Genomic DNA, 57671 nt, shown 5'->3' on the forward strand with positions numbered 1-57671 from the left:
GACGGTGCGCAGGTCATTGCCGCCGAAGGCCAGCTTGGTGATATTCGAACACGGGAATGCGATTGTCCCGGTCTTGGTGCCTTGTGCATCGAAGCGGTCGATGCGCCAGCCGCCGAAGGTGCAGACCCACAGGTTGCCATCAACGTCCACCGCCATCCCGTCCGGGTAGCCGCCGCCTTCGATGGTCACGAACACGCGCTTGTTGGACAGGCCACCATCTGGCGCCATGTCGAACGCGTAAATGACCTTGTCCAGCGTGTCGGTGTGGTACAGCGTGCGGCCGTCCGGGCTGATCGCCGGGCCGTTGGTGATCACGTAGCCGGTGCCCATCGCGTGCGCAGCGCCCGCGCCATCGAAGCGGTACAGCACGCCCGAAGGCATCGCCTCGGCGTTGTCCATTGAACCGAACCACAGGCGCCCCGCGGCATCCACGTGGCCGTCATTGAAGCGGTTGCCGGGCAGGTCGGACTCTACCTGGCGCAGCGGCACGAATTCGCCGCTCTCCTCGATAAAGCGATACAAACCGTCCTCGAGGCCGCAGACCAGGCCGCCGCCTTCGACCGGCACGATAAAGCTCACCTGTGACGGCGCGCTCCAGCTGCGGCGCACGCTGCCGTCAGGCGAACAGCGGTGAATCTGCTTGCCCTTGATGTCGACGAAATAGACGCAGTCGCGGGAAGCGTGCCACAGCACGCCCTCTCCCAAGGTGGCCTGCACCTCCCACACGCAGCGGGGCGCGGTGCTGTTCATGCCCCGTACCAGCCGTTATCGACGAAATACTCGCGGCCGGTGCAGTGGCGCGCGTTGTTCGAGGCCAGGAACAGCGCCAGTGCCGCCACGTCCTGCATCTCGACCCGCTTGGGCATGCACTGGCCGGCCAGGATGCGCGCCTCCTCTTCCGGGTTGTGCCACAACGCCTGCTGGCGTGGAGTGCGCACGGCGCCCGGCACCACGGTGTTGGCACGGATGCCGTAGCGGCCCAGGTCGCGCGCCATCCCGCGCGTCATGCCCTCGATGCCTGCCTTGGCCGTCATGTACAGGTCGAGCTGCGACGACGCCAGGTACCACGAGATCGAACCGAAGTTCAGGATCACACCATAGCCACGCTTTTTCATACCCGGGATCACCGCCTGCGAGCAGAAGAACTTGTGGCGCAGGTTGACCGCCATCCGGTTGTCCCAGTAGCTTGGTGTGACCTCTTCGATCTCGTGACGGTCGTCGTTGGCGGCATTGTTAAGCAGGATGTCGACGCCGCCCGCTTCCTGTTCGATCGCGGCGAAGCTCGCCTTGAGCGCGTCAAGGTCGGTCAAGTCGCATTTGATGAAGCGCGGGGCATGGCGCGCACGGCTCAGGGCCTGCGCGAGTTCGCGCGAGGCTTCCTCGGCGATGTCCAGAAAATAGACGCGAGCTCCCTGTCCGGCAAACGCGGTCACCAGTTCGGCGCCGATGCCGCTGCCGCCGCCGGTGATGACGACGCGCTTGCCGGCGAGGTCAGGATAGGTCGCATAGACCCAGGCTTGTTCTGTGTTGTCAGGCATGAAGTGTCTTTCGAATGATTGCGCCGGCTCAGCCGGCGCGACTGTCCGGCGGCGCGAGCAGGCCGCGTTGCGCCAGGTTGTGATACAGGGCGCGCACGCCGAAGGTCCAGGGCGCAATCTCGTCGCTGCGCTGGACGGTGTTGACCAGTGTGCCGAGCGATGGCGTCGAAATGCTGACGCGGTCGCCCGGATGATGGGTGAAGCCTGCACCGGCGGCGTCGCGGTCTTTGATCGGCGAGAACATGGTGCCGAGGAAGAGCATGAAGCCGTCCGGGTATTGGTGATGGGGGCCGCAAGTCTGCGCGACCAGGTCGAGCGGATCGCGGCTGATCTCGCGCATGCGGCTGGCACCGGCCAGTTCGAAGCCATCGTCCACGCCGTCGATCCGCATGCGCACCTCGAGCTGGCGCAGCGTGTCCATCGAAAAGCCGCCGTCGAACAGGCGGATGAACGGGCCGATCGCGCACGAGCCGTTGTTGTCCTTGGCCTTGCCCAGCAGGAGAGCGCTGCGGCCCTCGATGTCGCGCAGGTTGACGTCGTTGCCAAGCGTCGCGCCGACCACCTGGCCCTGGCTGTTCACGGCCAGAACGATCTCCGGCTCCGGGTTGTTCCAGTGCGAAGCCGGGTGCAGGCCAACGGCCGCGCCGTGGCCCACCGCCGACATCGGCTGCGACTTGGTAAACACCTCGGCGTCCGGGCCGATGCCCACTTCCATGTACTGCGACCACAGGCCCTGCTCGATCAGCTGGGCTTTCAGGCGCATCGCGCCATCCGAGCCGGGTCGAATGTCCGACAGGTTCGAGCCGATGCAGGCCTGGATCTGCTGGCGCAGCTCGGCGGCGCGCGCCGGAATACCCTTGGCCTGTTCCTCGATTACGCGCTCGAGCAAGCTGACCGCGAAGGTCACGCCGCAACCCTTGATCGCCTGCAGGTCGCACGGCGCCAAGAGGCGCAGGCCGTTCGGCCCAGCCTCGCCGCGCAGGGCAGCCTCGACCAGCTCCTGGGCCGAGCCGAGGTCTTCGCCGTCGGCGTCGCGCACCAGGCTTGTCAGATCGTGGCGTTCGAACAGGTCGGACACCGTCGCCGCATGAAGCGTGATGTCGACCAAGCGACCGCCGCGCACCGCGACCACGGTCGGACCCACACCAATGCGCCAGACGCGGCCGACCAGCAGCGCGTGCTCCAGGTCCTCGGGCAGCAAGGTGGCTTGATTAGTCATGATTCCTCTCGTTTGTTATGTCCGAGTTCTGAAGATCGGACTTGGTCAGCCACACGCACTGCATCTGCGCGATCTTTTCCTCGAGCGTCATGCGCGCGAGCAGGTCTTCGATGCGCGCGTTGACCGGTGCGCTGGCCAGCTTATAGACGGGCACGGCGCCATTATTGGCTTTGTTAGCTGCGACGGCTGCGGGAACGGCGGCGATGCCCGCCATGCCCGCCAACGGATGCGAGGAACTGTCTGCGTTTGATACCCATGACTGTTGTCTCCACTCTTGTTGTTGTTTGTCTGCCGTTCGCATGCAAACATTCCATTAACAGAAATGTTATCGCAACCATTCAAGTCTATGCGGGCATCTTCGACCTTGTCAATTGATATTCGATCTTCTGCTGAAGAAGCTCGAGTGGGGAGCGGGCGGCAGGTCGTAGGGTGAGCGTGTTTCCCGCCCACGCGTTCAAACAGAGGGGGGATCAACCGAACGCACAACCACTGTGCCAGCGTTTGCTGGACGCGTGGGCGGCACAGCCGCCCACCCTACGGGATGCGTTATGGGACGTCGGCGTTGTTATTGGGCCGTTCACGGGAATCAGCGGCGTAGGGTGCGCACCTGTGCGCACGCGGTCACGGCATGCCGACTTGCGGCTGCTGCTTCGTTACGCCGCGTTCGCGAACCGCGTGGGCACAGGTGCCCACCCTACGCCTCCGGCAACTGGCCGTGGTAATCAGCTCACGTAACGCTGCCTGTTCGGCGCGAGCGGCAGCCCTGACGGCGGACGGGTCCGCGGCGCCGCATCCGACTGCCGTCGCACCAACTCGAAGTCCATCGTCACCTGCTCCGGCGCCGCCGGCCCGCCTTCGCGCAGCGCGCGCACGCGCCGCACCACCGCCTGCACCGCTTCGCGCGCCATTTCGGCGATCGGCTGGCGCACCGTGGTCAGCTCGGGCCAGATCGTGGTCGCCAGCGCCGTGTCGTCGAAACCGGTGACCGTCAGGTCGCCCGGCACATCCAGGCCCAGGCGGTGCGCCACCGCCACCGCGGCCGCGGCCATGTCGTCGTTGCTGGCAAAGATCGCGGTCGGGCGGTCGGCCAGCGCAAGCAGGTGCTCGGCGGCGTCCAGCCCCGAACGGTAGGTGAACATGCCCTGCACCACCAGTTCTTCCGACGCGTCGGCGCCGGTTTCCGCGATCGCTGCGCGATAGCCGGCCAGGCGCCGCGCGCTGGCGGTCTGGTTCGGGTGGCCGACCACGAAGCCGATGCGCTGGTGGCCGAGCGCTATCAGGTGGCGCGCCATGCGGTAAGCCGCCTGGTAGTCGTCGATGCTGACCGAGCCCACGCGCTGGTCGGGCAGGCCGCAGGCGACCACCACGGCCGGGATGTCGGCCGCCGCGATGCAGTCGATCACAGCCTCGCTGTCGCACAGCGGCGGCGGCAGGATGATGCCGTCCAGTCCATTCTCGATCAGGCGCCGGGTCTGCTCTTCCTCTTTTTCGCCGGCCTCGCACTTTTCCACGAACAGCTGGACGTTGTTCAGGCCCGACTGGCCCAGCAGGCCAACCAGGAATTCGCTCAGGTAGGCCGCACTCGGATTACTGTACAAGAAACCGATGCGGATCGGCTTGGAACCGGCCAGGTTGCGCGCCTCCTGGTTGGGCGTGTAGTTCAGGGCGGCGATCGCCTCGGCCACCTTTTGCCGGGTACTTTCGCGCACCAGCCCCTTGCCGTTCATCACGCGCGAGACGGTCATCGCCGACACGCCCGCCAGCTTGGCAACATCGGCCATGGTTGGCTGGCCGCGGCGCTCGCCGTCGTCCCCGCCTGCATCCGTTTTGGTTTTACTCATTTCCGCGGCATCCTGCAACCTGTTGTTTGCGCTATCTTAACATAGCTAACAGTTCACCTTCGACTACCGTTTATAGCCGGAGAAATATAAGAAAGCATATCCTCAATTTAAAGGTTTGCGCAAACATTCCCGAGCAGACCAAGAATAACCAGGCGACCCAAGTGCACCGATCATTCGCGCGGCTTCTCGCCGCTTTCCTGCCAGGCATTTTGCTGACCACCGCCGCCCAGGCCTTCGATGAGGACGGCTACGACCTGTGGCTGCGTTAGCGCCCCCTCCCCGCACTACCTGGTGGAGCGCACTCGCTTGTCGAACGCCGACGTGACCGTCATCGCGGCCAACAGCGACATCGGCCTGCTGTACGGGAGCTTCGCCTACCTGCGCCACTTGCAGGTCAATGGCGGCGCCGGGGCCGGCACGCTGGCGCTGAAATCAAAGCCGCAACTGCCGCTGCGGGTACTGAACCACTGGGACAACCTGGACCCCGCCTGCCGGAATTGTTACGGTAGCGCTGCCATCGAAGCGCAGCGCCCGCATGCTGGACAGGTCGACGTCGGCGCGGCCGGGGGGCGGCCGCCAGCGCCAGGCTGGCCGCATCGATCACCAGCGGCTCGGTGCCGAAGGCATTGCTGATCCGCACGCGCACCGACCGCCCGCCGAGCGAAACGCGCACGATCTGGCGCAAGGTGGCGTCAACCCAATGTGCGGCGGGAAGCTCGTTCTGCTTGTCCGGCACCAGCTGCGCCGTGCCCCAGGACGCGACCTAGTGGCCGTTCCCGGCGCCAGTCGCGCAAGTGTCGACGTTGCCGGTGGCAGCGCAGGCGCTAAGCAGGATGCCGAGCAAGCCGGCAGCCATAATAGATTGACTCGACATCGGAATTCCTTCACACTGGTTAAATGATAGCGCAACCATTATAGGTAGAAAAAATGCTAACAGCAACGCCATCTATGCGATCGCCAGCGTTGTCTGATTAACACTTTTTCACCCTGGGAGAACCGTTCGATGAATCCAATTTCGCGGGCAGCCAGCCCGACCGTCACCCGGATGCAGGTAATTCCGGTGGCCGGTCATGACAGCATGCTGCTCAACCTGTGCGGCGCGCATGCGCCCTACTTCACTCGCATCCTGGTGCTGCTCGAAGATAGCGCCGGCCATGTCGGCATGGGCGAGGTGCCGGGGTCGAACGGCATCCTGCGCGCGCTGGAAAAGGCTGTGCCACTGGTCACCGGCACCGAGATCGCGCGCTACAACCGCACCCTGAACGCGCTGCGCGAGGCGATTGGCGGCGCCAGCCACCAGGTAACCTCGAGCTTTGAAGAGGCCGTGCTCAGGCAGCCGCACGAAATCAACCTGCGCCTCGAGAACGTGATCACCGCAGTCGAAGCCGCGCTGCTCGACCTGCTCGGCCAGCACCTGGGCGTGCCCGTGTGCGACCTGCTCGGCGCCGGCCAGCAGCGCACCCACGTGCCAATGCTCGCCTATCTCTTCTACATCGGCGAGCGCCGCCGCACCGACCTGCCCTACCTGACTAGTGACGGCCAGGACGGCTGGTACCGCATGCGCCACGAAGAAGCGCTCACGCCCGAGGCGATCGCGGAGCTGGCCGCGGCGAGCGTCGACAAATACGGCTTTCGCGACTTCAAGCTCAAGGGCGGCGTGATGCACCCGGAGGAGGAAGTGGCGGCGGTGGCCGCGATCAAGCGGCGCTTTCCGCAATCGCGCGCAACGATCGATCCGAACGGCGCCTGGTCGCTGTTCGATGCGATCCGCGCCTGCCGCGGCCAGGGCCATGTGCTGGCCTACGCCGAGGATCCGTGCGGGCCTGAAAACGGCTACTCGGGACGCGAGATCATGGCCGAATTCAAGCGCGCCACCGGCATCCGGACCGCGACCAACATGGTGGCCACCGACTGGCGCCAGATGTCGCATTCGCACCTGCTGGGCGCGATCGACATCCCGCTCGCCGATCCGCACTTCTGGACCATGCAAGGTTCGGTGCGGCTGGCGCAGCTATGCCACGACTGGGGCCTGACCTGGGGCTCGCATTCGAACAATCACTTCGACGTGTCGCTGGCGATGTTCACGCACGCCGCCGCGGCCGCGCCGGGCGCCATCACCGCGATCGACACCCACTGGATCTGGCAGGAAGGCCAAGAGCGCCTGACGCGCGAACCGCTCAAGATCGTCAATGGCCAGGTGGCGGTGCCGGACGCACCGGGTCTTGGCATCGAGCCCGACATGGAGCGCATCGCGCAGGCGCACGAGCTGTACAAGCGGGTGGCCGGCGGCGCGCGCGACGACGCGATGGCGATGCGCTACCTGGTGCCGGGGTGGACCTACGACCCCAAGCGGCCGAGCATGGTGCGTTAAGGTTCCTAACCGTCGTTTCCGCCACTGGCGAGAACGACTTCCCGCGCAGGCGCGGCCCCATGCAGAGGTCGCATTCTAGCGGCGTATGCAATCTCCGCTCCAACTCAGCATGGGGGGAATAGCGCCAGTGGCGCTGTGCCCGCCTTCGCGGGAACGACGAGATAAGCAGCGGGTGTTTGTTTTTGTCCAGTCAGGTCCCTGCGCCGCCGCCCTCGTCTCTGAGCTCCTTGCTCAGAAAGTAGTTGAGCCCAGTCCGGATCACCGCGATCGCGGCCAGTTTCCCGATCCGGTCCCAGGTCGGCGCCACTGAAGTGGACAGGATGTCGGCCGCCAGCTGCAATTCCAGCGCCAGCGTCAGGTAGCGCGCGAACGCCAGCCGGATCGGCGTAAAGCCGCTGCCGCGGTCCGTCAAAACGTGGCGTACCAGCCCGGCGATGACCACGACCACCCCGACTGCGATGACGAACGCGCCAAGCGTCTCGACCACCAGCCTGAGCCACTCGACTGCGCTCCTGACCTGTTCCTCGATCTGTCCAAACAAGGCAGCCTCCGCACGGACGGCCGCGGCGGAGAGCCCGGCCATGCCAGCATCTTAGACTGGCGCGGCGCAGCACGCATGCCGCGCCGAGCGGTGGCGCGCAAGCCAACCATGCCAATGTTATCATTTCCGCCGTTCATAGCTGGAGAGACCTGTTGCCAAGAATTACCCTGCGAGGAATCAGCCTGCGCGCGAGAATCGTGCTGCTGGTGCTCCTCATCGTCACGCCGGTCACCATCATCCTCAGCCTGCAAGCCGCCGCCCTGTACCAGGTACGGGTCAGCCATACCTATATGGAAGCGACCGATTCGGCCCTGCTGATCGCCGACCATCCGAAGGTGATCCTGCCGGAACCGAACGATTACATGGCGCACCTGGCGCGCCAGCTGGAGAACCTGCGGCCGAATGATTGCGCCGCAGTGAGGCAGCTGTTCGATCCGCTGCTCAAGACGCACCCCTATTTCAATTCGGTGGCGCTGACCATGCCGGACGGCACGATCATGTGCAACGACAACGGCGCGCGCGGCATTATCAACGTGGCGGACAGGGCGTATTTTCGCCAAGTGCGGCAAACGGGCAGCTTTACGATCAGCAACCTGCTGACCAGTCGTCTCTCGGACAAGCCATCGATCGTCTTCAGCCGTCCAGTGCGAGGAGACGGCAACCAGCTCAAGTATGTGCTGATCCTGGCCCTGGACGCGCGCTGGCTGGCCAACGCGCTGCAGCAAGCGGTCGCGCGCCTGCGTCTGCCGGCCGACACGGTGGCAGTCGTGGTGGACGACCAAGCCACCGTGGTCGCATCGGCGCCTGCTTCGTTCGCATATGCCGGTCAGCGGATGCAGGAATGGCGGGCGCTGCGCCCCCAACTGGCCAGCACCACGCCGCTGGCACACGAGGAAGTATGGCCCGACAGCGTGCGCCGGGCCACCGTCTACGTCCCGTTGTTCGTCTCGACCAACGGCGCAATCGGTGTGCGGGTCGGGGTGCCGGTGGATGCCGCGCTGGACGAGGTGGTCTGGGACACCGCGCTGCATACCGGCGCAATCGCCGTGGTCGTCATCATTGCGCTGTCGCTCGCATGGTTCGCCAGCGAACGCCTGGTCTCGAGCCCGATCCGGGCCGTGTGGCGCGCCGCGAACTCGCTGCGGCAAGGCGATTATTCGACGCGCGTCGGCCGGATCCAGGCGCGCGGCGAACTGGGCGAGCTGGCGAGCGCGTTCGACAGCATGGCCGGCCGGCTGGAGGAAGACCGCAAGCGCCTGCACTTCCTCGCAATGCATGACCCGCTCACCGGCCTGCCCAACCGCAATGCGCTGCGCGACGCATTGAACGAGGCGCTGTCGGCCGTCGGTGGCGCGCGGCGCCCGGCGATCATCCTGCTCGACCTGGACGGCTTCAAGGAAATCAACGACAGCCTCGGCCACCCGGTCGGCGACAGGGTCCTGACCCAGGTCGCGCAGCGGCTGGTCGACGCCGCCGCCGCGCGCACCGACGCCATGGCCGCGCGCCTGGGCGGCGATGAATTCGTGATCCTGGTGCGCCAGGCGTGCGGCGCCGAATCGGTGTCGCGCCTGGCCGTGGCGCTCAGGGAGCAGATCCTGCGTCCGATCGAGGTCGGCGAACACAAGTTCTTCCTGTCGGCCAGCGCCGGCATCGCGCTCTCGCCCGAACACGGGACGGATGTCGACGCGCTGCTGCAGAACGCCGACGTGGCGATGTACCAGGCCAAGCGCGACAAGCGCAGCGGCTACTGCGTGTTCAAGCCGGCACTGAACGAATCGGCGCCGGCACGGCTCAGGATGCAGAACCTGCTCAAGCAGGCGGTGGCGCGCAACGAACTGGTGCTGCACTACCAGCCCAAGTTCGATGCCCGCACCGGCCGCCTGACGGGCGCCGAAGCGCTGGTACGCTGGCGCAGCGCCGAACTGGGCCTCGTCTCGCCTGCCGACTTTATCCCGCTCGCCGAACAGACCGGCGCGATCGTCGACATCGGCGACTGGGTCCTGCGCAGCGCGTGCGACCAGCTGCGCGCCTGGGACGCGCAACTGCCGGACGAATTCCGGATCGCAGTCAACCTGTCGCCGCGCCAGTTCAACGGCCGCGACCTGGCTGCCGCCGTGTCGAGGCTGATCGCCGAACGCGGCGCCGGCGCCAACCGGCTGGAGCTGGAAATCACCGAGGGCGTGCTGATGCGCGACCCGACGGAAACCGTCCACGCCCTGCACCAGCTGCGCGCGCTGGGCGTGTCGGTCGTGGTCGACGACTTCGGCACCGGCTACTCCAGCCTGGCCTACCTCAAACACCTGCCGATCGACGGCCTGAAGATCGACAAAGCGTTCGTCGCGGGGCTGCCGGACGATACGCGCGACCGCAGGATCATCGGCGCGGTCATCTCGATCGCATCCGAGCTCGGGTTCCGGGTGACGGCCGAAGGCGTGGAAACGGCTGCCCAGGTCGACGCCTTGCGCGAGCTGGGATGCGACGAATTCCAAGGGTATTACTTCGGCCGCCCGGTCCCGGCCGCCGAGTTTACGCCCCTGCTGCCCCAGCTGGCCGATGTGCCTTGAGCGGTCCGGCATGGTGCGAATGCGCGTTCCCTCTTGGCCGATCGGAACGAAGCCGCTATAATGCTGCCTTCCGGGTCGTTAGCTCAGTTGGTAGAGCAGCGGACTTTTAATCCGTTGGTCGCTGGTTCGAGCCCAGCACGGCCTACCAGAATTTAGCAGTAGCAAATGAAGGCGTTACGAGTGATCGTGACGCCTTTTTTGTTTCCGCGGCACTGCGCGCCTCCACCTCTTGTGCCGTCGGCCCCATAGCGCGGCACCGGATTTGGCACCGCTTGGCACACCTATTGGCGCCGGTCACTCGACATCCTCAGCCACCGTTTGCGCTTCAATTGTCACTAACCTGCCCCCCCATCTTGCGCGTCGCGCGGGAAGTCGACCCATTGATCGCACGCACCAGCCGAATTGATAGCAGCCAACCTCCTACAGGGCAAGCCACGCAACAATGGCGCTTCGGAATCCAATCTATTTCTGGAGGCAATCGTCATGCAAGAGCGTATCCCACCTCGCGGCTGGATTGAACGGCGCAAGACAAATAACCGGCACGACGCCGACACGGCACTTCGCGTCTTGGGCGTTGCCCTTTGCGCCAACGGGAAGCCAATCAGCTCGACCACGCCTAGCATTGCTTGACGCTCGCTCTACCCCTACGGGTACTGACCAAACCGAACCGCCCGCAGACAGCGCGTGGCCGGCAAACCCAGCAAGTAGACCAACTATAGGAGAAGCACGATGGCAATCGACGCATATCTGCAGATCGAAGGCATCAAGGGTGAATCGATGGACGACAAGCACAAGAACTGGATTGAGATTTCCCACGTCACATGGAGCATCCACCAGCCGAGGGCGGCCTCACTATCAACTGCCGGAGGTCATACCAGCGGTAGGTCGGAGCTGTCCAATCTCACATTCAAGAAACTGGCCGACCTATCCTCTCCAATCCTCCAGCAGCACTGTGCGATGGGTAGGACGATCCCCAAGGCCAGGATCGAGTTTATGCGGGCTGATGGCGTTGGCAAGCCGGTCAACTACTATACGATCGAATTAGAGAACGTGATGATCTCCGGTGTAACGCCGAACAGTGGCGATGGCGGGATAATCACCGAGCAGGTTCACTTGGCCTACTCGAAAATGAAGTGGACGTATACCAAGCAAAGCATCAAGGGCGGTGCAGAAGGCAGCACCGCGGGCGGATGGGACTGTGCAGCAAACAAGTGCGTGTAAGGCGAGGTCGACATGGCCCGCAACGTTATATACCAAGGCGATCTTGAGGAGCTAAAGGAGAAGTGGGCAAATCAGTACATCGACAACGGACAGTGCGCCAGGCTCCCCCAAGTGCTCACAGATGTTGGTTACACGGGCCGATGGCTCCCGGGGCCGAGGGTAGTTGATCTCGCTTTCCTCCTTCCCGGCACCGTCATTGCCAACTTCAAGCTCGTCAACGGTTACTTAAAATACCCGAATGAACATAATTATCACGCTGGGCTCTTCCAACGATACGAGTACGGGAGAGTCATGTCGAACGGGGAGCCATGCCATTTTTCGATGATCGACCAATGGGTCAACAAGAGAGGAGGCGTCGGCGAGCGGGGACTTGCTGCCTATACCCCCGAGGAAGCGAAACGCAGGAGGAAGGCACCGTCCGACAATGCCAGCGAATTCTATGTGGTGGTGGTGCCATGAAAAACTTTTTATTTGTTTGCCTGACCCTCATCTCTACCGCTCAAGCGCAGGAGGTTGAGTGCCCGAAGTTCTATCCGTGGGAAGACACGGCTCTCGCAGAGGTCCCGTACAGGCACAACGGAAAGGGCATCGTCGCGAGGGAAGAGCTGTCAGGTGCAAGCGCGATGGGCTCTCCCTACAACTTTAAGCCCCGAATCGAGTTCCACGGCGGCCCCGAAAGCAAGGTGAAAGGGGGTACTGACATTGAGATGCCGCTCGATACCAGATGGTTCGTTTGCTATTACGGTAAGGGCACCAGCATTGCTTGGTGGGAGGAGTTAAAGCATGACCGCGACAGGGTCAAGACCTGCACGATGAAAATTCGGAATAAGGTGGGTCGCGACCCGATGGACATTAAGTTTGTCTGCAAGTGAGCGCCTGCAATACGACCGAACGGGTCAGGACGATTCTCCCTGGCTGTCCCAAAAGGATTTCAGTCCGGTTGACGCTCGGGGCTTTACAGCGGCAAGCCTGACTGGTGCCTGCATCCGCATAATCCCGATCCTCATGCTCGTTCCGACTGTTAAAGGGCCGGGTTAGAGTGCTGCTGATGCAAGGCCACAACCATCATCATTGCCCACCGCTTTCAACCATCGTCAAAACCGACCGCATTGCCGTATTCGAACAAGGCACGGTTGTGCAGCAGGGCCGCCATCAGGAACTGCAACGCGGGATGGCCCCTACCGCCCCCTGATGAACAGCCAGCTCACGACAACCGAAGAATCCCATTGACCGGTGCCGATGACATAGAAGCGCTACTGAAAAAATGGGACGCCATGCTGGCGCCACATCCGGGCCAGCGTGGGCTATCCCAGCCAGCCCGACATCATTTACGCAGGAGACGCCTGAACCAGATTCAGCACATGCTTAGCGAGCTGGCTTTTGCTTGCCGCTCTGCGCTGCTTCGTAGATGGTCTTGGCGTCTTTATGCGCCTGGTCGATGGTGCGCAGTTTCTTGTCTTCGTCGTGTTTGACGAAAAATTCCTCGTCCTGCGCGTTGACCACCAGCTTGACGGCGGCGGCTTCGGCCACGCCGTATTTCTCGAAGATCAGCGTCGTGACTTCGTCCAGATATTCTTCGTAGGTCATGCGACCATCCTCTCAACTCAAATAAGAGGCGAATTATAAGTTATCGCAAGGACACGCTGCTGGTATGGACAGGGCGCCGGCCCGGTCTGTAGACATCCGGCACCATGAGCTGCTCGGTCGCCAGCTGAATGAAACGGCCCAGCGCCGCTTCCACCCAGCGATCGGTCGTGGCGACCACGCATTAAAGCGGCGCGCATCCTCATTGGCCTGCCGGACGCTTATATCCGCTTGATCAAACAAATCGAATCCATCGAGCCCCCCCTGACTAGGCCGCCGCGCGCTACTCGACCTGGCTGACGTGGATCTGCTCGACGCGCCCGCCGCGCAGGTCGGGCGCCCTCGTCGTCACCTGCACGCGCGCCACCGGAAGCCTGTCCTCGCCGGTCTCCTCTGCCACCTGCCTGGGGCTTGCCACGGGGCGCAGCACGCGGCCGTCGGACAGCGTCACATCGTCTGCTGTCACTGCAACCACGCTGACGCCGCCGGCAACCTGCGCATGGATCGCGAACAGCCGGGCTGGCGCGTGGTCGACCGACAGCAATGCAAGGCTGGCCCTTCCGGCCGCGAGCATGCCCTTCAGCTCAATCGTGTGGGACCTTGCCGGCGCCCGTACGCCGTCCATGGCAGCTCCCCATGCCAGCGGGGAAGCCTTCACGACGGCGCACAGGGCGATGCACACGCAAAATGGCCAGTGCTTCATTGAACGCTTACGGGAAGGCGGAGACGACCGCGTTTGCCCACGCGGTGGCGGTGGCGTCCAGGGTGGCGAGCAGGCCCGTGGTCTGTTCGATATGAATGAACTTGCCGGATGTCGTCGTGGCAGCCGTATTGCAGACGTTACTTGTCACACCATTGAGCATGCGTCCGACCGTATTGGTCGTGGCGGTCAGCGAACAGCTGCTGGTGCCGCCCGTCGTTTCCACGACCCAGGCCGGTTTCTGCGTTTCGATCGCCGCCTTGAGCAAGGCGAGCTTCGAGCCGACCGCTGGCTTTGTGTTGCGGCCCGGGCTCATGAAGATGTCGTTGCTGCAGGTCGACGCGGCCTTGGCATGCCATTCGATGGCGGTCCAGTCTTCCGACCGCGCTGTGTAGAAATTGTTGAGCGCCACATTGGCCGCGTAAAACATGTTGTTGGTGTTGTGCGAGCAGTCGGCCTCCCAATTGCCGCTCTGGCAAGTGCTGTCGATCAGGTTGGCGCTGCGGCGCGCGCCCGCCATGAGGAAGCTGCGCGAATCGGTTTTCTTGAAGATGCGCACCGCTTCACGCTGCGAGTAGGCATCGCCCTCGGAAGCGCCGGTAGTGCTGGTATCGAATTTCGGATGCGGCGCGTGATGGCTGATCCTGCGCGTGCCGGCGTTGTAGGTGATGAAGGTACCCCAGCCCTTGTCGACAACGCCGCTCGTGACCGAACTCTTCACTTCCATCAGCACGCAATAGGAACGGTTGTCGGAACTGTCGGTGAAGCTACGGATGGCCATGTTCGCGCTGATGCTCGCGGGCAGCGACAGCGCGCAGTTCCCTTCGAGCATCGACGTTACCACCTGGGCGAAGTCGGCCGCCTCGGTGGCGCTCGGCGCCACGTAACCGTTTGAATCGTGCTGTGGCATCTGGTTCGAAATGCAGTCCACCAGCGCTTCCAGGGTGGTGCTCGTCGGGCAGGACAGCGTGGCCGGTGCTGCGGGCGCGGCATGGGCCGGTGCACGCGGGACGACTGTCAGAACAAAGGCGGTCAGCGCAGCGCCGCCCGCCAGGGATAGGGTACGAAGTGCGAACATCGGGGTCTCCTTGTTGTGGTTTGGTTTGGCTCGATCCAGAAAAACGTGTGGCAAATGATTCTGTGTGAGAACCATAGACGCATCAAATGAGTAGAGGCAGGCATGAACGAATTTGTTCAAACCAACGGGGGCGCGCTCTTCTTTATGGCAGTCCCTGAGTTGTCGAACTGGCCATTCTGCGGCAGAAGGTAACATTCAGTCAAGCAACATGACATTCACTTAAGCAACATTCAATATTTATCAGCGGCCCACTTTCAACTCATCGAAACGCTTGGCCCGGTAAATCAGAACCGATGCCGCCCAGCTCAGGGCAAAGATGCCGATAACGACGTAGCCGAGCATGCCGAAATTGTCGTTCAAGGCTCCGATAGCATTCCAAACCGGGCCGCGCAGCTGTAATTGATCGGCGAGCAGTCCAAGTGTCTCGATACAGCCGATCACAACGGCGACGATCACCGACACCAGCGTGATCGCCATGTTGTAGTAGATCTTGCGAATCGGCTTCAAGTACGCCCAGCCATAAGCGCCGAGCATCAATTGCCCGTCCAGCGTGTCGACCAGGGACATGCCGGCGCCGAACAATACCGGGAATACCATGACCGTCCATGGCGACAGCCCTTGCGATGTCTGGGTGGCGGCAATGCCGAGCAGGCCGATTTCCGTCGCGGTGTCGAATCCCAGGCCGAATAGAAACCCCAAGGGATACATGTGCCAACTTCGGGTGATGACCTGGAACAGCGGCCGGAACAGGCGTGTGACGAAACCCCGGCCTGCCAACAGCAGGTCGAAATCATCGTCAACGTAGGCGTCGCCATTCCTGACATGGTTCCATGTTCGATAGATTGATCTCAGAATAATCAGGTTCATGAGGGCAATCGCAAACAGGAACAAGGCCGAGACCAGGGTTCCGGTAACCCTGCCGATCTCCCGGAATTGTTCGAAATGCGCGCCCATCGCGGATATCGCGGCAACGATGGCGAGCGACGCCAGCATGACGACAGTCGAGTGGCCCAGGGAAAAGAAAAATCCGACTGCGACCGGCCGCTTTTTTTCCTGCATCAGCTTGCGGGTCACGTTGTCAATCGCGGCGATGTGGTCGGCATCGACGGCATGGCGCAGGCCGAAGCCGTAGGCCAGCAGTGCCGTGGAGAGCAGTATCGGGCGGTCACGGAACGCGATCAGGGCCCAGACCCATGCCAGAACATTAAACGCAATCAATATTCCAAGCGTGCCCAACAGCCTGAAGCGCACGCCTGTGTTCGACCTATTGAAGATTTGGGCAAATTCGAAAATCATCGAGACCCCGTAGAGCCTTTCTGACATCTCAGGACGTTTAATGCTTGCGAAGATCTGGAGCCGGCAAGCCCAGCAACGAGAGCCGGGCTTCATTCCAGAGGCGATGCATGGCGGCACCGACTGCGGCGGAAGTTTGGCCGAGGAGGCGTACGGAAGCGCCACAGCCGTTCGGTAATTCACTGGCGCCGGCGAGCACTTCCGGCAGCGCGGCGACGCAATCGTGCAGGCGATCGACCAATGCCTTGGCGGCGCATGTGCGGGTGACGACATACAGCGACGCGAACACGCCATATGAGCCAAGCAAGCCGGGCGATCCTGGAAAGGCACTGTCGCGGGCCAGCTTAAGGCGATCGGCAAAGAGCAGTCGCCCATCCGGTGTGCGCGCCTCAAGGTCCGTGTAATAGAGCGCGTATTCGAGCACCTCGTCCCGAGCGACGCGGCCGGGTAGCAGAATTTCCCCAAGGATTCCGCTGGCGTCCGGAGCGATCGTGAGATGCAGCCGCTGGTAGAAGCGCGAGTCTCTGAATGGGATGACCGGGTCCGGCAGGTATTCGACAAATGCGCCGGCGCCGACCGTCAGATTCACGATCTGGGTCGCAAAGTTGTCCTCCATGTGGAAGATTTTAGTGGCCGCCTGGGTCGTGAAGTGCACCGCCGTTCCCGGTGCACAATTCAAGTCCAGCCGGTAGCGGTCGCCCTGGACGATGCCTTCGCCCGATTGCAGCATGTAGATGAATGCCATGCCCGGCCGCCCGGGATCGACGTAAAGTGGATGGAAGATATACAGCGGCAACTGCTGAAACTGGCGCACCACCCGCGTTGCGCCGTCCAACTCCGCGAACTCAAGTTCGAGCAAGCCCACCTTCCCTGCCCCGCCCACGTAGACGCGCGATTGCGGCGCGTCGTACGCGAGTATTTCCGGCGGCAAGTGGTCAGGGGTGTACCAGCGCGAATCGCTTCGCGGCAAGTTCGGTATCGCGCTCAAGCAGCCGGCCTTGCAGCAATGTGGCTGACAATGTGATCGGCCACCTCCTCCACACCTTGGCCTGTCAGGCAATTGGTCAACACAAATGGCCTGCCCTCACGCACCTGCCGCGCGTCGCGCTCCATCACTTCCACGCTGGCACGGACGTACGGTGCCAGGTCGATCTTGTTGATTACCAGAAGATCCGAGTGGGTGATGCCCGGCCCGCGCTTGCGGGGAATCTTGTCGCCCTCCGCCACGTCGATCACGAAGATGAAGTAGTCAGCCAACGCCGGGCTGAATGTCAGCGTCAGGTTGTCCCCGCCGCTTTCGAGCAGCACGAGGTCGGCGTCCGGAAAGCGTTGGGTCATTTCCTCCATTGCCGCGAGATTCATGGTCGGGTCGTCGCGCACTGCCGTGTGCGGGCACGATCCGGTTTCCACACCCATCACCCGCTCCGGGTCCAGCACGCCCGCCAGCGTACGTTTTACATGCCTGGCGTCCTCGCCGACAAAGATGTCGTTTGTGATGACGATGGGCCGGTGGCCCCGTTGCAGGAGTATGGGCACCAGCGCTTCGATCAGTGCCGTCTTGCCCGAGCCGACCGGGCCGCCCACGCCGATGCACGGCACCGCGCCGCTGCCCCGGCGTATCGCTTGTTCTCCCACGGGAGGATGCACATGCGGGTGATCGTGATGGTGCGCATGTTCGTGCAACTCGTAATTCATGGTATGTCTCCCGGATAAACTCAGCTGACGAACAAGCGCACCTCGGCGCGTTCGTGCTGCATGGCCATGATGTCGATCAGCGGGGTGCTGCTGGCGATGTCCTCGATATTGCTTAGACATTGGAGACGCGCACTCTGCACAATGACTGGCTTGAGGGCGGCCAGTACCACTTGGGCAAAGTGATGGTCGATCACCGCGAGACGCACGGCGGAACCGACTGCGCTGGCGGCAAAGGCATACAACTCGCCCGCCACGGCATGCTCGCGGTCGATCCCCAACTGTGCCATGGTCAGGCCCAGGGCGATGGCGTGATTGCAGGGCGCCTCCCCGCGCTCGGTAATCCCGCCATAGGTCAGCAATGTGGCGCCACCGAATATTCCGCTCGCAGTCTTGAGCAACTGCCGGCCCGTGCGTTGCGAGTTGGTGCGCGCCTCGCGTGGCAGTTTTATTGCGCTAAGCCGCAAGTCGGCCTGCACCGCGATATCAAGATCTCCCGTTTGCGCCGCGCGATGGGCACAAGCGAGTGCAGCGCCATCGGACGGGCCCACCCCATGGCGCAGATAATCGGTCAGCAAGGCTTCGAGCCTGGCCGGTTTGAGCAACCCGGCCTGGGCAAAGGATTCGAGCCCATGGGACAGCGTATAGAGTCCGCTTGGGAAGAGCGAGTCGGCAAGTTGCAGGCTGCCGAGGAATGCGGTGAGGTCCATGCCGGCGGCGGCCTGGAGCGGCATCGCGGTTCCTGCGGAAGATTCCTCCATGCGCTCACACGATGAAATAGCGTTGACCGAGCGACACTTCACTCACGGGCGGCACGGTGATGCGCTTGCCATCGACGTACACCTGATAAGTTTCGGGATCGACTTCAATGTGTGGCAATGCACGGTTGCGCACCATGTCGTGCTTCTCGAGGGTGCGCGTATTGACGACGGGGATAATGCGCCGTTCCATGTGAAGCTTTTCCGGCACGCCGCGCTCGATGGCTGCCCGCGACATGATGGTGAAGCAGGTATGCTTCGCAGCCAGTCCATCGGCCCCGAACATCGGCCGGTACAGCACCGGTTCCGGCGGCAAAATCGACGCGTTCGGGTCCCCCATGATGCCCCAGTTGATCATGCCCCCCTTGACCACCAGCTTGGGCTTCACGGCAAACATACTCGTCGGCCACAGCACGATGTCGGCAATTTTTCCTATTTCAAGAGAACCCAGGTGCTCCGAGAAGCCGTGTGCAATGGCCGGATTGATGGTGAGCTTGGCGAGATAGCGCAGCACCCGGAAGTTATCGTTGTCGGCCGCATCCTCCGGCAGCTTGCCGGTCTGGCGCTTCATCTTGTCGGCGGTCTGGAAGGCGCGGATGAAGGTCTCGCCGATCCGCCCCATCGCCTGGGAATCGGAGGAGAACATACTGAGCGCGCCGATATCCTGCAACACATCCTCGGCGGCGATCGTCTCGGCACGAATCCGGCTCTGGGCAAACGCGACATCCTCCGGGTTGTGCGGGTTAAGGTGATGACACACAATGGTCATCCAATACAGGTTCTCGACGGTGTCGGTCGTGAACGGCTTGGTCGGGTTGGTGGAGGCCGGCAGGATGTTGGGCAAACCGGCAATGGCCATGATGTCCGGAGCGTGGCCACCACCGGCGCCCTCGGTGTGGAAGGTGTGCATGGTGCGCCCGTCGATGGCGCTGATGGTGTCGGCGAGGTAGCCGCACTCGTTGAGCGTATCGGTATGAATTGCCACCTGCACGTCATATTGGGTGGCCACGCGCAAGGCGCAGTCGATCGCCGCCATCGTCGAGCCGTAGTCTTCGTGCACCTTCAGCCCGCATGCACCTGCCTCGATCTGCTCGTGCAGGGTGCCGGGCAAGCTGCTGTTGCCTTTCCCCAGGAAGCCGATATTGACCGGCATCGATTCGCTCGCCTCCAGCATGCGCGACAAATTCCATGGCCCGGGCGTCGCGCTCACCCCCAGCGATCCGTCGGTGGGGCCTGTCCCGCCGCCGATGAGGGTGGTCACGCCGTTGGAGAGGCCATGGTAGGCCTGTGCCGCAGTCAGGAAATGGATATGCGTATCGATCAGGCCGGCTGTGGCCACCATTCCTTCGCCAGCGATCACTTCGGTTCCCCCGCCGATCACCATGTGCGGATCGACGCCGTCCATCAGGTGCGGGTTGCCCGATTTACCGATACCGGCAATCCGCCCGTCCTTGATGCCGATATCGGCCTTGAGGATGCCCAGCACCGGATCCATCACGATCACGGAGGTGATGACCATGTCCAGCGCGCCATCGTCATTGCGCACGCCGGGTGTCTGCGCCATGCCGTCGCGTATCACTTTGCCGCCGCCGTAGACGGACTCCTCGCCCGGCGTCAGCAGGCTGCGTTCCACCTGGCAGATCAGTTCCGTGTCGGCGAGCCGGAAGCGGTCGCCCACAGTCGGACCGTAAAGGTCGACATATTGTTGGCGCGGGATGGTTTTCATGATTTGGGCTCCTGCTGGTTTTCCGTCTTATTCTCCTGCTCGCTTTTCGCCTTGGGCTGCCTGGCGCCTGGAATCCCCTCCCCTGTTCCGCCCAGGTTGCGCACGATGCCCGAGACGTCGTACGGGGGGGCAGGCATGCCCAGGAATTCGAGCTCCCGTGCCCGCGCCAACGCCAGCTTGACGGTCCAGTGCGCGGTCAGCCCGCCGTCGACCAGGTTGTTAAAGCCGACGACACGCTTGGCTCCGCTGAACTCGACCAGTTCCACCTCTTTTTCATCCCCGGGTTCAAAGCGCACCGCCAGTCCTCCTGGCAAATTCAAGTGCATGCCCATCGCCGACGGCCGGTCGAAGTCGAGCGCGCGATTGGCCTCGAAAAAGTGGAAATGCGAACCGATCTGGATAGGACGGTCGCCGGTATTGCGCACCTTCAGGGTGCATGTCCTTCGGCCCCGGTTGATCTCGACCGGCTCGTTGGATAACAGCCACTCACCTGGATTCATGGTTGCACCTCCATTCCTAGGGAATCGGATCGGGGACGGAAATGAGCTGCGTCCCGGTCTTGAACGTGGCCTCGACCTGAACCAGATGGACCATTTCCGGCACCCCGTCCATCACGTCCGCGCGCGTGAGCACCTGCTTGCCGATGGCGACCGTCTCGGCGAACGTCTTGCCGTCCCGCGCTGCCTCGAGCAAGGCTTCGCAAATCAGGGCGATGGCCTCGGCGTAGTTGAGCTTGAGGCCGCGCCCCTTGCGCCGCCGCGCCAGTTCAGCCACCTGGTAGATGACGAGCTTTTCAGTTTCGCGCGGCGTCAGCATCAGGGAAGAGATGTTGCGTGTGGTCATGGCACTTCTCCTTGTTCCTTTTCTACCAATGGGTCCCGTGCCGCCCTCAGGTTCCCTTCCGGCGTACCGGGACTCACGACAACGAGCGAGGCCAGCCGGGGAAACTTGGCACAGGCAAGCACATATACCCAGGTGACGAGAACAAACGGCGCCGTCAGCGCAGGCAGGGCAAGCGGCTTGAGAATGACGACGAGGCTGCCGAAGAGCACGGTGGACACGTACACGCCCAGGACCGTCAGCAAGACCGTGGTGCGGTTAAGCAGGAAAAGAATGCCGCCGAGCACAATAGCTGTCAGCACCCCGTTGAACCCAAACAGCCCCTGGTGGATGGAGTGGGGCGTGCCGCCCATGTACCAGCCAACCCCGACCCCGATCGCACTGCCGAGCAAGGCGGCAAGACACGAGACGCGGGAATTGAACGCAATGGCGACCAGAAAGATGGCGCCGGTCCAGGGGTTTTCCTGCAGCATCACTTGCGCCGGGCCGTTCAGGATGCCCAGGATCACGTCAAGCGCGCTTAATCTGGTAAGCGCCGCGGCATAGCTTGGTTGCTGCAGCGGCTCTGCCGCTCCCGCATTTGGCAATCCCAGGTAGACAATCAGGGCGCCCAGGAAAATCCATGTGGTGATCACAAACGGCGCGGTGAGTGCGTGCCCCCGCGGACCGGCAATGTGCCTGATGGCGGCGGTGGTGAGCGCAACAAACATGGAAGCGATAATGACGAATACTATCAGGGCGATGCCATGCGACAGATAAGCTGCCAGCGCCAATCCGGTGAGGGTGCCATTAAATCCATAGATGCCGGCATCCACCTCATTTGCAGGCGCCTTGAGAAAGATCGCCGTCCACGTCGAGACCACCGTGCCAAGTAGCGCGTAAAGCCCCGAAACCCAGCTGCTGACGAAAATGCCGACGAGGAAAAGGAAACCCGTAATGAAATTGTCTTGCAACATCACTTGGCCAATGCCGCGCAAGACATAAACGGCGAAACGTACCGCGGGCGCTGATCGCATTTGAAACATCCGCTTGTCCGCGCTGGCAGCTTACTCCACTGCACTCAGCGTGAAAGCCAAGGTGGCCAAAAGACATCAAACACTTCGACCGGCCAGTATCGGGTTCGTTCCGTCCAAGTTCTCCCCTCCCCCGCTGGCCTTGCGACAGTACGCTACACTTCGTTTCAATTCGCGGGGATTTTCCACAGTGTTCGTGGCTCAAAAAAGCTTGACGTACGCGGGCCAAAGCAGCCCGGCCGCGCGTCGCCCGGCCGGAACAACAAAGCCGCCCCGTCGTTCCCGCGCAGGCGGGAACGACGTGTAGTGCGCTCACGTGTAGTGCGCTCGCTGCTGCCCGGCTCAATGCACATTGAGGAATTGTCTCTGGCATCCGAGGATCATGGACGGAGAGACCGAGGATCATGGACGGAGAGACCGAGGATCGGCCGGTTGTCAAGCCAACCGGGACTACTCGCCGGCGCAAACGCCTGCATGTCGGCTGGATTGTTCTGGGCCTGCTGATCGTTGCCGGGCTCGCCTGGATCCTGCAGACGCGCCAGGCCTCGCGCAATCGCCGCCCGCCCGCCGCGCCGATCGCGGTCTCTGCCGCTACGGTCCAGCTAGGTGACATCGAAGTCAACCTGAACGCATTGGGCACGGTGACGCCGCTGGCGACCGTCACGGTCATGACGCAGATTAATGGCCAGTTGCAGCGCATCGGCTTTCAGGAAGGGCAGATCATCCACCAGGGGGATTTTCTTGCACAAATCGACCCGCGGCCTTATGAAGCGTCGCTGGAACAGCATCTGGGCCAACTGGCGCGCGACACGGCGATCCTCGCCGCGGCCCGTGTCGACCTGGCCCGCTACCAGCAACTGTACCAACAGGATTCGATCGCCCGCCAGCAATTCGAAGACCAGGTATTCACCGTCCGCCAGGCCGAGGGAACGGTACGCACGGATCAGGGACTGGTCGCCGCCGATCGCCTGAACATTGCCTATTGCCATATCGTCGCGCCGGTCACGGGCCTGGTCGGCATACGCCAGGTCGATGTCGGCAATTTCGTCCAGACCAGCAACACCACCGGCATCGTCGTGATCACCGAGCTGCAGCCGATCTCGGTGCTGTTCACCATTCCTGAAGACCAGTTGCCGCAAGTGTGGCAGCGCTTCCGGCAAGGGATTGTGCTCCAGGTAAAGGCGTTCGACCGCGTTGGCTACCGGCTGCTCGCCACCGGCAAGCTGGTCAGCACCGACAGCCAGATCAATACCAGTACCGGCACCGTGCAGCTGCGCGCGATGTTCGATAATTCCGACAAGATCCTGTTTCCCAACCAATTCGTGAATGTCGAATTGCTGGTGGATATGCTGCGCAACACGGTCATTGCCCCCATCGCCGCCATCCAGCATGGCACGCCGGGGGACTTCGTCTACGTGGTCCAGCCCGGCAATACCGTGAAGATGCAAGTGGTCAAAACCGGCCCGGTGAACGGCGAACGCGTGGCGGTGCTGTCTGGGCTCAAGGCTGGCGACAAGGTCGTGGTGGACGGCACCGACAAGCTGCGCGACGGTGCCAAGATCACGCTGCCCGGCGCGCCTGCCGCCGCGGGACACCCCAGATGAGCCCGTCACGCCTGTTCATCCTGCGGCCGGTCGCCACCTCGCTGCTGATGGCAGCGATTTTTATCTCTGGCATCATCGCCTACCGCTACCTGCCGCTGTCGGCCTTGCCCGAGGTCGACTACCCTACCATCCAGGTGCAGACCTTCTATCCGGGGGCCAGCCCGGAAGTGATGACGTCCTCGGTGACGGCGCCGCTGGAGCGCCAGTTCGGCCAGATGCCGAGCCTGAACCAGATGTCGTCCACCAATTCGGCCGGCGCCTCGGTCATCACGCTGCAGTTCAATCTCGACCTGAGCCTTGACGTTGCCGAGCAGGAGGTCCAGGCAGCGATCAACGCCGCGGGCAACCTGTTGCCGTCGGATTTGCCGGCGCCGCCGATCTATGCCAAGGTCAACCCGGCCGACGCGCCGGTGCTCACGCTGGGCGTGACGTCGAAAACCATCCCGCTGCCCCAGATCGAAGACCTGGCCGATACGCGCCTCGCGCAAAAGATTTCGCAATTGCCGGGCGTGGGCCTGGTCAGCATCAACGGCGGCCAGCGGCCGGCGGTGCGCATCCAGGTCAACCTGCCGGCGCTGGCGGCATACGGCCTGAACATCGACGACCTGCGCACCATCATCGGCAACCAGAACGTCAACACGCCCAAGGGCAATTTCGACGGCCCGTCGCGTTCCTACACCGTCAATTCCAACGATCAGTTGACGAGCGCCGAGGAATACAAGGACATCGTGATCGCCTACAAGAACGGCGCGCCGGTGCGCCTGTCCGACGTGGCGCAGGTGGTCAGCGGCGCCGAAAATAATCGGCTGGCGGCATGGATGAACAAAACGCCGGCGATCATCCTGAACGTCCAGCGCCAGCCCGGCGCCAACGTGATCCAGGTAGTGGACCGGATCAAGGAACTGCTGCCCAGCCTGACCACCAGCATGCCTGCCGCCATCAATTTGGGCGTGCTGACCGACCGCACCAACACCATCCGCGCCTCGGTGCGCGACGTCCAGTTCGAGCTGATGCTGTCAATCGGCCTCGTCGTGCTGGTGATCTTCCTGTTCCTGCGCAATATTCCGGCGACCATCATCCCCAGCCTGTCGGTGCCGCTGTCGCTGGTGGGCACCTTCGGCGTCATGTACCTGGCCGGCTTTAGCCTGAATAACCTGTCGCTCATGGCGCTCACCATTGCCACCGGTTTCGTAGTGGACGACGCGATCGTGATGATCGAGAACATCGCACGCTACGTCGAACAGGGCGAGCCGCCGCTGCAAGCGGCTTTGAAAGGCGCGGCGCAGATCGGCTTCACCATCATTTCGCTGACCATCTCGCTGGTCGCGGTGTTGATCCCCCTGCTGTTCATGGGCGGCGTGGTGGGGCGCCTGTTCCGCGAATTCGCGATCACGCTGGCGGTGACGATCCTGATTTCGGCGGTGGTCTCGCTGACGCTGGTGCCGATGATGTGCGCCAAGATGCTGCACCACCGCTCGGCGAAGGAACAAAACGCGCTGGAGCGCCACAGCCAGCGCCTGTTCGATGCCGCCATTGCCTGGTACGACCGCTCGCTGACCTGGGTGCTCGACCACTCGGGCCTGACGCTGGTGGTCGCCGTGGCCGCCTTCCTGCTGGCGGGTTTTCTTTACGCCTTCATCCCCAAGGGCTTCTTCCCGGTCCAGGATACCGGCCAGGTCCAGGGAATCTCCGACGCCGCCCAGACGATTTCGTACGAGGCGATGAGCCAGCGCCAGCAAAGCCTGGCGGCCGCCGTGCTGCGTGATCCCGACGTGCAAAGCCTGTCCTCCTTCATTGGCGTGGACGGCACCAACATGACGCCCAACACTGGCCGCCTGATGATCAATCTGAAGCCGCGCGAAGAGCGATCGGTGAACGCCACCGAGATTATCCGGCGCGTGCAAAAGCTAGTGGCCAGCGTGCCCGGCATCGCGCTCTACATGCAGCCGGTGCAGGACCTGACCATCAACGCGGCCGTCAGCCGCACGCAATACCAGTTCGTGCTGGAAGACACCAATCCGGACGAGCTGGCGGAATGGACGCCACGCCTGGTGGCAAGGCTGGCGCAGGAGCCGCAGCTGGAAGGCGTGGTCAGCAACCTGGCGCAACAAGGGCTTTCGTCCTTCATCCAGGTTGACCGCGATACCGCGGGGCGCCTGGGCATTACGCTCGCGACCGTGGACAACGCGCTCTACGACGCGTTCGGCCAGCGCATCGTCTCCACCATCTTCACCCAATCGAACCAGTACCGGGTGATCCTGGAATTGCTGCCCAAGATGCAGCGCTCGCTGCAATCGCTGTCGTCGATCTACCTGCCGACCGCCGGCGGCGGTGTGGTGCCGCTGTCGGCGATCGCCAGCTTCCATGTGCAGAAAGCGCCGCTGATGATCAACCATCTCGGCCAGTTTCCGTCCGCCGCGATTTCCTTCAACCTGGCCCCCGGCGCGGCTTTGAGCGGCGCGGTGGCGGCGATCTTGAAGGCCGAGAAGGACATCTCCATGCCGCCCAGCATCATGACTGCCTTCCAGGGCGCGGCGCTGGAATTCCAGAACGTGCTCGGCAACGAGGTGCTGCTGATCGTGGCGGCGCTGGTCACCGTGTACATCGTGCTCGGCATTCTGTACGAGAGCTACATTCACCCGATCACGATCCTGTCGACGCTGCCGTCCGCCGGCATCGGCGCCCTGCTGGCGCTGATCCTGGCCGGCAAGGACCTGGACATCGTCGGCATCATCGGCATCATCCTGTTGATCGGCATCGTCAAGAAGAACGGCATCATGATGGTCGACTTCGCGCTGGAGGCCGAGCGCAATGAAGGCAAGCCGGCGCGCGAGGCGATCCATCAAGCCTGCCTGGTGCGTTTTCGCCCGATCATGATGACCACCATGGCCGCGTTGTTCGCCGGCCTGCCGCTCATGCTCGGCACCGGCACCGGTTCCGAACTGCGCAATCCGCTGGGCCTGTCCATCGTCGGCGGCCTGATCGTCAGCCAGGCGCTGACGCTGTTCACAACGCCGGTGATCTACCTGGCGTTCGATAACCTGGCGCGCCGCATCCAGCGGCGCCAGCAGGGCCGGGCACCGGGCAGGCCATGAACCCTTCCCTGTTCATCCACCGGCCGGTGGCCACCACGCTCTTGACCCTGGGCCTGGCGCTGGCGGGCGCCATTGCGTTCTTCCTGCTGCCGGTGTCGCCCTTGCCGCAGGTGGACTTCCCGACCATCATGGTGCAGGCCACGATGGCCGGCGCCAGTCCCGAAACCATGGCCACCAGCGTGGCCGGTCCGCTGGAACATCGTCTGGGCCAGATCGCCGACGTGTCCGAGATGACTTCCTCCAGCTCGGTCGGCGCGACCCGCATCATCCTGCAATTCGGCATTAATCGTAACATCGACGGCGCGGCGCGCGACGTGCAGGCCGCCATCAACGCGGCGCACGCCGACCTGCCCACCACCCTGCGCAGCAATCCCACCTACCGCAAGGTGAACCCGGCCGATGCGCCGATCCTGATCCTGGCGCTGACGTCCCCCACCCTGAAACAGGGACAGCTGTACGACGCCGCCTCCACCGTCCTGCAGCAAAAGCTGTCGCAGGTGGACGGCATCGGCCAGGTAAACGTGGGCGGCAGTTCGCTGCCGGCGGTGCGGGCCGAACTCAATCCCCGTGCGCTGTTCAAGTACGGCATTGGCCTGGAAGACGTGCGGGCCGCACTGGCGTCGGCCAATGCCAACAGCCCCAAGGGCGCGATCGAAGAGGCCGACCGCCGCTTCCAGCTCTATTCCAACGACCAGGCCAGGACCGCCAAGGACTACCTGCCGCTGGTGATCGCCTACCGCAATAACCGGCCGGTGCGCCTCGCCGATGTCGCCCAGGTCAACGAATCGGTGGAGGACCTGCGCAACCTGGGCATGTTCAACGGACGGCCATCGGTGCTGCTCATCCTCTACCGGGCGCCGGGCGCCAATATCATCGCCACCGTCGACCGCGTCATGGCGCTGATGCCGCAACTGAAGGCATCGATCCCCAGCGCGATCGATCTCTCGGTGGCGATGGACCGCACGCCCACCATCCGGGCCTCGCTCAAGGAAGTCGAGCGCACGCTGCTCATTTCCATGGGCCTGGTCATCCTGGTGGTCTTTATCTTCCTGCGCAATGTGCGCGCCACCGTGATCCCTGGGGTTGCCGTTCCCGTGTCCCTGATCGGCACCTTCGGCGGCATGTACCTGCTCGGCTACAGCCTGGATAACCTCTCCCTGATGGCGCTTACGATTGCCACCGGCTTCGTGGTCGATGACGCGATCGTGGTCACGGAAAACATCACGCGCCACATCGAAGGCGGCATGCCGCGCGCGCAAGCCGCGCTGCTGGGCGCGCGCGAGGTCGGCTTTACCGTGCTGTCGATGAGCCTGTCGCTGATCGCCGTGTTCCTCCCGATCCTGCTCATGGGCGGCATCATCGGCCGCCTGTTCCGCGAATTCGCGGTGACACTGTCGATCGCGATTCTGGTGTCGCTGGCCATTTCGCTGTCCACCACGCCCACCATGTGCGCCAACCTGCTGCGCCCTGCGTCCGAACAGCGAAAAACCCGCCTGCTGCTTTGGTTCGAACGCGGTTTCGACTCGATGCACGCGTTTTACGCACGCACGCTGCACTGGGCGCTGCGCCATGCGCGGATCATGGCCGCACTTTTGCTGGCGGTTATAGGCCTGAATATCCTGCTGTATATCGTGGTGCCGAAAAGCTTCTTTCCGCAGCAAGACACCGGCCGCCTGATCGGCATGATCCAGGCCGACCAGAGCGTCTCGTTCCAGCTCATGCAGCAAAAACTGGTTGCCTTCGTCGAACGTGTCAAGAGCGATCCTGCAGTCGTCAGCGTGGTCGGCTTCATCGGCGGCGGGCAAACCAATGCCGGTTTCATGTTTGTCGCACTCAAGCCGCTCTCGGAGCGCAAACATTCGGCCGAGCAGATCATCGCCCGGCTGCGCGGCAAACTGGCGCAGGTGCCGGGCGCCACCTTGTACCTCCAGTCCGTGCAGGACATTCGCGTCGGCGGACGGCCGAGCAACGCCCAGTTCCAGTACACGCTGCAGTCCGACAACCTCGAAGATTTGCGCACCTGGGCGCCGCGCCTGCTGGCCGCGCTGCAGCACAACCCGCAACTGACCGACGTCAGCTCCGACCAGCAGGACAAAGGGCTGGAAACCCGGCTGACCATCGACCGCGCGACCGCTTCCCGCTTTGGCCTGTTGCCCAGCACGATAGACAACACGCTCTATGATGCCTTCGGCCAGCGTGACGTTTCCACCATCTACAACCCGCTCAATCAATACCATGTGGTGATGGAAGTGGCGCCGGAGTTCTGGCAGGACCCGCAGACGTTGAACCAGATCTATGTCAGCACCTCGGGCGCGGCGGTCAGGGGAAGCCAGTCGACCAATGCCGTCGCCGGGACTTACGTCGCGCCGTCCAATGGCGCCAGGACTGCCAGCAACGCGCCGACCGCAAGCGCGGTGGCCAATGACGCTGCCCGCAATCTCGCGCTCAACGCGCTGGCCAACACGACCAAGGGCGCCACCTCGACCGGCGCTGCCGTGAGCACCGCGGCTGAAACCATGGTGCCGCTGCGCGCATTCGCGCAATTCGCGCCCGGCACCACGCCGCTGGCGGTCAACCACCAGGGCCTGTTTGCCGCCACCACCATTTCCTTCAACCTGCCGATCGGCAAATCGCTGGGCGACGCGACAACCGAGATCGAACGAACCCTGCGCCGCATCGGCGCCCCGCCGTCCATCCACGGCAGCTTTGCTGGCACCGCCAAGGTGTTCCAGCAATCGCTGAACAATGAAGCGATCCTGATCCTCACCGCCCTGCTGGCCGTGTATGCGGTGCTGGGCGTCCTGTACGAAAGCTACGTCCATCCGCTCACGATCCTGTCGACCCTGCCCTCGGCGGGCGTCGGCGCGCTGCTGGCGTTGCTGGTGTGCGGCGTCGATTTCACGGTCATCGCCATGATCGGCGTCATCCTCTTGATCGGGATCGTGAAGAAGAATGCGATCATGATGATCGACTTTGCCATCGTGGCCGAGCGTACCGAAAACAAGACGGCGCTGGAGGCGATCACCCAGGCCTGCCTGCTGCGCTTTCGCCCGATCATGATGACCACCATGGTGGCCATGCTCGGCGCGTTGCCGCTTGCGCTGGGCACCGGCGACGGCGCCGAATTGCGCCGGCCGCTCGGCATCTCCGTGTTCGGCGGCTTGCTGGTGAGCCAGGTGCTCACGCTGTACACCACACCGGCGCTCTACCTGCTGCTCGACCGCCTCTCCAAGGCGCGCAACCAGCGCGCACAAAACCATGCCGGGGGGCCGCCCCGATGAAGTGCGCGTCTACGGGCAAACTGGCGGGGATGGCCGTGCTGTGCGCCGGCTTGCTGTCCGCCTGCGTCACCGTTGGCCCCGACTACAAGCGGCCTGCGGTCGAGGTACCTGCCGCATACAAGGAGCGGCCGGGCTGGAAGCATATCCAGCCGCAGGATACAAACGATCGTGGACCCTGGTGGTCGGTCTACCATGACCCGGTGCTGGACCAGCTGATGCGGCAGGTTGATGTCTCCAACCAGAACCTCAAGGCCGCCGAAGCCGCCTTCCGCCAGGCCCGCGCCGCAGTCGAAGCGGCGCGCGCGGGCCTGTTCCCCACCTTGAGCGCCGGCGCGGGCGCGCAGCGCAACGGCTCGGAAGCGCATAATCCGGCCAGCCCCAGCCAGGTCCGGAACAGTTACGACGTCACGGTCGGCGCCAACTGGGAACTGGACGTCTGGGGAAGAATCCGGCGCACGGTCGAAGCGTCGGTCGCCAATGCCCAGGTCAGCGCCGCCGACCTGGCCAACGCCCGGCTCTCGGCGCAGGCAACGCTCGCCAGCAGCTACTTCCAACTGCGCACCCAGGACGAAATCAAGCGCCTGCTCGATCAAACCATCGCCGCCTACACCAGGACCCTGCAGATCACGCAGAACCAGTACGCCGCCGGCACCGTCGCCAGGGCCGATGTCGTGACCGCAGAAACGCAGTTGAAAACCACGCAGGCGCAAGCCATCCACCTCGACGTACTGCGCACACAACTGGAGCATGCCATCGCGGTATTGACCGGCAGGCCGCCCGCAGAATTTTCCATCGCCGCCCTGCCGCTGCCGCTGACGGTGCAGGTGCCGGAGATTCCCACCGGGCTGCCGTCAAAGCTCCTGGAGCGCAATCCATCCATCGCGGCGGCCGAGTATTCGATCATCGCGGCCAACGCCCAGATAGGCGTCGCGCTGGCGGCCTACTACCCCAGTGTCACGCTATCCGCGTCTTACGGCTTTGCCAGCGCCACCGTCGGCACCTTGCTGCATGCGGACAGCGCCTTGTGGTCGCTGGGAGCGTCGGTCGCGCAAATCCTGTTCGACGCCGGCCTGCGGCGTGCACAAGTGGAGCAGGCGCAGGCGATCTACGAACAAAACGTCGCGATCTACCGGCAGACGGTTCTCACCACATTCCAGCAGGTCGAAGACCAGTTGGCCGCGCTGCGCATCCTCGCGCAGGAAGCGGCCGTGCAGCAGGAAGCCGTGCGGCTGTCACAACAGGCGGTGGTGCTGACGATCAACGAATACAAGGCTGGCACGGTTCCCTATACCAGCGTGGTCACGGCGCAGGCCATTGAACTATCCGACGAGCAGGCGGCGCTGACCGTGCGCGGAAGCCAGCTGATCGCCACCGTCACGCTGATCGAAGCCCTGGGCGGCGGCTGGCATGCGGGGCAACTGCCCTCCGCCGCGCAGCTGACATCGAGCATGAAAAGATAGCGTAGATGCTTACCGGAGGCGTAGGGTGCGCACCTGTGCGCACGCTGTACGTATGCATACCAGCGCCAACGTTACTCAACCGTACCGCGTGCGCACAGGTGCGCACCCTACAAGTGCAACGGCTACGGCGCGTCAAGCCCGCAGGCGCGGCGCGGCTGGCGCAAGCAGGCCGGTAGAACCCGCCTCAAGAGCCGAACCCGGCACCACGCGCAGCGCATGGTGCTCTTCGCCGACGATCTGGAACACGCTCACCAGCTCGACCAGCTTGCTGGCCTGCTGTTCGAGCGAGACGGCGGCGGCCGACGCCTCTTCGACCAGCGCCGCGTTCTGCTGGGTGGCGTCATCCATCTGGCCGACCGCCTTGTTGATGTGGTCAATGCCGTCGCTCTGCTCGTGGCTGGCGGCGGCGATCTCGCTCATGATGTCGGTGACACGGTTCACGCTCACGACGATCTCCTTCATCGTCGACCCGGCCTGGTCCACCAGCGTGGTGCCCAGCTTGACCTTGTCGACCGAGTCGTCGATGAGCGCCTTGATTTCCTTGGCCGCGCTGGCCGAGCGCTGCGCCAGGCTGCGCACCTCGCTCGCCACCACCGCGAAGCCGCGCCCCTCTTCACCGGCACGCGCCGCTTCCACCGCCGCGTTCAGCGCGAGGATATTGGTCTGGAACGCGATGCCGTCGATGACGCCGATGATGTCGACGATCTTGCGCGCCGATTCGTCGATCGAGCCCATCGTGTCCACCACCTGCGACACCACCTGCCCGCCCTTGCCCGCCACCGTTGCTGCGGACAGCGCCAGCTGGTTGGCCTGGCGCGCGTTGTCGCCGTTGCGGCGCACGGTCTCGGTGATCTGCTCCATCGACGCCGTGGTCTCCGCCAGCGATCCGGCCTGGGCTTCGGTACGGCGCGCCAGGTCGTCGTTGCCGGCCGAGATCTGGTGGGCGGCCGAGGCGATCGTGTCGGTGCCGCGGCGCACGTCGGTGACGATGCGCGCCAGGCTGCCGTCCATCTCGGCCAGGGCCTTGAGCAGCTGGCCGATCTCGTTGTTCGAGTCGATCGCGATCTGGCGGCCAAGCTCGCCCCTGGCGACGCGGCGCGCAATGCCGATCGCCTGCTCCAGTGGGGCCGAGATGCCGCGCACCAGCACGACCGCGGCGCCCACGGCCAGCAAAGCGGCCACCACGATCGCGGCGCCAATGCCCATGCTGGTCGAGCGGATCGTTGCGTGCACCGCAGCGTCGTCCGCTTTCTGGCGTGCCCCCAGCAGGTCGGTCAGCGCACGTAGCGAGCCGTCCGAGATGCGGTAACCAGGGTTAATGAACTTGATCAGGACATCTTGCGCGGCGTCCCATTCACCGCGCTGGAGCGCCTGGCTGGCAGAGCGGATCGCTTCGCTTCCCAGGCTGCCGCTGCTTGCGAACCAGTCCTGGGCCAGTTTGTGCTCGTCGGGACGGGTAATTCCCGCAAGGTATTCGCCCCACAGTTTTTCGATCTCGGCAGTGGTCGCGCCAATCGTATCGAAATGCACATCCAACGGGTGGTCGTGATGCTTGTGCCATTCCATCCCCGGGTTGTGCTGCAGCGCCTGCAGGATCTGGCTGCGGTTGACCTCCATTTTGAATCGAATCCGTTCGACCATCGTGCCGTCCCGCATGTCTTCCATCGACGTGGTCTGCAGCGCCACTGCAGTGCGGTGCACGCTGAACAGGCCCAGCGCGCCAACGCTGGCAAGCACGACAACCAAAAAGCCCAGCGATAGCAGGATCAGGGTTTTGACATTCAGGTTCTTTAACATCTCGCGATTTCCTTATGGTGGCGGACCAATCGGAAACAGCGTGGATTCGGTCCTCGCGCCCGGGTGGCTCATCTGGCCAGCCGCTCGGCGCGTCTAATTGTCCATACAACTCAAGAAAAAAGCGCGGATTGTAGGATATATATTAACGTTATGCAACAATAAATAATCTAATGCAATTCCGGTGGCATGCACTGGAACGGCTACAAGGGTGTTTGGGATCAGGACAACGGCGCCACCAGGTCGATCAGGGTCAGCGTCGCGGACATGCCCATCAGGCCCGCCGTGATCCAGCCGATGATGGCCATCCCGAGCGGGATCGTGAACTGCCCCATGATGGCGCGGTTGTGCCCGATTGCCAGCAGGGCACACAACAGGGGCACGCTCAGCACTCCGTTGATTACCGCCGTGGCGATCAGCGCCTTGATCGGATCGACACCGAAAAAATTCAGCCCGGTGCCGATCAGCGTTGCCAGCGCAATCACGGAGTAAAAGCGCACCGCCTGGTAGGGCTTGTAATCGAGCCCGGTCGGCCACTTGAATGCCTCCCCCACCGCGTAGCCGATCGAGCCGGCCAGCGTGGGAATCGCCAGCAGGCCGGTGCCGATGATCCCGATCGCAAACAGCTCGAACGCAAAGCGCCCGGCGATGGGCTCGAGCGCGCGGGCCGCCTGCTGGGCCGACTGGATCTGGTTGACGCCATGCAGATGCAAGGTCAGCGCGGACGTGAGGATGATGAAAAACATCACCACGCACGTCACCGCCATGCCGGTATAGGTATCGACCCGTATCTTGAGGAACTGCGCGGGCGCCTCGCGCGGCGCCGTTCGCACCGGGTGCTCGTGCGGGTCGGCGCGCTGCTCCTCGACCTCCAGCGAGGACTGCCAGACGAACAGGTAGGGGCTGATCGTCGTGCCCATGACCGCGGTAAGCATCGACAGGTAGTCGTGCGACAGCCGAATGTGCGGCACCAGGGTGAAACGCGCCACTTCGCCCCACGGGACCTCCACGAAAAGGGCGATCCCGACATAGGCAAAGATCGACAGGCCGACCCATTTGAGCAGGGACGAATAGGTGCCGAAAGACAGGAAGGTCAGGGCCGCGATCGACAACAGGCTGATGGCCAGCGGATACACGTGCAGCTTGTCCGGTCCGGCGATCAGCTCCAGCGCGGCTGCCATGCCGCCGATGTCCGCACCGATATTGATGATGTTCGAAATGCTGATCAGGACCACGACGAGATACAGCAATTCGGGCGGGTAGTGGCGCCGGATATTGCCCGCCAGCCCATGCCCGGAAACCCGGCCGATGCGGGCGCTGATCTCCTGCACCCCCGCCACCAGCGGAAAGAAAAACAAGGACACCCACAGCATCAGCGGACCGAACTGGGCACCGGCTTGCGTGTACGTGGCGATGCCGCTCGGATCGTCGTCCGAGACGCCGGTGATAAAGCCCGGCCCGATCTGCCGCAGGTACTCGGTCCACTTATTCGTCATGTGCGCCACCGTGCAGCTATCACAGCGCAGGTTAGCACACGGGTTCGTCCCGCACATTTCGCGCACGCGCCAATTCCAGCTTGCTGCTTCCACGCATGCGGGCACGCAATTCCACCTATTCAGTTGCGCCTCATCAACTTGTCCATTGGCATCACGGCTTACGCTCGATAAGTGGAATCGGACGGGAGAAAAACATGCCATTGGACCTTTCAGATACCTTGGTAGTGGGCATTTCCGCCACGGCGCTGTTCGACCTGGCGGAAGCGGACGCGGTATTTCGGGCCAAGCACGCGCAAGATCCACAGCGGGCGCTGGCCGAGTATCGCGACTACATGCTCGCGCGCGAGAAGGAGCCGCTGGCCGACGGCACCGGCATGTCGCTGGTGCGCGCCCTGCTCGGCACGAACCGGCACATCGCTTCCAGCACCGCCGCGCCCCTGGTTGAAGTGGTGGTCATGTCGCGCAACAGCCCCGAGACCGGGGTGCGCGTGCTCAACAACATCCGTTCGCTCGGGCTTCCCATCTCGCGCCACGCGTTCACCGGCGGCGAATCCGTGGTCGACTATCTCGGTGCGTTCGACGTCGACCTGTTCGTGACCACCAATGTCGAAGACGCGCAGCGCGTGATCGATTCCCAGGCCTGCGCGGCGGCCGTGCTCAAGCCGCCGCCGTGTCCGAGCGTCGCGCCTCCAAACAACCAGGTCCGGCTCGCCTTCGACGGCGACGCCGTGCTGTTTGACGACAGCAGCGAGCTCGTCTACCGGTCGGAGGTCCTGAACAATTTGCTCCGCAAGGAGGACGCGCCGCATGACCAGCCGCTGGCGGATGGACCGTACGCCGTCCTGCTGCGCAAGCTGGCGCGCCTGCAGAACCGGCTGCCGTTCGGCGTCGAATCCTCGCCGGTGCGCATCGCGATCGTCTCGGCGCGCAGCGCGCCCGGTGAAATGCGCGTCATCAGCACCTTGCGCCACTGGGGCGTCCAGGTGAACGATATCTTCTTCCTCGACGGGGTGGACAAAACCAGGGTGGTCAAGGCCTTCCGCCCGCACATCTTCTTCGACGACCAGGAGCTGCACCTGGACCCGGTCGCCAAACAGGCGTCGGCAGCGCGTGGGCTCGCGCGCGGACCCGCCGGCGACGAACCGCCGCTCCTGGTCGACACCCTGGTCGACGACCTGCCGGGCTTGAGCGAGCGGATCGACACAAAATAGGCCCACGTGCGCGTGCCGAGGCGTAGGGTGCGCACCTGTGCGCACGCGGTACGGTTGAGCAAAGTTTGCGTACGCCACTGACTTGCGGCCCCAGCTCCACTACGCAAAGTTCGCGAACCGCGTGCGCACAGGTGCGCACCCTACGCCTCGGCACGCGCACGTGGGCCTATTTTGTGTCGATCCGCTCGCTCAAGCCCGGCAGGTCGTCGACCAGGGTGTCGACCAGGAGCGGCGGTTCGTCGCCGGCGGGTCCGCGCGCGAGCCCACGCGCTGCCGACGCCTGTTTGGCGACCGGGTCCAGGTGCAGCTCCTGGTCGTCGAAGAAGATGTGCGGGCGGAAGGCCTTGACCACCCTGGTTTTGTCCACCCCGTCGAGGAAGAAGATATCGTTCACCTGGACGCCCCAGTGGCGCAAGGTGCTGATGACGCGCATTTCACCGGGCGCGCTGCGCGCCGAGACGATCGCGATGCGCACCGGCGAGGATTCGACGCCGAACGGCAGCCGGTTCTGCAGGCGCGCCAGCTTGCGCAGCAGGACGGCGTACGGTCCATCCGCCAGCGGCTGGTCATGCGGCGCGTCCTCCTTGCGGAGCAAATTGTTCAGGACCTCCGACCGGTAGACGAGCTCGCTGCTGTCGTCAAACAGCACGGCGTCGCCGTCGAAGGCGAGCCGGACCTGGTTGTTTGGAGGCGCGACGCTCGGACACGGCGGCGGCTTGAGCACGGCCGCCGCGCAGGCCTGGGAATCGATCACGCGCTGCGCGTCTTCGACATTGGTGGTCACGAACAGGTCGACGTCGAACGCACCGAGATAGTCGACCACGGATTCGCCGCCGGTGAACGCGTGGCGCGAGATGGGAAGCCCGAGCGAACGGATGTTGTTGAGCACGCGCACCCCGGTCTCGGGGCTGTTGCGCGACATGACCACCACTTCAACCAGGGGCGCGGCGGTGCTGGAAGCGATGTGCCGGTTCGTGCCGAGCAGGGCGCGCACCAGCGACATGCCGGTGCCGTCGGCCAGCGGCTCCTTCTCGCGCGCGAGCATGTAGTCGCGATACTCGGCCAGCGCCCGCTGTGGATCTTGCGCGTGCTTGGCCCGAAATACCGCGTCCGCTTCCGCCAGGTCGAACAGCGCCGTGGCGGAAATGCCCACTACCAAGGTATCTGAAAGGTCCAATGGCATGTTTTTCTCCCGTCCGATTCCACTTATCGAGCGTAAGCCGTGATGCCAATGGACAAGTTGATGAGGCGCAACTGAATAGGTGGAATTGCGTGCCCGCATGCGTGGAAGCAGCAAGCTGGAATTGGCGCGTGCGCGAAATGTGCGGGACGAACCCGTGTGCTAACCTGCGCTGTGATAGCTGCACGGTGGCGCACATGACGAATAAGTGGACCGAGTACCTGCGGCAGATCGGGCCGGGCTTTATCACCGGCGTCTCGGACGACGATCCGAGCGGCATCGCCACGTACACGCAAGCCGGTGCCCAGTTCGGTCCGCTGATGCTGTGGGTGTCCTTGTTTTTCTTTCCGCTGGTGGCGGGGGTGCAGGAGATCAGCGCCCGCATCGGCCGGGTTTCCGGGCATGGGCTGGCGGGCAATATCCGGCGCCACTACCCGCCCGAATTGCTGTATCTCGTCGTGGTCCTGATCAGCATTTCGAACATCATCAATATCGGTGCGGACATCGGCGGCATGGCAGCCGCGCTGGAGCTGATCGCCGGACCGGACAAGCTGCACGTGTATCCGCTGGCCATCAGCCTGTTGTCGATCGCGGCCCTGACCTTCCTGTCTTTCGGCACCTATTCGTCCCTGCTCAAATGGGTCGGCCTGTCGATCTTTGCCTATGTCGGGATCGCCCTTTTCGTGGAGGTCCCGTGGGGCGAAGTGGCGCGTTTCACCCTGGTGCCGCACATTCGGCTGTCGCACGACTACCTGTCGATGCTTACCGCGGTCATGGGCACGACGATCAGCCCCTACCTGTTCGTCTGGCAGTCCTCGCTGGAGGTCGAGGAGCAGCGCGCCGACCCGCACGAGCACCCGGTGCGAACGGCGCCGCGCGAGGCGCCCGCGCAGTTCCTCAAGATACGGGTCGATACCTATACCGGCATGGCGGTGACGTGCGTGGTGATGTTTTTCATCATCCTCACGTCCGCGCTGACCTTGCATCTGCATGGCGTCAACCAGATCCAGTCGGCCCAGCAGGCGGCCCGCGCGCTCGAGCCCATCGCCGGGCGCTTTGCGTTCGAGCTGTTTGCGATCGGGATCATCGGCACCGGCCTGCTGGCGATTCCCACGCTGGCCGGCTCGATCGGCTACGCGGTGGGGGAGGCATTCAAGTGGCCGACCGGGCTCGATTACAAGCCCTACCAGGCGGTGCGCTTTTACTCCGTGATTGCGCTGGCAACGCTGATCGGCACCGGGCTGAATTTTTTCGGTGTCGATCCGATCAAGGCGCTGATCGCCACGGCGGTAATCAACGGAGTGCTGAGCGTGCCCCTGTTGTGTGCCCTGCTGGCAATCGGGCACAACCGCGCCATCATGGGGCAGTTCACGATCCCGCTCGGGATGGCCATCATCGGCTGGATCACGGCGGGCCTGATGGGCATGTCCGCGACGCTGACCCTGATCGACCTGGTGGCGCCGTTGTCCTGATCCCAAACACCCTTGTAGCCGTTCCAGTGCATGCCACCGGAATTGCATTAGATTATTTATTGTTGCATAACGTTAATATATATCCTACAATCCGCGCTTTTTTCTTGAGTTGTATGGACAATTAGACGCGCCGAGCGGCTGGCCAGATGAGCCACCCGGGCGCGAGGACCGAATCCACGCTGTTTCCGATTGGTCCGCCACCATAAGGAAATCGCGAGATGTTAAAGAACCTGAATGTCAAAACCCTGATCCTGCTATCGCTGGGCTTTTTGGTTGTCGTGCTTGCCAGCGTTGGCGCGCTGGGCCTGTTCAGCGTGCACCGCACTGCAGTGGCGCTGCAGACCACGTCGATGGAAGACATGCGGGACGGCACGATGGTCGAACGGATTCGATTCAAAATGGAGGTCAACCGCAGCCAGATCCTGCAGGCGCTGCAGCACAACCCGGGGATGGAATGGCACAAGCATCACGACCACCCGTTGGATGTGCATTTCGATACGATTGGCGCGACCACTGCCGAGATCGAAAAACTGTGGGGCGAATACCTTGCGGGAATTACCCGTCCCGACGAGCACAAACTGGCCCAGGACTGGTTCGCAAGCAGCGGCAGCCTGGGAAGCGAAGCGATCCGCTCTGCCAGCCAGGCGCTCCAGCGCGGTGAATGGGACGCCGCGCAAGATGTCCTGATCAAGTTCATTAACCCTGGTTACCGCATCTCGGACGGCTCGCTACGTGCGCTGACCGACCTGCTGGGGGCACGCCAGAAAGCGGACGACGCTGCGGTGCACGCAACGATCCGCTCGACCAGCATGGGCATTGGCGCCGCGATCGTGGTGGCCGCTTTGCTGGCCGTGGGCGCCGCGGTCGTGCTGGTGCGCGGCATCTCGGCCCCACTGGAGCAGGCGATCGGCATTGCGCGCCGCGTCGCCAGGGGCGAGCTTGGCCGCCAGATCGCGATCGACTCGAACAACGAGATCGGCCAGCTGCTCAAGGCCCTGGCCGAGATGGACGGCAGCCTGGCGCGCATCGTCACCGACGTGCGCCGCGGCACCGACACGATCGCCTCGGCCGCCCACCAGATCTCGGCCGGCAACGACGACCTGGCGCGCCGTACCGAAGCCCAGGCCGGATCGCTGGCGGAGACCACGGCGTCGATGGAGCAGATCACCGAGACCGTGCGCCGCAACGGCGACAACGCGCGCCAGGCCAACCAGCTGGCGCTGTCCGCAGCAACGGTGGCGGGCAAGGGCGGGCAGGTGGTGTCGCAGGTGGTGGACACGATGGGCTCGATCGACGAATCGGCGCGCAAGATCGTCGACATCATCGGCGTCATCGACGGCATCGCGTTCCAGACCAATATCCTCGCGCTGAACGCGGCGGTGGAAGCGGCGCGTGCCGGTGAAGAGGGGCGCGGCTTCGCGGTGGTGGCGAGCGAGGTGCGCAGCCTGGCGCAGCGCTCGGCCAGCGCGGCCAAGGAAATCAAGGCGCTCATCGACGACTCGGTCGACAAGGTCAAGCTGGGCACCACGCTGGTGGACCAGGCCGGGTCGACGATGAAGGAGATCGTCGTGAGCGTGAACCGTGTCACCGACATCATGAGCGAGATCGCCGCCGCCAGCCACGAGCAGAGCGACGGCATTGACCACATCAACAAGGCGGTCGGCCAGATGGATGACGCCACCCAGCAGAACGCGGCGCTGGTCGAAGAGGCGTCGGCCGCCGCCGTCTCGCTCGAACAGCAGGCCAGCAAGCTGGTCGAGCTGGTGAGCGTGTTCCAGATCGTCGGCGAAGAGCACCATGCGCTGCGCGTGGTGCCGGGTTCGGCTCTTGAGGCGGGTTCTACCGGCCTGCTTGCGCCAGCCGCGCCGCGCCTGCGGGCTTGACGCGCCGTAGCCGTTGCACTTGTAGGGTGCGCACCTGTGCGCACGCGGTACGGTTGAGTAACGTTGGCGCTGGTATGCATACGTACAGCGTGCGCACAGGTGCGCACCCTACGCCTCCGGTAAGCATCTACGCTATCTTTTCATGCTCGATGTCAGCTGCGCGGCGGAGGGCAGTTGCCCCGCATGCCAGCCGCCGCCCAGGGCTTCGATCAGCGTGACGGTGGCGATCAGCTGGCTTCCGCGCACGGTCAGCGCCGCCTGCTCGTCGGATAGTTCAATGGCCTGCGCCGTGACCACGCTGGTATAGGGAACCGTGCCAGCCTTGTATTCGTTGATCGTCAGCACCACCGCCTGTTGTGACAGCCGCACGGCTTCCTGCTGCACGGCCGCTTCCTGCGCGAGGATGCGCAGCGCGGCCAACTGGTCTTCGACCTGCTGGAATGTGGTGAGAACCGTCTGCCGGTAGATCGCGACGTTTTGTTCGTAGATCGCCTGCGCCTGCTCCACTTGTGCACGCCGCAGGCCGGCGTCGAACAGGATTTGCGCGACCGACGCTCCCAGCGACCACAAGGCGCTGTCCGCATGCAGCAAGGTGCCGACGGTGGCGCTGGCAAAGCCGTAAGACGCGGATAGCGTGACACTGGGGTAGTAGGCCGCCAGCGCGACGCCTATCTGGGCGTTGGCCGCGATGATCGAATACTCGGCCGCCGCGATGGATGGATTGCGCTCCAGGAGCTTTGACGGCAGCCCGGTGGGAATCTCCGGCACCTGCACCGTCAGCGGCAGCGGCAGGGCGGCGATGGAAAATTCTGCGGGCGGCCTGCCGGTCAATACCGCGATGGCATGCTCCAGTTGTGTGCGCAGTACGTCGAGGTGGATGGCTTGCGCCTGCGTGGTTTTCAACTGCGTTTCTGCGGTCACGACATCGGCCCTGGCGACGGTGCCGGCGGCGTACTGGTTCTGCGTGATCTGCAGGGTCCTGGTGTAGGCGGCGATGGTTTGATCGAGCAGGCGCTTGATTTCGTCCTGGGTGCGCAGTTGGAAGTAGCTGCTGGCGAGCGTTGCCTGCGCCGAGAGCCGGGCGTTGGCCAGGTCGGCGGCGCTGACCTGGGCATTGGCGACCGACGCTTCGACCGTGCGCCGGATTCTTCCCCAGACGTCCAGTTCCCAGTTGGCGCCGACCGTGACGTCGTAACTGTTCCGGACCTGGCTGGGGCTGGCCGGATTATGCGCTTCCGAGCCGTTGCGCTGCGCGCCCGCGCCGGCGCTCAAGGTGGGGAACAGGCCCGCGCGCGCCGCTTCGACTGCGGCGCGGGCCTGGCGGAAGGCGGCTTCGGCGGCCTTGAGGTTCTGGTTGGAGACATCAACCTGCCGCATCAGCTGGTCCAGCACCGGGTCATGGTAGACCGACCACCAGGGTCCACGATCGTTTGTATCCTGCGGCTGGATATGCTTCCAGCCCGGCCGCTCCTTGTATGCGGCAGGTACCTCGACCGCAGGCCGCTTGTAGTCGGGGCCAACGGTGACGCAGGCGGACAGCAAGCCGGCGCACAGCACGGCCATCCCCGCCAGTTTGCCCGTAGACGCGCACTTCATCGGGGCGGCCCCCCGGCATGGTTTTGTGCGCGCTGGTTGCGCGCCTTGGAGAGGCGGTCGAGCAGCAGGTAGAGCGCCGGTGTGGTGTACAGCGTGAGCACCTGGCTCACCAGCAAGCCGCCGAACACGGAGATGCCGAGCGGCCGGCGCAATTCGGCGCCGTCGCCGGTGCCCAGCGCAAGCGGCAACGCGCCGAGCATGGCCACCATGGTGGTCATCATGATCGGGCGAAAGCGCAGCAGGCAGGCCTGGGTGATCGCCTCCAGCGCCGTCTTGTTTTCGGTACGCTCGGCCACGATGGCAAAGTCGATCATCATGATCGCATTCTTCTTCACGATCCCGATCAAGAGGATGACGCCGATCATGGCGATGACCGTGAAATCGACGCCGCACACCAGCAACGCCAGCAGCGCGCCGACGCCCGCCGAGGGCAGGGTCGACAGGATCGTGAGCGGATGGACGTAGCTTTCGTACAGGACGCCCAGCACCGCATACACGGCCAGCAGGGCGGTGAGGATCAGGATCGCTTCATTGTTCAGCGATTGCTGGAACACCTTGGCGGTGCCAGCAAAGCTGCCGTGGATGGACGGCGGGGCGCCGATGCGGCGCAGGGTTCGTTCGATCTCGGTTGTCGCGTCGCCCAGCGATTTGCCGATCGGCAGGTTGAAGGAAATGGTGGTGGCGGCAAACAGGCCCTGGTGGTTGACCGCCAGCGGCGTGGTGCCGGGCGCGAATTGCGCGAATGCGCGCAGCGGCACCATGGTTTCAGCCGCGGTGCTCACGGCAGCGCCGGTCGAGGTGGCGCCCTTGGTCGTGTTGGCCAGCGCGTTGAGCGCGAGATTGCGGGCAGCGTCATTGGCCACCGCGCTTGCGGTCGGCGCGTTGCTGGCAGTCCTGGCGCCATTGGACGGCGCGACGTAAGTCCCGGCGACGGCATTGGTCGACTGGCTTCCCCTGACCGCCGCGCCCGAGGTGCTGACATAGATCTGGTTCAACGTCTGCGGGTCCTGCCAGAACTCCGGCGCCACTTCCATCACCACATGGTATTGATTGAGCGGGTTGTAGATGGTGGAAACGTCACGCTGGCCGAAGGCATCATAGAGCGTGTTGTCTATCGTGCTGGGCAACAGGCCAAAGCGGGAAGCGGTCGCGCGGTCGATGGTCAGCCGGGTTTCCAGCCCTTTGTCCTGCTGGTCGGAGCTGACGTCGGTCAGTTGCGGGTTGTGCTGCAGCGCGGCCAGCAGGCGCGGCGCCCAGGTGCGCAAATCTTCGAGGTTGTCGGACTGCAGCGTGTACTGGAACTGGGCGTTGCTCGGCCGTCCGCCGACGCGAATGTCCTGCACGGACTGGAGGTACAAGGTGGCGCCCGGCACCTGCGCCAGTTTGCCGCGCAGCCGGGCGATGATCTGCTCGGCCGAATGTTTGCGCTCCGAGAGCGGCTTGAGTGCGACAAACATGAAACCGGCATTGGTTTGCCCGCCGCCGATGAAGCCGACCACGCTGACGACTGCAGGATCGCTCTTGACACGTTCGACGAAGGCAACCAGTTTTTGCTGCATGAGCTGGAACGAGACGCTCTGGTCGGCCTGGATCATGCCGATCAGGCGGCCGGTGTCTTGCTGCGGAAAGAAGCTTTTCGGCACCACGATATACAGCAGGATATTCAGGCCTATAACCGCCAGCAAAAGTGCGGCCATGATCCGCGCATGGCGCAGCGCCCAGTGCAGCGTGCGTGCGTAAAACGCGTGCATCGAGTCGAAACCGCGTTCGAACCAAAGCAGCAGGCGGGTTTTTCGCTGTTCGGACGCAGGGCGCAGCAGGTTGGCGCACATGGTGGGCGTGGTGGACAGCGAAATGGCCAGCGACACCAGAATCGCGATCGACAGTGTCACCGCGAATTCGCGGAACAGGCGGCCGATGATGCCGCCCATGAGCAGGATCGGGAGGAACACGGCGATCAGCGACAGGCTCATCGACAGCACGGTAAAGCCGACCTCGCGCGCGCCCAGCAGCGCGGCTTGCGCGCGCGGCATGCCGCCTTCGATGTGGCGCGTGATGTTTTCCGTGACCACGATCGCGTCATCGACCACGAAGCCGGTGGCAATCGTAAGCGCCATCAGGGAGAGGTTATCCAGGCTGTAGCCGAGCAGGTACATGCCGCCGAAGGTGCCGATCAGGGACACGGGAACGGCAACCCCAGGGATCACGGTGGCGCGCACATTGCGCAGGAAGATAAAGACCACCAGGATGACCAGGCCCATGGAAATGAGCAGCGTGCGCTCGACTTCCTTGAGCGAGGCCCGGATGGTGGGCGTGCGGTCCATCGCCACCGAGAGATCGATCGCGCTGGGGATCGATGCCTTCAGTTGCGGCATCAGCGCCATGACGCGGTCGACGGTGGCGATGATATTGGCGCCCGGCGCCCGGTAGAGGATGAGCAGCACCGATGGCCGTCCGTTGAACATGCCCAGGTTGCGCAGGTCCTCCACCGATTCGTTGACCTGGGCGACATCGGCGAGGCGCACCGGCCGGTTATTGCGGTAGGCGATCACCAGCGGCAGGTAGTCCTTGGCGGTCCTGGCCTGGTCGTTGGAATAGAGCTGGAAGCGGCGGTCGGCCTCTTCGATCGCGCCCTTGGGGCTGTTGGCATTGGCCGACGCCAGTGCGGCCCGCACGTCTTCCAGGCCAATGCCGTACTTGAACAGCGCACGGGGATTGAGTTCGGCCCGCACCGCCGGCAGCGAACTGCCGCCCACGTTTACCTGGCCGATGCCGTCCACCTGCGACAGCTTTTGCTGCAGGACGGTGGAGGCGGCGTCGTACAGCTGTCCCTGTTTCAGGGTGGGGGACGTCAGCGCCAGGATCAGGATCGGCGCATCGGCCGGGTTCACCTTGCGGTAGGTGGGATTGCTGCGCAGGGTGGTGGGCAGGTCGGCGTGCGCCGCGTTGATGGCGGCCTGCACGTCGCGCGCCGCGCCGTCGATGTTACGATTAATGCCGAATTGCAGGATGATGCGGGTCGCGCCGACCGAGCTGGAGGAAGTCATCTCGGACACGTCGGCGATCTGGCCCAGACGATGTTCCAGCGGACCGGCCACGCTGGTGGCCATGGTTTCGGGACTGGCGCCGGCCATCGTGGCCTGCACCATGATGGTCGGGAAGTCCACCTGCGGCAAGGGCGACACCGGCAGCAGGAAGAACGCAATGGCGCCCGCCAGCGCCAGGCCCAGGGTCAAGAGCGTGGTGGCCACCGGCCGGTGGATGAACAGGGAAGGGTTCATGGCCTGCCCGGTGCCCGGCCCTGCTGGCGCCGCTGGATGCGGCGCGCCAGGTTATCGAACGCCAGGTAGATCACCGGCGTTGTGAACAGCGTCAGCGCCTGGCTGACGATCAGGCCGCCGACGATGGACAGGCCCAGCGGATTGCGCAGTTCGGAACCGGTGCCGGTGCCGAGCATGAGCGGCAGGCCGGCGAACAACGCGGCCATGGTGGTCATCATGATCGGGCGAAAACGCACCAGGCAGGCTTGATGGATCGCCTCGCGCGCCGGCTTGCCTTCATTGCGCTCGGCCTCCAGCGCGAAGTCGACCATCATGATGCCGTTCTTCTTGACGATGCCGATCAACAGGATGATGCCGATGATGCCGACGATGTCCAGGTCCTTGCCGGCCAGGATCAGCGCCAGCAGGGCGCCGATGCCGGCGGACGGCAGCGTCGACAGGATCGTGATCGGGTGAATGTAGCTCTCGTACAGAATGCCGAGCACGATGTACACGGTGACCAGCGCCGCCACGATCAGCAGCACCTCGTTGCCGAGCACGTTCTGGAATTCCAGCGCCGCGCCCTGGAAGGCAGTCATGATGCTGGGCGGCATGGAGATGTCCTTCTCGGCCTTCAAGATCGCCGCCACCGCGCCGCTCAAAGCCGCGCCGGGGGCCAGGTTGAAGGAAATCGCGGCGGACGGAAACTGGCCGAGATGGTTGATCATCAGCGGCGCTTTCTGCACATGGAAGCTGGCGATCGCCGACAGCGGCACCACACCGCCGCCGGCGGTCGGCAGGTAGATCGACGACAGCGATTGCAGCGAGCGCTGCATCTTGGGCAGCAATTCCAGGATCACCCGGTACTGGTTCGATTGGGTGAAGATGGTGGAGACGATGCGCTGGCCGAACGCGTCGTAGAGCGCGTTGTCCACGGTCGCGAGCGTAATGCCCAGGCGCCCCGCGGTATCGCGGTCAACCTGGATGAAGGACGAAAGCCCTTGTTGCGCCAGGTTGCTGACCACGCCTTCCAGCTGCGGCTCCTGCGCCAGCCTTGCCACCAGGCGTGGCGTCCATTCCGCCAGCTCGTCCGGATTGGTGTCTTCCAGCACGAACTGGTATTGCGTGCGGCTGACGGCCGCGTTGATGGTCAGGTCCTGCACCGGCTGCATGTAGAGCGCGATGCCGGGCACGCTGGCCACTAGCTTTTGCACGCGCCGGATAATCTCGGTGGCGTTCACCGATCGCTCTTCGCGCGGCTTCAGATTGATCATCAGGCGGCCAGTGTTGGGCGTCATGTTGGTGCCGTCCACGCCAATGAAGGAGGACAGGCTTTGCACGTCGGGATCACGCAGCACGGCGGCCGCCAGGCTTTGCTGGCGCTGGCTCATCGCCTCGTACGAAATCGTCTGGGCGGCGTCGGAGATTCCCTGGACCTGGCCGGTATCCTGGACCGGGAAGAAGCCCTTGGGGATGAAGGCGTAAAGAAAACCCGCCAGCAGGAAGGCGGCCACGGCGACCACCAGCGTCAGGCCCGAGTGGTCGAGCACCCAGGTCAGCGAGCGGTCGTACCAGGCAATGGCGGCATCGAACAGGCGCTGGCTGTGGCGCTCCAGCGCGTTTTGTTCCTTCGCCGAGCGGTGGTGCAGCATCTTGGCGCACATCATCGGCACCAGCGTCAGCGAGACCACCGCCGAAATCAGGATCGTCACCGCCAGCGTGATCGCGAATTCGCGGAACAGGCGCCCCACCACGCCGCCCATGAACAGCAGGGGGATCAACACCGCGACCAGCGAGATGGTCAGCGAAATGATGGTGAAGCCGATCTGCGCCGCGCCTTTCAAAGCCGCTTGCAGCGGCGGCTCGCCCTGTTCGACGTAGCGTGCGATGTTCTCGATCATCACGATCGCGTCGTCCACTACGAAACCGGTGGCAATGGTGAGCGCCATGAGCGACAGGTTATTCAGGCTAAAGCCGGCCAGGTACATGACGCCGAAGGTGCCCACCAGCGACAGCGGCACCGACAGGCTGGGGATGATGGTCGCCGGAATATTGCGCAGGAACAGGAAGATCACCAGCACGACGAGGCCGATTGACAGCATCAGCTCGAACTGGACGTCGCGCACCGAGGCGCGGATGGTGTTGGTGCGGTCGGTCAGCACGCCCAAATTGATGGCGGCAGGCATGCTGGTGGTCAGGCTGGGCAGCAGTTCCTTGATCCGGTCCACTACCTGGATCACGTTGGCGCCGGGCTGGCGCTGGACGTTCAGGATGATCGCCGGCGTTTTGTTCATCCATGCCGCCAGCCGATTATTTTCGGCGCCGCTGACCACCTGCGCCACGTCGGACAGGCGCACCGGCGCGCCGTTCTTGTAGGCGATCACGATGTCCTTGTATTCCTCGGCGCTCGTCAACTGATCGTTGGAATTGACGGTGTAGGAACGCGACGGGCCGTCGAAATTGCCCTTGGGCGTGTTGACGTTCTGGTTGCCGATGATGGTGCGCAGGTCGTCGATGTTCAGGCCGTATGCCGCCAGCGCCGGCAGGTTGACCTGGATGCGCACCGCCGGCCGCTGGCCGCCGTTGATGCTGACCAGGCCCACGCCCGGCAATTGCGAAATCTTTTGCGCGAGGCGCGTATCGGCCAGGTCTTCGATCTGGGGCAGCGGGATGGTTTTCGACGTCACGCCCAGCGTGAGCACCGGCGCGTCGGCCGGGTTGACCTTGGCATAGATCGGCGGCGCCGGCAAATCCGACGGCAACAGGTTGCCCGCGGCGTTGATCGCTGCCTGGACCTCCTGCTCGGCAACGTCAAGGCTCAGGTCGAGATTGAACTGCAGCGTGATGACCGAGGCGCCGGCCGAATTGGTGGACGACATCTGGTTCAGGCTCGGCATCTGGCCGAACTGGCGCTCCAGCGGCGCCGTCACCGAGGACGTCATCACTTCCGGGCTGGCCCCCGGATAGAAGGTCTGCACCTGGATGGTAGGGTAGTCGACCTCGGGCAAGGCCGACAGCGGCAGGTAGCGGTAGGCGATGATGCCAGAGATAAAAATCGCTGCCATCAGCAGCGAGGTGGCGACCGGCCGCAGGATGAACAGGCGTGACGGGCTCATCTGGGGTGTCCCGCGGCGGCAGGCGCGCCGGGCAGCGTGATCTTGGCACCGTCGCGCAGCTTGTCGGTGCCGTCCACCACGACCTTGTCGCCAGCCTTGAGCCCAGACAGCACCGCCACGCGTTCGCCGTTCACCGGGCCGGTTTTGACCACTTGCATCTTCACGGTATTGCCGGGCTGGACCACGTAGACGAAGTCCCCCGGCGTGCCATGCTGGATGGCGGCGATGGGGGCAATGACCGTGTTGCGCAGCATATCCACCAGCAATTCGACATTCACGAATTGGTTGGGAAACAGGATCTTGTCGGAATTATCGAACATCGCGCGCAGCTGCACGGTGCCGGTACTGGTATTGATCTGGCTGTCGGTGCTGACCAGCTTGCCGGTGGCGAGCAGCCGGTAGCCAACGCGGTCGAACGCCTTTACCTGGAGCACAATCCCTTGCCGGAAGCGCTGCCACACTTGCGGCAACTGGTCTTCAGGAATGGTGAACAGCACCGAGATCGGCTGCAGCTCGGTGATCACGACGATGCCGGTGGTGTTGCTGGTCTGGACGAAATTGCCGACATCGACCTGGCGTATGCCGACCAGGCCCGTGACCGGCGCGACGATATGGCAATAGGCAATGTTCAGGCGATCGGCGGCGACCAGTCCCTGATCCGTGCGTACCGTTCCCTCGGCCTGGCGGACGGTGAATACCTGGTCTTCGAATTGCTGGCGGGCGATCGAATCCTGTTGGTACAGTTGCTGGTAGCGGGCCAGGTCGACACGGGCCGCGGCGAGGATCGCCGTGTCGCGCGCCAGTTGGCCCAGATGCTGTTCCAGCGACGCTTCATAAGGCCGCGGGTCGATTTGTGCAAGAAAATCCCCCTGGTGGATGATCTGCCCTTCCTGAAAGCCGATGCGCTGCAACTGGCCATTAATCTGCGTCATGACCGTGACGGTCGCCAGCGGCGTCACCGTGCCCAATGCGTTCAGGTTGACTTCGATGTCACCTAGCTGGACCGTAGCGGCAGAGACCGCGATCGGCGCGGCGGGCGGGCGGCGATTGCGCGAGGCCTGGCGCGTCTGCAGGATCCAGGCGAGCCCGGCAACGATCAGCAGGCCCAGAACAATCCAGCCGACATGCAGGCGTTTGCGCCGGCGAGTAGTCCCGGTTGGCTTGACAACCGGCCGATCCTCGGTCTCTCCGTCCATGATCCTCGGTCTCTCCGTCCATGATCCTCGGATGCCAGAGACAATTCCTCAATGTGCATTGAGCCGGGCAGCAGCGAGCGCACTACACGTGAGCGCACTACACGTCGTTCCCGCCTGCGCGGGAACGACGGGGCGGCTTTGTTGTTCCGGCCGGGCGACGCGCGGCCGGGCTGCTTTGGCCCGCGTACGTCAAGCTTTTTTGAGCCACGAACACTGTGGAAAATCCCCGCGAATTGAAACGAAGTGTAGCGTACTGTCGCAAGGCCAGCGGGGGAGGGGAGAACTTGGACGGAACGAACCCGATACTGGCCGGTCGAAGTGTTTGATGTCTTTTGGCCACCTTGGCTTTCACGCTGAGTGCAGTGGAGTAAGCTGCCAGCGCGGACAAGCGGATGTTTCAAATGCGATCAGCGCCCGCGGTACGTTTCGCCGTTTATGTCTTGCGCGGCATTGGCCAAGTGATGTTGCAAGACAATTTCATTACGGGTTTCCTTTTCCTCGTCGGCATTTTCGTCAGCAGCTGGGTTTCGGGGCTTTACGCGCTACTTGGCACGGTGGTCTCGACGTGGACGGCGATCTTTCTCAAGGCGCCTGCAAATGAGGTGGATGCCGGCATCTATGGATTTAATGGCACCCTCACCGGATTGGCGCTGGCAGCTTATCTGTCGCATGGCATCGCCCTGATAGTATTCGTCATTATCGCTTCCATGTTTGTTGCGCTCACCACCGCCGCCATCAGGCACATTGCCGGTCCGCGGGGGCACGCACTCACCGCGCCGTTTGTGATCACCACATGGATTTTCCTGGGCGCCCTGATTGTCTACCTGGGATTGCCAAATGCGGGAGCGGCAGAGCCGCTGCAGCAACCAAGCTATGCCGCGGCGCTTACCAGATTAAGCGCGCTTGACGTGATCCTGGGCATCCTGAACGGCCCGGCGCAAGTGATGCTGCAGGAAAACCCCTGGACCGGCGCCATCTTTCTGGTCGCCATTGCGTTCAATTCCCGCGTCTCGTGTCTTGCCGCCTTGCTCGGCAGTGCGATCGGGGTCGGGGTTGGCTGGTACATGGGCGGCACGCCCCACTCCATCCACCAGGGGCTGTTTGGGTTCAACGGGGTGCTGACAGCTATTGTGCTCGGCGGCATTCTTTTCCTGCTTAACCGCACCACGGTCTTGCTGACGGTCCTGGGCGTGTACGTGTCCACCGTGCTCTTCGGCAGCCTCGTCGTCATTCTCAAGCCGCTTGCCCTGCCTGCGCTGACGGCGCCGTTTGTTCTCGTCACCTGGGTATATGTGCTTGCCTGTGCCAAGTTTCCCCGGCTGGCCTCGCTCGTTGTCGTGAGTCCCGGTACGCCGGAAGGGAACCTGAGGGCGGCACGGGACCCATTGGTAGAAAAGGAACAAGGAGAAGTGCCATGACCACACGCAACATCTCTTCCCTGATGCTGACGCCGCGCGAAACTGAAAAGCTCGTCATCTACCAGGTGGCTGAACTGGCGCGGCGGCGCAAGGGGCGCGGCCTCAAGCTCAACTACGCCGAGGCCATCGCCCTGATTTGCGAAGCCTTGCTCGAGGCAGCGCGGGACGGCAAGACGTTCGCCGAGACGGTCGCCATCGGCAAGCAGGTGCTCACGCGCGCGGACGTGATGGACGGGGTGCCGGAAATGGTCCATCTGGTTCAGGTCGAGGCCACGTTCAAGACCGGGACGCAGCTCATTTCCGTCCCCGATCCGATTCCCTAGGAATGGAGGTGCAACCATGAATCCAGGTGAGTGGCTGTTATCCAACGAGCCGGTCGAGATCAACCGGGGCCGAAGGACATGCACCCTGAAGGTGCGCAATACCGGCGACCGTCCTATCCAGATCGGTTCGCATTTCCACTTTTTCGAGGCCAATCGCGCGCTCGACTTCGACCGGCCGTCGGCGATGGGCATGCACTTGAATTTGCCAGGAGGACTGGCGGTGCGCTTTGAACCCGGGGATGAAAAAGAGGTGGAACTGGTCGAGTTCAGCGGAGCCAAGCGTGTCGTCGGCTTTAACAACCTGGTCGACGGCGGGCTGACCGCGCACTGGACCGTCAAGCTGGCGTTGGCGCGGGCACGGGAGCTCGAATTCCTGGGCATGCCTGCCCCCCCGTACGACGTCTCGGGCATCGTGCGCAACCTGGGCGGAACAGGGGAGGGGATTCCAGGCGCCAGGCAGCCCAAGGCGAAAAGCGAGCAGGAGAATAAGACGGAAAACCAGCAGGAGCCCAAATCATGAAAACCATCCCGCGCCAACAATATGTCGACCTTTACGGTCCGACTGTGGGCGACCGCTTCCGGCTCGCCGACACGGAACTGATCTGCCAGGTGGAACGCAGCCTGCTGACGCCGGGCGAGGAGTCCGTCTACGGCGGCGGCAAAGTGATACGCGACGGCATGGCGCAGACACCCGGCGTGCGCAATGACGATGGCGCGCTGGACATGGTCATCACCTCCGTGATCGTGATGGATCCGGTGCTGGGCATCCTCAAGGCCGATATCGGCATCAAGGACGGGCGGATTGCCGGTATCGGTAAATCGGGCAACCCGCACCTGATGGACGGCGTCGATCCGCACATGGTGATCGGCGGGGGAACCGAAGTGATCGCTGGCGAAGGAATGGTGGCCACAGCCGGCCTGATCGATACGCATATCCATTTCCTGACTGCGGCACAGGCCTACCATGGCCTCTCCAACGGCGTGACCACCCTCATCGGCGGCGGGACAGGCCCCACCGACGGATCGCTGGGGGTGAGCGCGACGCCCGGGCCATGGAATTTGTCGCGCATGCTGGAGGCGAGCGAATCGATGCCGGTCAATATCGGCTTCCTGGGGAAAGGCAACAGCAGCTTGCCCGGCACCCTGCACGAGCAGATCGAGGCAGGTGCATGCGGGCTGAAGGTGCACGAAGACTACGGCTCGACGATGGCGGCGATCGACTGCGCCTTGCGCGTGGCCACCCAATATGACGTGCAGGTGGCAATTCATACCGATACGCTCAACGAGTGCGGCTACCTCGCCGACACCATCAGCGCCATCGACGGGCGCACCATGCACACCTTCCACACCGAGGGCGCCGGTGGTGGCCACGCTCCGGACATCATGGCCATTGCCGGTTTGCCCAACATCCTGCCGGCCTCCACCAACCCGACCAAGCCGTTCACGACCGACACCGTCGAGAACCTGTATTGGATGACCATTGTGTGTCATCACCTTAACCCGCACAACCCGGAGGATGTCGCGTTTGCCCAGAGCCGGATTCGTGCCGAGACGATCGCCGCCGAGGATGTGTTGCAGGATATCGGCGCGCTCAGTATGTTCTCCTCCGATTCCCAGGCGATGGGGCGGATCGGCGAGACCTTCATCCGCGCCTTCCAGACCGCCGACAAGATGAAGCGCCAGACCGGCAAGCTGCCGGAGGATGCGGCCGACAACGATAACTTCCGGGTGCTGCGCTATCTCGCCAAGCTCACCATCAATCCGGCCATTGCACACGGCTTCTCGGAGCACCTGGGTTCTCTTGAAATAGGAAAAATTGCCGACATCGTGCTGTGGCCGACGAGTATGTTTGCCGTGAAGCCCAAGCTGGTGGTCAAGGGGGGCATGATCAACTGGGGCATCATGGGGGACCCGAACGCGTCGATTTTGCCGCCGGAACCGGTGCTGTACCGGCCGATGTTCGGGGCCGATGGACTGGCTGCGAAGCATACCTGCTTCACCATCATGTCGCGGGCAGCCATCGAGCGCGGCGTGCCGGAAAAGCTTCACATGGAACGGCGCATTATCCCCGTCGTCAATACGCGCACCCTCGAGAAGCACGACATGGTGCGCAACCGTGCATTGCCACACATTGAAGTCGATCCCGAAACTTATCAGGTGTACGTCGATGGCAAGCGCATCACCGTGCCGCCCGTGAGTGAAGTGTCGCTCGGTCAACGCTATTTCATCGTGTGAGCGCATGGAGGAATCTTCCGCAGGAACCGCGATGCCGCTCCAGGCCGCCGCCGGCATGGACCTCACCGCATTCCTCGGCAGCCTGCAACTTGCCGACTCGCTCTTCCCAAGCGGACTCTATACGCTGTCCCATGGGCTCGAATCCTTTGCCCAGGCCGGGTTGCTCAAACCGGCCAGGCTCGAAGCCTTGCTGACCGATTATCTGCGCCATGGGGTGGGCCCGTCCGATGGCGCTGCACTCGCTTGTGCCCATCGCGCGGCGCAAACGGGAGATCTTGATATCGCGGTGCAGGCCGACTTGCGGCTTAGCGCAATAAAACTGCCACGCGAGGCGCGCACCAACTCGCAACGCACGGGCCGGCAGTTGCTCAAGACTGCGAGCGGAATATTCGGTGGCGCCACATTGCTGACCTATGGCGGGATTACCGAGCGCGGGGAGGCGCCCTGCAATCACGCCATCGCCCTGGGCCTGACCATGGCACAGTTGGGGATCGACCGCGAGCATGCCGTGGCGGGCGAGTTGTATGCCTTTGCCGCCAGCGCAGTCGGTTCCGCCGTGCGTCTCGCGGTGATCGACCATCACTTTGCCCAAGTGGTACTGGCCGCCCTCAAGCCAGTCATTGTGCAGAGTGCGCGTCTCCAATGTCTAAGCAATATCGAGGACATCGCCAGCAGCACCCCGCTGATCGACATCATGGCCATGCAGCACGAACGCGCCGAGGTGCGCTTGTTCGTCAGCTGAGTTTATCCGGGAGACATACCATGAATTACGAGTTGCACGAACATGCGCACCATCACGATCACCCGCATGTGCATCCTCCCGTGGGAGAACAAGCGATACGCCGGGGCAGCGGCGCGGTGCCGTGCATCGGCGTGGGCGGCCCGGTCGGCTCGGGCAAGACGGCACTGATCGAAGCGCTGGTGCCCATACTCCTGCAACGGGGCCACCGGCCCATCGTCATCACAAACGACATCTTTGTCGGCGAGGACGCCAGGCATGTAAAACGTACGCTGGCGGGCGTGCTGGACCCGGAGCGGGTGATGGGTGTGGAAACCGGATCGTGCCCGCACACGGCAGTGCGCGACGACCCGACCATGAATCTCGCGGCAATGGAGGAAATGACCCAACGCTTTCCGGACGCCGACCTCGTGCTGCTCGAAAGCGGCGGGGACAACCTGACGCTGACATTCAGCCCGGCGTTGGCTGACTACTTCATCTTCGTGATCGACGTGGCGGAGGGCGACAAGATTCCCCGCAAGCGCGGGCCGGGCATCACCCACTCGGATCTTCTGGTAATCAACAAGATCGACCTGGCACCGTACGTCCGTGCCAGCGTGGAAGTGATGGAGCGCGACGCGCGGCAGGTGCGTGAGGGCAGGCCATTTGTGTTGACCAATTGCCTGACAGGCCAAGGTGTGGAGGAGGTGGCCGATCACATTGTCAGCCACATTGCTGCAAGGCCGGCTGCTTGAGCGCGATACCGAACTTGCCGCGAAGCGATTCGCGCTGGTACACCCCTGACCACTTGCCGCCGGAAATACTCGCGTACGACGCGCCGCAATCGCGCGTCTACGTGGGCGGGGCAGGGAAGGTGGGCTTGCTCGAACTTGAGTTCGCGGAGTTGGACGGCGCAACGCGGGTGGTGCGCCAGTTTCAGCAGTTGCCGCTGTATATCTTCCATCCACTTTACGTCGATCCCGGGCGGCCGGGCATGGCATTCATCTACATGCTGCAATCGGGCGAAGGCATCGTCCAGGGCGACCGCTACCGGCTGGACTTGAATTGTGCACCGGGAACGGCGGTGCACTTCACGACCCAGGCGGCCACTAAAATCTTCCACATGGAGGACAACTTTGCGACCCAGATCGTGAATCTGACGGTCGGCGCCGGCGCATTTGTCGAATACCTGCCGGACCCGGTCATCCCATTCAGAGACTCGCGCTTCTACCAGCGGCTGCATCTCACGATCGCTCCGGACGCCAGCGGAATCCTTGGGGAAATTCTGCTACCCGGCCGCGTCGCTCGGGACGAGGTGCTCGAATACGCGCTCTATTACACGGACCTTGAGGCGCGCACACCGGATGGGCGACTGCTCTTTGCCGATCGCCTTAAGCTGGCCCGCGACAGTGCCTTTCCAGGATCGCCCGGCTTGCTTGGCTCATATGGCGTGTTCGCGTCGCTGTATGTCGTCACCCGCACATGCGCCGCCAAGGCATTGGTCGATCGCCTGCACGATTGCGTCGCCGCGCTGCCGGAAGTGCTCGCCGGCGCCAGTGAATTACCGAACGGCTGTGGCGCTTCCGTACGCCTCCTCGGCCAAACTTCCGCCGCAGTCGGTGCCGCCATGCATCGCCTCTGGAATGAAGCCCGGCTCTCGTTGCTGGGCTTGCCGGCTCCAGATCTTCGCAAGCATTAAACGTCCTGAGATGTCAGAAAGGCTCTACGGGGTCTCGATGATTTTCGAATTTGCCCAAATCTTCAATAGGTCGAACACAGGCGTGCGCTTCAGGCTGTTGGGCACGCTTGGAATATTGATTGCGTTTAATGTTCTGGCATGGGTCTGGGCCCTGATCGCGTTCCGTGACCGCCCGATACTGCTCTCCACGGCACTGCTGGCCTACGGCTTCGGCCTGCGCCATGCCGTCGATGCCGACCACATCGCCGCGATTGACAACGTGACCCGCAAGCTGATGCAGGAAAAAAAGCGGCCGGTCGCAGTCGGATTTTTCTTTTCCCTGGGCCACTCGACTGTCGTCATGCTGGCGTCGCTCGCCATCGTTGCCGCGATATCCGCGATGGGCGCGCATTTCGAACAATTCCGGGAGATCGGCAGGGTTACCGGAACCCTGGTCTCGGCCTTGTTCCTGTTTGCGATTGCCCTCATGAACCTGATTATTCTGAGATCAATCTATCGAACATGGAACCATGTCAGGAATGGCGACGCCTACGTTGACGATGATTTCGACCTGCTGTTGGCAGGCCGGGGTTTCGTCACACGCCTGTTCCGGCCGCTGTTCCAGGTCATCACCCGAAGTTGGCACATGTATCCCTTGGGGTTTCTATTCGGCCTGGGATTCGACACCGCGACGGAAATCGGCCTGCTCGGCATTGCCGCCACCCAGACATCGCAAGGGCTGTCGCCATGGACGGTCATGGTATTCCCGGTATTGTTCGGCGCCGGCATGTCCCTGGTCGACACGCTGGACGGGCAATTGATGCTCGGCGCTTATGGCTGGGCGTACTTGAAGCCGATTCGCAAGATCTACTACAACATGGCGATCACGCTGGTGTCGGTGATCGTCGCCGTTGTGATCGGCTGTATCGAGACACTTGGACTGCTCGCCGATCAATTACAGCTGCGCGGCCCGGTTTGGAATGCTATCGGAGCCTTGAACGACAATTTCGGCATGCTCGGCTACGTCGTTATCGGCATCTTTGCCCTGAGCTGGGCGGCATCGGTTCTGATTTACCGGGCCAAGCGTTTCGATGAGTTGAAAGTGGGCCGCTGATAAATATTGAATGTTGCTTAAGTGAATGTCATGTTGCTTGACTGAATGTTACCTTCTGCCGCAGAATGGCCAGTTCGACAACTCAGGGACTGCCATAAAGAAGAGCGCGCCCCCGTTGGTTTGAACAAATTCGTTCATGCCTGCCTCTACTCATTTGATGCGTCTATGGTTCTCACACAGAATCATTTGCCACACGTTTTTCTGGATCGAGCCAAACCAAACCACAACAAGGAGACCCCGATGTTCGCACTTCGTACCCTATCCCTGGCGGGCGGCGCTGCGCTGACCGCCTTTGTTCTGACAGTCGTCCCGCGTGCACCGGCCCATGCCGCGCCCGCAGCACCGGCCACGCTGTCCTGCCCGACGAGCACCACCCTGGAAGCGCTGGTGGACTGCATTTCGAACCAGATGCCACAGCACGATTCAAACGGTTACGTGGCGCCGAGCGCCACCGAGGCGGCCGACTTCGCCCAGGTGGTAACGTCGATGCTCGAAGGGAACTGCGCGCTGTCGCTGCCCGCGAGCATCAGCGCGAACATGGCCATCCGTAGCTTCACCGACA

At 63.4% G+C, this 57671-nt stretch carries 44 protein-coding genes, 1 tRNA gene and 2 pseudogenes (2 of these 47 only partly in view); 23 read left to right on the forward strand and 24 right to left on the reverse strand.

Annotated features, from left to right (window positions below; translation table 11 throughout):
• The 5 genes from E4O92_RS16490 to E4O92_RS16510 form a co-directional block, all read right to left on the reverse strand.
• A protein-coding gene (locus E4O92_RS16490; protein WP_135190831.1) for an SMP-30/gluconolactonase/LRE family protein crosses the window boundary here: on the reverse strand, positions 1-750 show its 5' portion. The gene continues 129 nt to the left of window position 1, outside the view; only the first 750 of its 879 coding nucleotides appear in the window; it begins with the start codon at positions 748-750; the stop codon falls past the left edge of the window.
• A complete protein-coding gene (xylB, locus tag E4O92_RS16495; protein ID WP_135190832.1) occupies positions 747-1538 on the reverse strand; it encodes a D-xylose 1-dehydrogenase in 792 nt (263 codons plus the stop codon). Before xylB ends, E4O92_RS16490 begins: the two co-directional genes overlap by 4 nt.
• Before the next feature lie 28 nt (positions 1539-1566).
• Positions 1567-2757 carry a fumarylacetoacetate hydrolase family protein gene (locus E4O92_RS16500; protein ID WP_135190833.1) on the reverse strand — a complete coding sequence of 397 codons (1191 nt, stop codon included), beginning with the start codon at positions 2755-2757 and terminating at the stop codon, positions 1567-1569.
• Positions 2750-3058: a hypothetical protein gene (locus E4O92_RS16505; protein ID WP_135190834.1), complete on the reverse strand. Its 309-nt coding sequence runs from the start codon at positions 3056-3058 to the stop codon at positions 2750-2752. Before E4O92_RS16505 ends, E4O92_RS16500 begins: the two co-directional genes overlap by 8 nt.
• A 421-nt stretch (positions 3059-3479) precedes the next feature.
• Positions 3480-4598, reverse strand: coding sequence for a LacI family DNA-binding transcriptional regulator (locus E4O92_RS16510; RefSeq protein WP_135190835.1), 1119 nt, complete (start codon positions 4596-4598; stop codon positions 3480-3482).
• A 291-nt stretch (positions 4599-4889) separates the two neighbouring features.
• On the opposite strand from E4O92_RS16510, the gene E4O92_RS16515 reads away from it, so the two are divergent.
• A complete protein-coding gene (locus E4O92_RS16515) occupies positions 4890-5231 on the forward strand; it encodes a hypothetical protein (RefSeq protein WP_135190836.1) in 342 nt (113 codons plus the stop codon).
• Positions 5232-5601: 370 nt separating this feature from the next.
• Positions 5602-6969: an enolase C-terminal domain-like protein gene (locus E4O92_RS16520; RefSeq protein ID WP_135190837.1), complete on the forward strand. Its 1368-nt coding sequence runs from the start codon at positions 5602-5604 to the stop codon at positions 6967-6969.
• 190 nt (positions 6970-7159) lie between these two features.
• On the opposite strand, the gene E4O92_RS16525 is transcribed toward E4O92_RS16520, so the two are convergent.
• Complete coding sequence (locus E4O92_RS16525) at positions 7160-7552, reverse strand: DUF1622 domain-containing protein (protein ID WP_135190838.1); 393 nt, start codon at positions 7550-7552, stop codon at positions 7160-7162.
• A 110-nt stretch (positions 7553-7662) separates the two neighbouring features.
• On the opposite strand from E4O92_RS16525, the gene E4O92_RS16530 reads away from it, so the two are divergent.
• The 5 genes from E4O92_RS16530 to E4O92_RS16550 all read left to right on the forward strand — a co-directional run bounded on the left by E4O92_RS16530 (position 7663) and on the right by E4O92_RS16550 (position 12167).
• Positions 7663-10074: a bifunctional diguanylate cyclase/phosphodiesterase gene (locus E4O92_RS16530; protein ID WP_135190839.1), complete on the forward strand. Its 2412-nt coding sequence runs from the start codon at positions 7663-7665 to the stop codon at positions 10072-10074.
• A 72-nt stretch (positions 10075-10146) separates the two neighbouring features.
• Positions 10147-10222: transfer RNA gene (locus E4O92_RS16535), tRNA-Lys, on the forward strand.
• A gap of 581 nt (positions 10223-10803) precedes the next feature.
• The gene (locus tag E4O92_RS16540) at positions 10804-11295 is read left to right on the forward strand and encodes an Hcp family type VI secretion system effector (RefSeq protein ID WP_135190840.1); all 492 of its coding nucleotides are present in this window, start codon (positions 10804-10806) and stop codon (positions 11293-11295) included.
• Between the two features lie 12 nt (positions 11296-11307).
• Positions 11308-11754: a BPSL0067 family protein gene (locus tag E4O92_RS16545; RefSeq protein WP_135190841.1), complete on the forward strand. Its 447-nt coding sequence runs from the start codon at positions 11308-11310 to the stop codon at positions 11752-11754.
• The gene (locus E4O92_RS16550) at positions 11751-12167 is read left to right on the forward strand and encodes a hypothetical protein (protein ID WP_135190842.1); all 417 of its coding nucleotides are present in this window, start codon (positions 11751-11753) and stop codon (positions 12165-12167) included. The genes E4O92_RS16545 and E4O92_RS16550 overlap by 4 nt, the downstream gene beginning before the upstream one ends.
• Before the next feature lie 493 nt (positions 12168-12660).
• On the opposite strand, the gene E4O92_RS16555 is transcribed toward E4O92_RS16550, so the two are convergent.
• The 11 genes and pseudogenes from E4O92_RS16555 to E4O92_RS16605 all read right to left on the reverse strand — a co-directional run bounded on the left by E4O92_RS16555 (position 12661) and on the right by E4O92_RS16605 (position 21982).
• Positions 12661-12882 carry a hypothetical protein gene (locus tag E4O92_RS16555; RefSeq protein WP_135190843.1) on the reverse strand — a complete coding sequence of 74 codons (222 nt, stop codon included), beginning with the start codon at positions 12880-12882 and terminating at the stop codon, positions 12661-12663.
• A gap of 280 nt (positions 12883-13162) precedes the next feature.
• Positions 13163-13582: a type II secretion system protein N gene (locus E4O92_RS16560; RefSeq protein ID WP_135190844.1), complete on the reverse strand. Its 420-nt coding sequence runs from the start codon at positions 13580-13582 to the stop codon at positions 13163-13165.
• A gap of 7 nt (positions 13583-13589) precedes the next feature.
• Positions 13590-14657: a hypothetical protein gene (locus E4O92_RS16565; protein ID WP_135190845.1), complete on the reverse strand. Its 1068-nt coding sequence runs from the start codon at positions 14655-14657 to the stop codon at positions 13590-13592.
• 240 nt (positions 14658-14897) lie between these two features.
• A complete protein-coding gene (locus E4O92_RS16570; RefSeq protein WP_135190846.1) occupies positions 14898-15953 on the reverse strand; it encodes a HoxN/HupN/NixA family nickel/cobalt transporter in 1056 nt (351 codons plus the stop codon).
• A gap of 37 nt (positions 15954-15990) precedes the next feature.
• A complete protein-coding gene (locus E4O92_RS16575; RefSeq protein WP_135190847.1) occupies positions 15991-16809 on the reverse strand; it encodes an urease accessory protein UreD in 819 nt (272 codons plus the stop codon).
• Between the two features lie 125 nt (positions 16810-16934).
• Entirely contained in the window at positions 16935-17645 is a 711-nt protein-coding gene (gene ureG, locus E4O92_RS16580; protein ID WP_135190848.1) for an urease accessory protein UreG, read from the reverse strand.
• Between the two features lie 20 nt (positions 17646-17665).
• Positions 17666-18403, reverse strand: coding sequence for an urease accessory protein UreF (locus tag E4O92_RS16585; protein ID WP_135190849.1), 738 nt, complete (start codon positions 18401-18403; stop codon positions 17666-17668).
• Positions 18404-18407: 4 nt separating this feature from the next.
• Positions 18408-20126: an urease subunit alpha gene (gene ureC / locus E4O92_RS16590; RefSeq protein ID WP_135190850.1), complete on the reverse strand. Its 1719-nt coding sequence runs from the start codon at positions 20124-20126 to the stop codon at positions 18408-18410.
• 197 nt (positions 20127-20323) lie between these two features.
• Positions 20324-20626: pseudogene (ureB, locus tag E4O92_RS25195) on the reverse strand (urease subunit beta); the annotation flags it as partial.
• Positions 20627-20642: 16 nt separating this feature from the next.
• Entirely contained in the window at positions 20643-20945 is a 303-nt protein-coding gene (locus E4O92_RS16600) for an urease subunit gamma (RefSeq protein ID WP_135190863.1), read from the reverse strand.
• A gap of 20 nt (positions 20946-20965) precedes the next feature.
• A complete protein-coding gene (locus E4O92_RS16605; RefSeq protein WP_167759815.1) occupies positions 20966-21982 on the reverse strand; it encodes an urea transporter in 1017 nt (338 codons plus the stop codon).
• A gap of 401 nt (positions 21983-22383) precedes the next feature.
• On the opposite strand from E4O92_RS16605, the gene E4O92_RS16610 reads away from it, so the two are divergent.
• Genes E4O92_RS16610 through E4O92_RS16625 form a run of 4 tightly spaced genes read left to right on the forward strand, consistent with a single transcriptional unit; the run spans position 22384 to position 31419 of the window.
• Positions 22384-23583: an efflux RND transporter periplasmic adaptor subunit gene (locus tag E4O92_RS16610; protein ID WP_135190853.1), complete on the forward strand. Its 1200-nt coding sequence runs from the start codon at positions 22384-22386 to the stop codon at positions 23581-23583.
• Positions 23580-26678 (forward strand): MdtB/MuxB family multidrug efflux RND transporter permease subunit, encoded by a 3099-nt coding sequence (locus E4O92_RS16615; protein ID WP_135190854.1) that lies wholly within the window; start codon positions 23580-23582, stop codon positions 26676-26678. Before E4O92_RS16610 ends, E4O92_RS16615 begins: the two co-directional genes overlap by 4 nt.
• Positions 26675-29959, forward strand: a complete 3285-nt coding sequence (locus E4O92_RS16620) for an efflux RND transporter permease subunit (RefSeq protein ID WP_135190855.1) — start codon at positions 26675-26677, stop codon at positions 29957-29959. The genes E4O92_RS16615 and E4O92_RS16620 overlap by 4 nt, the downstream gene beginning before the upstream one ends.
• A complete protein-coding gene (locus E4O92_RS16625; protein ID WP_135190856.1) occupies positions 29956-31419 on the forward strand; it encodes an efflux transporter outer membrane subunit in 1464 nt (487 codons plus the stop codon). Before E4O92_RS16620 ends, E4O92_RS16625 begins: the two co-directional genes overlap by 4 nt.
• Before the next feature lie 132 nt (positions 31420-31551).
• Here E4O92_RS16625 and E4O92_RS25385 read toward each other — a convergent pair whose 3' ends face one another.
• Both E4O92_RS25385 and E4O92_RS16635 read right to left on the reverse strand, forming a co-directional pair.
• On the reverse strand, positions 31552-33216 hold the full coding sequence (locus tag E4O92_RS25385) for a methyl-accepting chemotaxis protein (RefSeq protein WP_135190857.1): 1665 nt from the start codon (positions 33214-33216) through the stop codon (positions 31552-31554).
• A 218-nt stretch (positions 33217-33434) separates the two neighbouring features.
• Entirely contained in the window at positions 33435-34709 is a 1275-nt protein-coding gene (locus E4O92_RS16635) for an NRAMP family divalent metal transporter (protein ID WP_135190858.1), read from the reverse strand.
• Between the two features lie 194 nt (positions 34710-34903).
• Here E4O92_RS16635 and E4O92_RS16640 point away from each other — a divergent pair, with 194 nt between their 5' ends.
• Complete coding sequence (locus E4O92_RS16640) at positions 34904-35920, forward strand: 5'-nucleotidase (protein WP_135190859.1); 1017 nt, start codon at positions 34904-34906, stop codon at positions 35918-35920.
• Positions 35921-36086: 166 nt separating this feature from the next.
• Here E4O92_RS16640 and E4O92_RS16645 read toward each other — a convergent pair whose 3' ends face one another.
• The gene (locus E4O92_RS16645; RefSeq protein WP_135190859.1) at positions 36087-37103 is read right to left on the reverse strand and encodes a 5'-nucleotidase; all 1017 of its coding nucleotides are present in this window, start codon (positions 37101-37103) and stop codon (positions 36087-36089) included.
• Positions 37104-37297: 194 nt separating this feature from the next.
• Between E4O92_RS16645 and E4O92_RS16650 the strand changes: the two genes are divergently transcribed.
• Together E4O92_RS16650 and E4O92_RS25390 are read left to right on the forward strand one after the other, a co-directional pair.
• Positions 37298-38572: an NRAMP family divalent metal transporter gene (locus E4O92_RS16650; protein ID WP_135190858.1), complete on the forward strand. Its 1275-nt coding sequence runs from the start codon at positions 37298-37300 to the stop codon at positions 38570-38572.
• Between the two features lie 218 nt (positions 38573-38790).
• Positions 38791-40455, forward strand: coding sequence for a methyl-accepting chemotaxis protein (locus tag E4O92_RS25390; protein ID WP_135190857.1), 1665 nt, complete (start codon positions 38791-38793; stop codon positions 40453-40455).
• Positions 40456-40587: 132 nt separating this feature from the next.
• On the opposite strand, the gene E4O92_RS16660 is transcribed toward E4O92_RS25390, so the two are convergent.
• The 4 genes from E4O92_RS16660 to E4O92_RS16675 are packed head-to-tail and all read right to left on the reverse strand — an operon-like array spanning position 40588 to position 49623.
• The gene (locus E4O92_RS16660; protein WP_135190856.1) at positions 40588-42051 is read right to left on the reverse strand and encodes an efflux transporter outer membrane subunit; all 1464 of its coding nucleotides are present in this window, start codon (positions 42049-42051) and stop codon (positions 40588-40590) included.
• The gene (locus E4O92_RS16665) at positions 42048-45332 is read right to left on the reverse strand and encodes an efflux RND transporter permease subunit (RefSeq protein WP_135190855.1); all 3285 of its coding nucleotides are present in this window, start codon (positions 45330-45332) and stop codon (positions 42048-42050) included. The genes E4O92_RS16660 and E4O92_RS16665 overlap by 4 nt, the downstream gene beginning before the upstream one ends.
• Positions 45329-48427, reverse strand: a complete 3099-nt coding sequence (locus E4O92_RS16670) for an MdtB/MuxB family multidrug efflux RND transporter permease subunit (protein ID WP_135190854.1) — start codon at positions 48425-48427, stop codon at positions 45329-45331. The genes E4O92_RS16665 and E4O92_RS16670 overlap by 4 nt, the downstream gene beginning before the upstream one ends.
• Positions 48424-49623 carry an efflux RND transporter periplasmic adaptor subunit gene (locus E4O92_RS16675; protein WP_135190853.1) on the reverse strand — a complete coding sequence of 400 codons (1200 nt, stop codon included), beginning with the start codon at positions 49621-49623 and terminating at the stop codon, positions 48424-48426. The genes E4O92_RS16670 and E4O92_RS16675 overlap by 4 nt, the downstream gene beginning before the upstream one ends.
• 401 nt (positions 49624-50024) lie before the next feature.
• Between E4O92_RS16675 and E4O92_RS16680 the strand changes: the two genes are divergently transcribed.
• The 9 genes and pseudogenes from E4O92_RS16680 to E4O92_RS16720 all read left to right on the forward strand — a co-directional run.
• Positions 50025-51041 (forward strand): urea transporter, encoded by a 1017-nt coding sequence (locus E4O92_RS16680; RefSeq protein ID WP_167759815.1) that lies wholly within the window; start codon positions 50025-50027, stop codon positions 51039-51041.
• A 20-nt stretch (positions 51042-51061) separates the two neighbouring features.
• A complete protein-coding gene (locus E4O92_RS16685; protein ID WP_135190863.1) occupies positions 51062-51364 on the forward strand; it encodes an urease subunit gamma in 303 nt (100 codons plus the stop codon).
• Positions 51365-51380: 16 nt separating this feature from the next.
• Positions 51381-51683 (forward strand): annotated as a pseudogene (ureB, locus tag E4O92_RS25220) (urease subunit beta); the annotation flags it as partial.
• 197 nt (positions 51684-51880) lie between these two features.
• Complete coding sequence (gene ureC / locus E4O92_RS16695; protein ID WP_135190850.1) at positions 51881-53599, forward strand: urease subunit alpha; 1719 nt, start codon at positions 51881-51883, stop codon at positions 53597-53599.
• Positions 53600-53603: 4 nt separating this feature from the next.
• Entirely contained in the window at positions 53604-54341 is a 738-nt protein-coding gene (locus E4O92_RS16700) for an urease accessory protein UreF (protein ID WP_135190849.1), read from the forward strand.
• A 20-nt stretch (positions 54342-54361) separates the two neighbouring features.
• Positions 54362-55072: an urease accessory protein UreG gene (gene ureG / locus E4O92_RS16705; RefSeq protein WP_135190848.1), complete on the forward strand. Its 711-nt coding sequence runs from the start codon at positions 54362-54364 to the stop codon at positions 55070-55072.
• A 125-nt stretch (positions 55073-55197) separates the two neighbouring features.
• The gene (locus E4O92_RS16710) at positions 55198-56016 is read left to right on the forward strand and encodes an urease accessory protein UreD (RefSeq protein WP_135190847.1); all 819 of its coding nucleotides are present in this window, start codon (positions 55198-55200) and stop codon (positions 56014-56016) included.
• A gap of 37 nt (positions 56017-56053) precedes the next feature.
• Positions 56054-57109, forward strand: coding sequence for a HoxN/HupN/NixA family nickel/cobalt transporter (locus E4O92_RS16715; protein WP_135190846.1), 1056 nt, complete (start codon positions 56054-56056; stop codon positions 57107-57109).
• 240 nt (positions 57110-57349) lie between these two features.
• On the forward strand, positions 57350-57671 hold the start of the coding sequence (locus E4O92_RS16720; protein ID WP_135190845.1) for a hypothetical protein. Its footprint extends 746 nt past the window's final position; only the first 322 of its 1068 coding nucleotides appear in the window; the start codon lies at positions 57350-57352; the stop codon falls past the right edge of the window.

This window comes from Massilia horti (assembly GCF_004614195.1).
GTDB classification, from domain to species: Bacteria; Pseudomonadota; Gammaproteobacteria; order Burkholderiales; family Burkholderiaceae_D; genus Telluria; species Telluria horti.

Bases quoted from the DNA above. Each gene is read 5' to 3' on its own strand.
- xylB (WP_135190832.1), bottom strand. From the start codon at position 1,538: ATGCCTGACAACACAGAACAAGCCTGGGTCTATGCGACCTATCCTGAC.
- E4O92_RS16500 (WP_135190833.1), bottom strand. From the start codon at position 2,757: ATGACTAATCAAGCCACCTTGCTGCCCGAGGACCTGGAGCACGCGCTG.
- E4O92_RS16505 (WP_135190834.1), bottom strand. From the start codon at position 3,058: ATGCGAACGGCAGACAAACAACAACAAGAGTGGAGACAACAGTCATGG.
- E4O92_RS16510 (WP_135190835.1), bottom strand. From the start codon at position 4,598: ATGAGTAAAACCAAAACGGATGCAGGCGGGGACGACGGCGAGCGCCGC.
- E4O92_RS16520 (WP_135190837.1), top strand. From the start codon at position 5,602: ATGAATCCAATTTCGCGGGCAGCCAGCCCGACCGTCACCCGGATGCAG.
- E4O92_RS16525 (WP_135190838.1), bottom strand. From the start codon at position 7,552: ATGGCCGGGCTCTCCGCCGCGGCCGTCCGTGCGGAGGCTGCCTTGTTT.
- E4O92_RS16540 (WP_135190840.1), top strand. From the start codon at position 10,804: ATGGCAATCGACGCATATCTGCAGATCGAAGGCATCAAGGGTGAATCG.
- E4O92_RS16545 (WP_135190841.1), top strand. From the start codon at position 11,308: ATGGCCCGCAACGTTATATACCAAGGCGATCTTGAGGAGCTAAAGGAG.
- E4O92_RS16550 (WP_135190842.1), top strand. From the start codon at position 11,751: ATGAAAAACTTTTTATTTGTTTGCCTGACCCTCATCTCTACCGCTCAA.
- E4O92_RS16555 (WP_135190843.1), bottom strand. From the start codon at position 12,882: ATGACCTACGAAGAATATCTGGACGAAGTCACGACGCTGATCTTCGAG.
- E4O92_RS16560 (WP_135190844.1), bottom strand. From the start codon at position 13,582: ATGAAGCACTGGCCATTTTGCGTGTGCATCGCCCTGTGCGCCGTCGTG.
- E4O92_RS16565 (WP_135190845.1), bottom strand. From the start codon at position 14,657: ATGTTCGCACTTCGTACCCTATCCCTGGCGGGCGGCGCTGCGCTGACC.
- E4O92_RS16570 (WP_135190846.1), bottom strand. From the start codon at position 15,953: ATGATTTTCGAATTTGCCCAAATCTTCAATAGGTCGAACACAGGCGTG.
- ureG (WP_135190848.1), bottom strand. From the start codon at position 17,645: ATGAATTACGAGTTGCACGAACATGCGCACCATCACGATCACCCGCAT.
- E4O92_RS16585 (WP_135190849.1), bottom strand. From the start codon at position 18,403: ATGGAGGAATCTTCCGCAGGAACCGCGATGCCGCTCCAGGCCGCCGCC.
- ureC (WP_135190850.1), bottom strand. From the start codon at position 20,126: ATGAAAACCATCCCGCGCCAACAATATGTCGACCTTTACGGTCCGACT.
- E4O92_RS16605 (WP_167759815.1), bottom strand. From the start codon at position 21,982: ATGCGATCAGCGCCCGCGGTACGTTTCGCCGTTTATGTCTTGCGCGGC.
- E4O92_RS16610 (WP_135190853.1), top strand. From the start codon at position 22,384: ATGGACGGAGAGACCGAGGATCGGCCGGTTGTCAAGCCAACCGGGACT.
- E4O92_RS16615 (WP_135190854.1), top strand. From the start codon at position 23,580: ATGAGCCCGTCACGCCTGTTCATCCTGCGGCCGGTCGCCACCTCGCTG.
- E4O92_RS16620 (WP_135190855.1), top strand. From the start codon at position 26,675: ATGAACCCTTCCCTGTTCATCCACCGGCCGGTGGCCACCACGCTCTTG.
- E4O92_RS16625 (WP_135190856.1), top strand. From the start codon at position 29,956: ATGAAGTGCGCGTCTACGGGCAAACTGGCGGGGATGGCCGTGCTGTGC.
- E4O92_RS25385 (WP_135190857.1), bottom strand. From the start codon at position 33,216: ATGTTAAAGAACCTGAATGTCAAAACCCTGATCCTGCTATCGCTGGGC.
- E4O92_RS16635 (WP_135190858.1), bottom strand. From the start codon at position 34,709: ATGACGAATAAGTGGACCGAGTACCTGCGGCAGATCGGGCCGGGCTTT.
- E4O92_RS16640 (WP_135190859.1), top strand. From the start codon at position 34,904: ATGCCATTGGACCTTTCAGATACCTTGGTAGTGGGCATTTCCGCCACG.
- E4O92_RS16645 (WP_135190859.1), bottom strand. From the start codon at position 37,103: ATGCCATTGGACCTTTCAGATACCTTGGTAGTGGGCATTTCCGCCACG.
- E4O92_RS16650 (WP_135190858.1), top strand. From the start codon at position 37,298: ATGACGAATAAGTGGACCGAGTACCTGCGGCAGATCGGGCCGGGCTTT.
- E4O92_RS25390 (WP_135190857.1), top strand. From the start codon at position 38,791: ATGTTAAAGAACCTGAATGTCAAAACCCTGATCCTGCTATCGCTGGGC.
- E4O92_RS16660 (WP_135190856.1), bottom strand. From the start codon at position 42,051: ATGAAGTGCGCGTCTACGGGCAAACTGGCGGGGATGGCCGTGCTGTGC.
- E4O92_RS16665 (WP_135190855.1), bottom strand. From the start codon at position 45,332: ATGAACCCTTCCCTGTTCATCCACCGGCCGGTGGCCACCACGCTCTTG.
- E4O92_RS16670 (WP_135190854.1), bottom strand. From the start codon at position 48,427: ATGAGCCCGTCACGCCTGTTCATCCTGCGGCCGGTCGCCACCTCGCTG.
- E4O92_RS16675 (WP_135190853.1), bottom strand. From the start codon at position 49,623: ATGGACGGAGAGACCGAGGATCGGCCGGTTGTCAAGCCAACCGGGACT.
- E4O92_RS16680 (WP_167759815.1), top strand. From the start codon at position 50,025: ATGCGATCAGCGCCCGCGGTACGTTTCGCCGTTTATGTCTTGCGCGGC.
- ureC (WP_135190850.1), top strand. From the start codon at position 51,881: ATGAAAACCATCCCGCGCCAACAATATGTCGACCTTTACGGTCCGACT.
- E4O92_RS16700 (WP_135190849.1), top strand. From the start codon at position 53,604: ATGGAGGAATCTTCCGCAGGAACCGCGATGCCGCTCCAGGCCGCCGCC.
- ureG (WP_135190848.1), top strand. From the start codon at position 54,362: ATGAATTACGAGTTGCACGAACATGCGCACCATCACGATCACCCGCAT.
- E4O92_RS16715 (WP_135190846.1), top strand. From the start codon at position 56,054: ATGATTTTCGAATTTGCCCAAATCTTCAATAGGTCGAACACAGGCGTG.